General features: G+C 42.7%; 61 protein-coding genes and 1 pseudogene (2 of these 62 only partly in view). 50 read left to right on the forward strand and 12 right to left on the reverse strand.

The annotated features are described in order from the left end of the window. On the reverse strand, positions 1–21 hold the beginning of the coding sequence (locus tag PO771_RS09610) for a YcxB family protein (RefSeq protein WP_272563055.1). 549 nt of this gene lie to the left of the window's left edge; the window shows 21 of its 570 coding nt (coding positions 1–21); the start codon lies at positions 19–21; its stop codon lies off the left edge, out of view. Positions 22–299: 278 nt separating this feature from the next. On the opposite strand from PO771_RS09610, the gene PO771_RS09615 reads away from it, so the two are divergent. The 3 genes from PO771_RS09615 (at position 300) to PO771_RS09625 (ending at position 2,083) form a co-directional block, all read left to right on the forward strand. After that, the gene (locus tag PO771_RS09615) at positions 300–1,016 is read left to right on the forward strand and encodes a hypothetical protein (RefSeq protein ID WP_272563056.1); all 717 of its coding nucleotides are present in this window, start codon (positions 300–302) and stop codon (positions 1,014–1,016) included. 153 nt (positions 1,017–1,169) lie between these two features. After that, entirely contained in the window at positions 1,170–1,412 is a 243-nt protein-coding gene (locus PO771_RS09620) for a DUF2164 domain-containing protein (protein WP_272563057.1), read from the forward strand. A gap of 218 nt (positions 1,413–1,630) precedes the next feature. Then, entirely contained in the window at positions 1,631–2,083 is a 453-nt protein-coding gene (locus PO771_RS09625) for an AraC family transcriptional regulator (RefSeq protein WP_272563058.1), read from the forward strand. A 42-nt stretch (positions 2,084–2,125) separates the two neighbouring features. Here the strand turns inward: PO771_RS09625 and PO771_RS09630 are convergent, their stop codons facing one another. Beyond that, positions 2,126–3,025, reverse strand: coding sequence for a DMT family transporter (locus PO771_RS09630; RefSeq protein WP_272563059.1), 900 nt, complete (start codon positions 3,023–3,025; stop codon positions 2,126–2,128). 175 nt (positions 3,026–3,200) lie between these two features. Here PO771_RS09630 and pdxR (PO771_RS09635) point away from each other — a divergent pair, with 175 nt between their 5' ends. From pdxR (PO771_RS09635) to PO771_RS09645, 3 genes are all read left to right on the forward strand, one after another. After that, on the forward strand, positions 3,201–4,649 hold the full coding sequence (gene pdxR, locus PO771_RS09635; RefSeq protein WP_272563060.1) for a MocR-like pyridoxine biosynthesis transcription factor PdxR: 1,449 nt from the start codon (positions 3,201–3,203) through the stop codon (positions 4,647–4,649). Positions 4,650–4,796: 147 nt separating this feature from the next. Beyond that, the gene (locus PO771_RS09640; protein WP_272563061.1) at positions 4,797–6,710 is read left to right on the forward strand and encodes an ABC-F family ATP-binding cassette domain-containing protein; all 1,914 of its coding nucleotides are present in this window, start codon (positions 4,797–4,799) and stop codon (positions 6,708–6,710) included. Positions 6,711–6,771: 61 nt separating this feature from the next. Next, the gene (locus PO771_RS09645; protein ID WP_272563062.1) at positions 6,772–7,869 is read left to right on the forward strand and encodes an enoyl-CoA hydratase/isomerase family protein; all 1,098 of its coding nucleotides are present in this window, start codon (positions 6,772–6,774) and stop codon (positions 7,867–7,869) included. 87 nt (positions 7,870–7,956) lie between these two features. Here PO771_RS09645 and PO771_RS09650 read toward each other — a convergent pair whose 3' ends face one another. From PO771_RS09650 to PO771_RS09660, 3 genes are all read right to left on the reverse strand, one after another. Beyond that, the gene (locus PO771_RS09650) at positions 7,957–8,169 is read right to left on the reverse strand and encodes a hypothetical protein (RefSeq protein ID WP_272563063.1); all 213 of its coding nucleotides are present in this window, start codon (positions 8,167–8,169) and stop codon (positions 7,957–7,959) included. Positions 8,170–8,289: 120 nt separating this feature from the next. Further along, positions 8,290–8,946: a TetR/AcrR family transcriptional regulator gene (locus tag PO771_RS09655; protein WP_272563064.1), complete on the reverse strand. Its 657-nt coding sequence runs from the start codon at positions 8,944–8,946 to the stop codon at positions 8,290–8,292. Between the two features lie 141 nt (positions 8,947–9,087). Further along, complete coding sequence (locus PO771_RS09660) at positions 9,088–10,089, reverse strand: YeiH family protein (RefSeq protein ID WP_272563134.1); 1,002 nt, start codon at positions 10,087–10,089, stop codon at positions 9,088–9,090. Positions 10,090–10,218: 129 nt separating this feature from the next. On the opposite strand from PO771_RS09660, the gene PO771_RS09665 reads away from it, so the two are divergent. Beyond that, on the forward strand, positions 10,219–11,091 hold the full coding sequence (locus PO771_RS09665; protein ID WP_272563065.1) for a LysR family transcriptional regulator: 873 nt from the start codon (positions 10,219–10,221) through the stop codon (positions 11,089–11,091). A gap of 84 nt (positions 11,092–11,175) precedes the next feature. On the opposite strand, the gene PO771_RS09670 is transcribed toward PO771_RS09665, so the two are convergent. Beyond that, positions 11,176–11,817 carry a YczE/YyaS/YitT family protein gene (locus PO771_RS09670; protein WP_272563066.1) on the reverse strand — a complete coding sequence of 214 codons (642 nt, stop codon included), beginning with the start codon at positions 11,815–11,817 and terminating at the stop codon, positions 11,176–11,178. A gap of 150 nt (positions 11,818–11,967) precedes the next feature. Between PO771_RS09670 and PO771_RS09675 the strand changes: the two genes are divergently transcribed. The 6 genes from PO771_RS09675 (at position 11,968) to PO771_RS09700 (ending at position 18,559) form a co-directional block, all read left to right on the forward strand. Then, complete coding sequence (locus PO771_RS09675) at positions 11,968–12,576, forward strand: class I SAM-dependent methyltransferase (protein ID WP_272563067.1); 609 nt, start codon at positions 11,968–11,970, stop codon at positions 12,574–12,576. Positions 12,577–12,594: 18 nt separating this feature from the next. Continuing rightward, positions 12,595–13,149 (forward strand): RNA 2',3'-cyclic phosphodiesterase, encoded by a 555-nt coding sequence (gene thpR / locus PO771_RS09680; protein WP_272563068.1) that lies wholly within the window; start codon positions 12,595–12,597, stop codon positions 13,147–13,149. Between the two features lie 14 nt (positions 13,150–13,163). Further along, the gene (locus tag PO771_RS09685; RefSeq protein WP_272559472.1) at positions 13,164–14,102 is read left to right on the forward strand and encodes a cation diffusion facilitator family transporter; all 939 of its coding nucleotides are present in this window, start codon (positions 13,164–13,166) and stop codon (positions 14,100–14,102) included. 54 nt (positions 14,103–14,156) lie between these two features. Continuing rightward, positions 14,157–14,987 (forward strand): aldo/keto reductase, encoded by an 831-nt coding sequence (locus PO771_RS09690; RefSeq protein WP_272559473.1) that lies wholly within the window; start codon positions 14,157–14,159, stop codon positions 14,985–14,987. Between the two features lie 135 nt (positions 14,988–15,122). After that, positions 15,123–16,376 carry an MFS transporter gene (locus PO771_RS09695; protein ID WP_272563135.1) on the forward strand — a complete coding sequence of 418 codons (1,254 nt, stop codon included), beginning with the start codon at positions 15,123–15,125 and terminating at the stop codon, positions 16,374–16,376. Between the two features lie 134 nt (positions 16,377–16,510). Further along, positions 16,511–18,559 (forward strand): methyl-accepting chemotaxis protein, encoded by a 2,049-nt coding sequence (locus PO771_RS09700; RefSeq protein ID WP_272559474.1) that lies wholly within the window; start codon positions 16,511–16,513, stop codon positions 18,557–18,559. 80 nt (positions 18,560–18,639) lie between these two features. On the opposite strand, the gene PO771_RS09705 is transcribed toward PO771_RS09700, so the two are convergent. Beyond that, a complete protein-coding gene (locus PO771_RS09705) occupies positions 18,640–19,551 on the reverse strand; it encodes a cation diffusion facilitator family transporter (RefSeq protein ID WP_272559475.1) in 912 nt (303 codons plus the stop codon). 344 nt (positions 19,552–19,895) lie between these two features. On the opposite strand from PO771_RS09705, the gene PO771_RS09710 reads away from it, so the two are divergent. From PO771_RS09710 to pckA, 4 genes are read left to right on the forward strand one after another with little or no spacing between them, the layout of a single operon-like run. After that, complete coding sequence (locus PO771_RS09710) at positions 19,896–20,222, forward strand: ArsR/SmtB family transcription factor (protein WP_272559476.1); 327 nt, start codon at positions 19,896–19,898, stop codon at positions 20,220–20,222. After that, entirely contained in the window at positions 20,215–20,679 is a 465-nt protein-coding gene (locus PO771_RS09715; RefSeq protein WP_272559477.1) for a DNA mismatch repair protein, read from the forward strand. The genes PO771_RS09710 and PO771_RS09715 overlap by 8 nt, the downstream gene beginning before the upstream one ends. Positions 20,680–20,708: 29 nt before the next feature. Then, on the forward strand, positions 20,709–22,475 hold the full coding sequence (locus PO771_RS09720; protein WP_272559478.1) for a SulP family inorganic anion transporter: 1,767 nt from the start codon (positions 20,709–20,711) through the stop codon (positions 22,473–22,475). Continuing rightward, a complete protein-coding gene (gene pckA / locus PO771_RS09725; protein WP_272559479.1) occupies positions 22,450–23,973 on the forward strand; it encodes a phosphoenolpyruvate carboxykinase (ATP) in 1,524 nt (507 codons plus the stop codon). The genes PO771_RS09720 and pckA overlap by 26 nt, the downstream gene beginning before the upstream one ends. Positions 23,974–24,305: 332 nt before the next feature. On the opposite strand, the gene PO771_RS09730 is transcribed toward pckA, so the two are convergent. Both PO771_RS09730 and PO771_RS09735 read right to left on the reverse strand, forming a co-directional pair. Then, complete coding sequence (locus tag PO771_RS09730) at positions 24,306–25,196, reverse strand: alpha/beta fold hydrolase (protein ID WP_336297955.1); 891 nt, start codon at positions 25,194–25,196, stop codon at positions 24,306–24,308. Positions 25,197–25,331: 135 nt separating this feature from the next. Continuing rightward, a complete protein-coding gene (locus PO771_RS09735; RefSeq protein WP_272559481.1) occupies positions 25,332–25,802 on the reverse strand; it encodes a helix-turn-helix domain-containing protein in 471 nt (156 codons plus the stop codon). Positions 25,803–25,943: 141 nt separating this feature from the next. Between PO771_RS09735 and PO771_RS09740 the strand changes: the two are divergent. After that, positions 25,944–26,390: pseudogene (locus PO771_RS09740) on the forward strand (MFS transporter); the annotation flags it as partial. 71 nt (positions 26,391–26,461) lie between these two features. Here the strand turns inward: PO771_RS09740 and PO771_RS09745 are convergent. Beyond that, positions 26,462–27,022, reverse strand: a complete 561-nt coding sequence (locus PO771_RS09745; RefSeq protein ID WP_272559482.1) for a helix-turn-helix transcriptional regulator — start codon at positions 27,020–27,022, stop codon at positions 26,462–26,464. A gap of 170 nt (positions 27,023–27,192) precedes the next feature. Between PO771_RS09745 and PO771_RS09750 the strand changes: the two genes are divergently transcribed. The 15 genes from PO771_RS09750 (at position 27,193) to PO771_RS09820 (ending at position 39,733) form a co-directional block, all read left to right on the forward strand. Continuing rightward, positions 27,193–28,095 carry a DMT family transporter gene (locus tag PO771_RS09750; protein ID WP_272559483.1) on the forward strand — a complete coding sequence of 301 codons (903 nt, stop codon included), beginning with the start codon at positions 27,193–27,195 and terminating at the stop codon, positions 28,093–28,095. 81 nt (positions 28,096–28,176) lie between these two features. After that, positions 28,177–28,488 (forward strand): ArsR/SmtB family transcription factor, encoded by a 312-nt coding sequence (locus PO771_RS09755; protein WP_272559484.1) that lies wholly within the window; start codon positions 28,177–28,179, stop codon positions 28,486–28,488. A gap of 102 nt (positions 28,489–28,590) precedes the next feature. Then, complete coding sequence (locus PO771_RS09760) at positions 28,591–29,778, forward strand: MFS transporter (RefSeq protein WP_272559485.1); 1,188 nt, start codon at positions 28,591–28,593, stop codon at positions 29,776–29,778. 252 nt (positions 29,779–30,030) lie between these two features. Next, positions 30,031–30,387, forward strand: coding sequence for an ArsR/SmtB family transcription factor (locus tag PO771_RS09765; protein WP_336297938.1), 357 nt, complete (start codon positions 30,031–30,033; stop codon positions 30,385–30,387). A gap of 5 nt (positions 30,388–30,392) precedes the next feature. Next, positions 30,393–31,451 carry an ACR3 family arsenite efflux transporter gene (gene arsB, locus PO771_RS09770; protein ID WP_272559487.1) on the forward strand — a complete coding sequence of 353 codons (1,059 nt, stop codon included), beginning with the start codon at positions 30,393–30,395 and terminating at the stop codon, positions 31,449–31,451. Between the two features lie 14 nt (positions 31,452–31,465). Further along, entirely contained in the window at positions 31,466–31,945 is a 480-nt protein-coding gene (locus PO771_RS09775; protein WP_272559488.1) for an ArsI/CadI family heavy metal resistance metalloenzyme, read from the forward strand. 18 nt (positions 31,946–31,963) lie between these two features. Then, positions 31,964–32,389, forward strand: coding sequence for an arsenate reductase (thioredoxin) (arsC, locus tag PO771_RS09780; RefSeq protein ID WP_272559489.1), 426 nt, complete (start codon positions 31,964–31,966; stop codon positions 32,387–32,389). A gap of 238 nt (positions 32,390–32,627) precedes the next feature. Then, positions 32,628–33,086, forward strand: coding sequence for an Lrp/AsnC family transcriptional regulator (locus PO771_RS09785; RefSeq protein ID WP_272559490.1), 459 nt, complete (start codon positions 32,628–32,630; stop codon positions 33,084–33,086). A gap of 41 nt (positions 33,087–33,127) precedes the next feature. After that, positions 33,128–34,012 carry an L-serine ammonia-lyase, iron-sulfur-dependent, subunit alpha gene (gene sdaAA, locus PO771_RS09790; RefSeq protein WP_272559491.1) on the forward strand — a complete coding sequence of 295 codons (885 nt, stop codon included), beginning with the start codon at positions 33,128–33,130 and terminating at the stop codon, positions 34,010–34,012. A 6-nt stretch (positions 34,013–34,018) separates the two neighbouring features. Continuing rightward, the gene (gene sdaAB, locus PO771_RS09795; RefSeq protein ID WP_272559492.1) at positions 34,019–34,687 is read left to right on the forward strand and encodes an L-serine ammonia-lyase, iron-sulfur-dependent subunit beta; all 669 of its coding nucleotides are present in this window, start codon (positions 34,019–34,021) and stop codon (positions 34,685–34,687) included. 78 nt (positions 34,688–34,765) lie between these two features. Then, entirely contained in the window at positions 34,766–35,599 is an 834-nt protein-coding gene (thyA, locus tag PO771_RS09800) for a thymidylate synthase (protein WP_272559493.1), read from the forward strand. Continuing rightward, a complete protein-coding gene (locus PO771_RS09805; RefSeq protein WP_272559494.1) occupies positions 35,599–36,090 on the forward strand; it encodes a dihydrofolate reductase in 492 nt (163 codons plus the stop codon). The genes thyA and PO771_RS09805 overlap by 1 nt, the downstream gene beginning before the upstream one ends. 132 nt (positions 36,091–36,222) lie before the next feature. Then, on the forward strand, positions 36,223–38,190 hold the full coding sequence (locus PO771_RS09810; protein ID WP_272559495.1) for a methyl-accepting chemotaxis protein: 1,968 nt from the start codon (positions 36,223–36,225) through the stop codon (positions 38,188–38,190). Between the two features lie 79 nt (positions 38,191–38,269). After that, positions 38,270–39,196 carry a polysaccharide deacetylase family protein gene (locus PO771_RS09815; RefSeq protein WP_272559496.1) on the forward strand — a complete coding sequence of 309 codons (927 nt, stop codon included), beginning with the start codon at positions 38,270–38,272 and terminating at the stop codon, positions 39,194–39,196. Positions 39,197–39,301: 105 nt separating this feature from the next. Then, complete coding sequence (locus tag PO771_RS09820; protein ID WP_272559497.1) at positions 39,302–39,733, forward strand: GNAT family N-acetyltransferase; 432 nt, start codon at positions 39,302–39,304, stop codon at positions 39,731–39,733. Positions 39,734–39,840: 107 nt separating this feature from the next. Here the strand turns inward: PO771_RS09820 and pdxR (PO771_RS09825) are convergent, their stop codons facing one another. Next, positions 39,841–41,265: a MocR-like pyridoxine biosynthesis transcription factor PdxR gene (pdxR, locus tag PO771_RS09825; protein WP_272559498.1), complete on the reverse strand. Its 1,425-nt coding sequence runs from the start codon at positions 41,263–41,265 to the stop codon at positions 39,841–39,843. 124 nt (positions 41,266–41,389) lie between these two features. On the opposite strand from pdxR (PO771_RS09825), the gene PO771_RS09830 reads away from it, so the two are divergent. From PO771_RS09830 to PO771_RS09900, 15 genes are all read left to right on the forward strand, one after another. After that, positions 41,390–41,833, forward strand: coding sequence for a GNAT family N-acetyltransferase (locus tag PO771_RS09830; RefSeq protein ID WP_272559499.1), 444 nt, complete (start codon positions 41,390–41,392; stop codon positions 41,831–41,833). A gap of 171 nt (positions 41,834–42,004) precedes the next feature. Beyond that, positions 42,005–42,976: a site-specific integrase gene (locus PO771_RS09835; RefSeq protein WP_272559500.1), complete on the forward strand. Its 972-nt coding sequence runs from the start codon at positions 42,005–42,007 to the stop codon at positions 42,974–42,976. Between the two features lie 266 nt (positions 42,977–43,242). Continuing rightward, positions 43,243–45,480, forward strand: coding sequence for an McrB family protein (locus PO771_RS09840; RefSeq protein ID WP_272559501.1), 2,238 nt, complete (start codon positions 43,243–43,245; stop codon positions 45,478–45,480). Continuing rightward, positions 45,455–46,951: a DUF2357 domain-containing protein gene (locus PO771_RS09845; RefSeq protein WP_272559502.1), complete on the forward strand. Its 1,497-nt coding sequence runs from the start codon at positions 45,455–45,457 to the stop codon at positions 46,949–46,951. The genes PO771_RS09840 and PO771_RS09845 overlap by 26 nt, the downstream gene beginning before the upstream one ends. A 215-nt stretch (positions 46,952–47,166) precedes the next feature. Further along, positions 47,167–47,706: a 2,4'-dihydroxyacetophenone dioxygenase family protein gene (locus tag PO771_RS09850; RefSeq protein WP_272559503.1), complete on the forward strand. Its 540-nt coding sequence runs from the start codon at positions 47,167–47,169 to the stop codon at positions 47,704–47,706. A gap of 209 nt (positions 47,707–47,915) precedes the next feature. Beyond that, positions 47,916–48,809 carry a DMT family transporter gene (locus PO771_RS09855; RefSeq protein WP_272559504.1) on the forward strand — a complete coding sequence of 298 codons (894 nt, stop codon included), beginning with the start codon at positions 47,916–47,918 and terminating at the stop codon, positions 48,807–48,809. After that, positions 48,790–49,344 (forward strand): helix-turn-helix domain-containing protein, encoded by a 555-nt coding sequence (locus tag PO771_RS09860; RefSeq protein ID WP_272559505.1) that lies wholly within the window; start codon positions 48,790–48,792, stop codon positions 49,342–49,344. The genes PO771_RS09855 and PO771_RS09860 overlap by 20 nt, the downstream gene beginning before the upstream one ends. Positions 49,345–49,380: 36 nt before the next feature. Then, a complete protein-coding gene (locus PO771_RS09865) occupies positions 49,381–50,112 on the forward strand; it encodes an AzlC family ABC transporter permease (protein ID WP_272559506.1) in 732 nt (243 codons plus the stop codon). Then, entirely contained in the window at positions 50,103–50,429 is a 327-nt protein-coding gene (locus tag PO771_RS09870) for an AzlD domain-containing protein (protein ID WP_272559507.1), read from the forward strand. The genes PO771_RS09865 and PO771_RS09870 overlap by 10 nt, the downstream gene beginning before the upstream one ends. Positions 50,430–50,500: 71 nt before the next feature. Further along, positions 50,501–51,361, forward strand: coding sequence for a cell wall hydrolase (locus tag PO771_RS09875; protein WP_272559508.1), 861 nt, complete (start codon positions 50,501–50,503; stop codon positions 51,359–51,361). Between the two features lie 109 nt (positions 51,362–51,470). Then, the gene (locus PO771_RS09880) at positions 51,471–52,037 is read left to right on the forward strand and encodes a class I SAM-dependent methyltransferase (RefSeq protein ID WP_272559509.1); all 567 of its coding nucleotides are present in this window, start codon (positions 51,471–51,473) and stop codon (positions 52,035–52,037) included. Positions 52,038–52,235: 198 nt separating this feature from the next. Continuing rightward, the gene (locus PO771_RS09885; RefSeq protein WP_272559510.1) at positions 52,236–52,703 is read left to right on the forward strand and encodes a MarR family winged helix-turn-helix transcriptional regulator; all 468 of its coding nucleotides are present in this window, start codon (positions 52,236–52,238) and stop codon (positions 52,701–52,703) included. Between the two features lies 1 nt (position 52,704). Next, complete coding sequence (locus tag PO771_RS09890; RefSeq protein WP_272559511.1) at positions 52,705–53,340, forward strand: biotin/lipoyl-containing protein; 636 nt, start codon at positions 52,705–52,707, stop codon at positions 53,338–53,340. Between the two features lie 18 nt (positions 53,341–53,358). Beyond that, a complete protein-coding gene (locus PO771_RS09895) occupies positions 53,359–53,994 on the forward strand; it encodes an HlyD family secretion protein (protein ID WP_272559512.1) in 636 nt (211 codons plus the stop codon). A gap of 17 nt (positions 53,995–54,011) precedes the next feature. Continuing rightward, entirely contained in the window at positions 54,012–55,604 is a 1,593-nt protein-coding gene (locus PO771_RS09900; protein WP_272559513.1) for a DHA2 family efflux MFS transporter permease subunit, read from the forward strand. 79 nt (positions 55,605–55,683) lie between these two features. Here PO771_RS09900 and PO771_RS09905 read toward each other — a convergent pair whose 3' ends face one another. Continuing rightward, entirely contained in the window at positions 55,684–56,610 is a 927-nt protein-coding gene (locus PO771_RS09905) for an MBL fold metallo-hydrolase (protein WP_272559514.1), read from the reverse strand. A 135-nt stretch (positions 56,611–56,745) separates the two neighbouring features. Here PO771_RS09905 and PO771_RS09910 point away from each other — a divergent pair, with 135 nt between their 5' ends. Next, positions 56,746–57,024, forward strand: a complete 279-nt coding sequence (locus tag PO771_RS09910; protein WP_272559515.1) for an ArsR/SmtB family transcription factor — start codon at positions 56,746–56,748, stop codon at positions 57,022–57,024. A 66-nt stretch (positions 57,025–57,090) separates the two neighbouring features. Then, positions 57,091–57,671 carry the start of a CoA-disulfide reductase gene (locus PO771_RS09915; RefSeq protein WP_272559516.1) on the forward strand. It continues 1,903 nt past the right edge of the window, so only the first 581 of its 2,484 coding nucleotides appear in the window; its start codon is at positions 57,091–57,093; its stop codon lies off the right edge, out of view.

Genomic DNA, 57,671 nt, shown 5'->3' on the forward strand with positions numbered 1-57,671 from the left:
TTCTGTTTCTTGCATTTGCATACTATCTTTTCCTCCATGTATAAGAAGTGACATCAATATCACTATCTTATAATGGATTAAAAGGATACAAAACACATATTTTTACCTAATTATGTGTTTTGTATCAATGAACAAGCTGTAGGCTCCTTGATCGATTTAAAAAAGAAGGTGGTATAGTCTGGAAGTTTATTCGAGCGCCTTTTGTCTACAATCTGGGAGTAGCAAATATGCTACTCTTTTTCTTTTGGAAAAATATTTCATACTTTAAGGAGATAATGTAAAATGTAGGAAAAGGGAGGGTGAGAATTCTGAAGCTTGTTCAATATGCAGGGATAGCAATCATAACTTTGTGTTTGTTGGTGCTAGGCGGTGTATATGTACAACAGAAATTTTTTCCGTTTGACAAGAGTGTCAAAACAGCGAGTGTGGAGAAAGAGCAGAGTAGCAGTAACGGACAACAGGAGCCAAACACTAAAGAATCAAACAAACATCTAAAACTTAGTGATTATGAGCGTATACTAAGACACGAAACCTACATATATGCTCTAACTAGAGAAAAAATTGCAGAGGCGCAAGAAGTAAGTAAAACAAGGGATTTTATCAATTTTTTTACCATTCCAGCACAGTCATCAACGATAGATGATGGTGATATCCGTAGAGTCATAATTGATACACCATTCTATACTGCAGCTGTATACTTCAACTTAAACGGTGGAAGCCCAAAAGAAGACGTAAGCGTTTATGATTTTGAGGAAGCATTGACTTTTACAATAGTTTTTGAAAAAGGGGTAAATTCTCTATACACGGTTAGGATGTATCAGGACGGGAATGAGATAGGAAAAGTAGGTGATTTAAGTAAAAGAAAAATAGAATATGAGGCGACATCTTTTCAAACGATTCTGCTTGACATAGATAAAACCGACTTTACAAAACCAGCGACAATAGTTATCACAGACAAAAGAGATAGTACTAAAAAGGCTGAATACAAAGTTGTTTTTGCTGACTATGTTCGATGAAACCAAAAAAAGACGCTCTCATTCAGGGGCGTCTTTTTATATACACTAATTTTTAAATTACAAATATAGGAGTGTATTGTAAGATGTAGTAATGGAAAAAACGAGAATGAAATGGAACAATTATATACTATTTATATCGATGGAGGTTCTCTAATGCTTATTAAAAAAATACCAAAAGAACGTAAAGAGGACATTATCAGTAACATTCAGCAGTATTTTAGTGAAGAAAGAGACGAGCCTATAGGTAACTTGGCAGCTGAACAATTACTTGATTTTATAGTGAGTCAAACAGCGCCCATTATTTATAACCAGGCATTAAACGATGTTCAAACTGTCATTCAACAACAATTCACTTCTCTAGAGGAAGAAATATACGCTTTGCATGCGAAAATGTAAATCAAAAAGACGCCTCTGAGTGAGTGCGTCTTTTTGATGTCCTATACCTGGTTTATTTCGCTTTTTCTTCTCCTTTTGCTGGGCGATTGTTGAAGCATGAATGACTAATTCATGATTTTCCGGATAATAAAATTTTAAAAAATCAAATGATTCTATTTTTATATCATGATAGCATTCGAAATGTAGTGGATATTAATACAGAAAGGAACAAAGAAAATATGAATAGTAAGATCGAAACTCTTCCAAAATATCGCATCGCATACGTGCGACAAATTGGTCCATATGGCTCTGCCAACGTTCAAACCATGCAAAAATTAAAGAAATGGGCTGCGGCAAAAAATCTACTCTCAAAAACATCAATAATCCTTGGTATCTCACATGACAATCCTGAAACCACTCTGCCTGAAAACTGCCGATACGATGCCGGTATCGTTATTTCAGACGATTATCAAATTGATGATTTCGTCGATGAAAGAGAAATTTTCGGTGGAAAATATGCCATTTTCAAAGTCAAACACACAGCCGAAGACATTCAAAAAGCGTGGAGCGAAATTTTTTCTGAGTTGATAAACTACGGTTATCAGATTGATGCTCGGCCAATTTTTGAAAGATACATGGAAGAGATGGTTTGCGATAATTATTGTGAAATCTGCGTGCCCATAACATCATAAATTTTGGTTTCCGTGTTTTGTTGGTAAGACCCCGTAAAACACTCAGTAAATCTTGACTTGTTTACTTTTTGTGGGACGGGGTCGAATATCATAGATTAGAAAAATACTTCCCAGAATCACGATAAGTCCTGTGATCATTCCGACGGTGATCTTTTCATCCAAAAAAATGACGCCCCAGATCATCCCAAACAACGGAATCAGAAGGGTAACACTTTGGGTCTTCGTCGGGCCTGCACTGGTAATCAAGTAAAAAAACAAAGGATAGGCGAGGGCCGTACAGAAGATAGCCACTCCAACCACAGAAAAAATAGCGGCAGATGTCAACGAAGCCATTGAAGTTGGCAAATTGAAGAGAGTAAAAGGAAGCAAGAGTACAGATGCTCCTATTTGTTGACCAACTGCCACTGACAAAGGAGGTACACCAACAAAGACTTTTTTGGCATACACGCCTCCAAATCCATAGGACACAGTAGACAGAATAGACAGTCCAACAGCTGCGATCACTTCTAGTGTAAGAGAGATTGAACTCCACCCTACCAGGATAGTAACCCCGACAATTCCTATGATGATGCCAATCCATTTTCTAAGAGTTAACTTTTCCTTCATCCATCCCCATGCGACGAGAGCTGAAAACAAAGGAGTTAGCGAATTTAGGATCGCCGACACAGACGCATTCAGATGTATCGCGGCAGTTGCAATTAGCATAAAAGGAATCGCCGCATTGAGAGCACCAAGGATAAGATACTGTTTCCAGCGTGTTTTAAAATCAGCAGAACGTCCTGTGAAGACAATATAAATCAGCAAAGCAATCGCAGCGATCGTTACTCGACCTTGAATGGTTAAAAACGGTCCTAGCACTGGGGATGCGATTCGAATAAAGAGAAAAGAAGCACCCCATAATGCGGCCAAGCCAAATAAAGAACCTATATCTTTTATTTTCATGTAGGTATTCTCCTTGTTCTTCATTCTTGGGGCAATTTTGCCCGAATGTAGATCCTCAAATGTTTGCGAGCAAACCAACCTCTCTTCTAGGACCCATCATACAGAAAGGATTGACATAAAAAAAGATCCAATTTAGATTGAATTTATTGTACCAATTTTAAAGGTTGTGATCGTAGTGGATTTTCGTGTACCGTTTCATAAGTTTCGTCAGGAATATCGATTCAAATATTTGGCACTTTATCATGCAATTAAAGAAGCAATTGCGACAGGTACACTTAGTCAGGGAATGAAGCTGCCTTCTAGCCGCGATTTAGCGGAGCTTTATCAAATCTCGCGAGGAAGTGTGAATAAGGTATATGACATGCTGGTTGTTGACGGATACGTCGACTCGGAGGTCGGACGTGGCACATTCGTCACATTTCAAGCGAACAATGAACGCCTGCTGGAAAAAGCGGAAACACGGTTAAAGCTATCGAATTGGGGAGAAGAAATTTGCCGGATGCCGCTGCGGAAACAGACTGAGGAAGGTTCCCCGATCAAAGTTGATTTTCGGGTCGGGCGGACTGACTATTCTAGTTTTCCGTTTAACCAATGGAATCGTTTTATGTATTCAGAGGTGAGAAATTTCCTTACTAAGCAGCATGAGGAGGCATTTGTGGTGGAAGGGCATCTTCCTTTAAGGGAAGCAATTGCGATACATTTGCGCAGAACACGGGGAATTCCGGCAAGTGCCGAACGGATCGTTGTCTGCAACGGATCCATGCAGGTCATTACCCTGCTGGCACAATTGCTGATAAATCAGGGCGATCCGGTTATCGTGGAAGAGCCAAGCTTTACAGGCATAAAAAAGGCGATTACTTCTGCAGGAGGCGTGCCAATCCCCACCTGTGTGGATGGGGACGGCATACAAGTACAAGAATGGGAATCGCGTTTGCTTTTTGTGACGCCTAGCCGACATTTCCCAACAGGTTCTGTGCTAAGTCAAGACAGGCGAAGACAGCTACTCGATTGGGCAGCTCGTCAAGGAAGTATTATCATCGAGGACGACTACGACAGCGAGTTTCGCTGGGGTGGAAGGCCAGTGGAGCCGCTGAAGGCATTGGATCAAGAAGACCGTGTCGTGTATGTGGGGACATTTACGAAAACGACGCTCCCCGATTTAAGGATCGGTTATGTGGTACTACCGGAGTGTCTTGTAGAGCCAATGGTTCGGGCGAAACAATTATACGAACCGCATCCTTCGACTATTATGGAGCAAAGGGCGCTAGCTGCATTTATGAAAAGCGGGCACTATGAACGGCACCTTCGCAGGATGAAACGAGTGTACGGGAAAAAATATGCTATGTTTTATCGAATGTTACAGAAGAAAATTGGATTGCTATTTAATTTTATAAAATCAGATGCAGGACTTCATATTTATGGGTCATGGAAAGGCATGGAAAGTGAATATGTTCGCTTACAATCGATTTGCCGTCAAAAAGGCGTTATTTGGGAAGATGCAACAACTTATTTTATGAGCCCATCCGCTCCCGCTGCTTGCTTTGGATTCTCCCATCTAAACGAGGAGGAAATGGAAGAAGGGATTCGCCTCATCTTCGAAGCTTGGGAATCCATTAGCACTTAGCTTGCAAGGGTCCTACCACCTGCCTATCAAGCCTAAAAAACATCTTCATATATCCAATGACGGCTCCGCGACATCGTCCATCCATCGTCATTTTGTGCTACACTATTCGGTAGCAGACTTACAAAGAGAAGGAGACGGAATTGTCACATGAACTTGCTGTCTATTGAAAACATCTCAAAATCATACGGCATCAAAACGCTATTCGAAAATGTATCACTCGGTATTCAAGAAGGAGAGCGGATCGGCCTGATTGGCGTAAACGGAACCGGAAAATCGACACTCCTTAAGGTCATCGCCGGACTTGTTCCAGCCGATACGGGCACCATTACGAAGGGACAAGACGTACGAATTGAATTCCTGCCGCAAAATCCAGACTTTCATGAGCAAGAAACCGTACTGGCGCACATCTTTGCAGCTGATACGCCAATTATGCAGCTCGTTAAACAATACGAAGAAACATTGCAGCAAATCGCCGCGCACCCAAACGACACGAAGCTGCAGGAGAAGCTCGCCGTCCTCAATGAAAAAATGGACGCAAACGGTGCCTGGGACATCGAAACGAATGCGAAAACGATTCTTGGCAAGCTTGGGATTACCGATACAACCGCTTGTGTCAGTCAACTATCCGGTGGCCAGCGTAAACGGGTAGCGATGGCCCGAGCTCTGATTAATCCGGCGGACCTGCTTATTCTTGATGAGCCAACCAACCACATCGATAACGAAACGGTAGAATGGCTGGAGGGATACTTGTCTCGCTTTAAAGGCGCACTTCTGCTCATTACACATGACCGTTATTTTCTGGATCGGGTCGTAAATCGCATCATTGAGCTTGACCGTGGACAGCTGCATACATACGAAGGAAACTATAACTATTTCCTCGAGAAAAAAGCAGATCGGGAAGAGCGAGAAGCAGCATCTGAAGCGACACGGCAGAACATTTTGCGCCGCGAGATCGCCTGGCTGCGCCGTGGTGCTAAAGCACGGACGACAAAACAGAAAGCCCGGATTGAGCGAATCGAAAAAATGCAAGAAGATAAGCCGCTTGAAGCGGTACAAACACTGGATATTGCGTTGAAAACACAGCGCCTCGGCAAAAAAATCATCGAGCTGGATCACGTATCGATGACCTTCGATAACCGCGTTCTTATCCGCGATCTCAGCTATATTGCAGTTCCAGGGAACCGACTTGGTATCGTCGGTCCGAATGGAAGTGGGAAATCTACACTTCTAAAGCTAATAACAGGTGAGCTAACACCGACGGAAGGAAGTGTAGCACTCGGTACAACCGTGCGGATCGGATACTATGGTCAGGAAAATACCGAAATGAATGAGTCGATGCGCATGATCGACTATATAAAAGAAGCAGGGCATGTTGTTCATCTGACAGACGGACATACGTTATCAGCCGGACAAATGCTTGAACGCTTCTTGTTTCCGATGAGCATGCACGGCACACCGCTTGGCCGCCTGTCCGGTGGGGAGAAGCGGCGCCTGTATTTGTTACGCGTACTCATGGGTGAGCCAAATGTGCTTCTGCTTGATGAACCGACGAATGACCTTGATATTCAGACACTGTCCATTCTCGAAGATTATCTGGAAACATTCCCTGGCGTTGTTATCACCGTCTCACACGATCGTTATTTCCTTGATCGCGTGGTCGAGCGGTTGTTTGCTTTTGAAGGAAATGGGGGTATCCGCTCGTATGTCGGTAACTATACAGACTATCTCGAGATTCGCAAGCAGGAGGAAGAAGAACAGGCCAAAGCTGCTGCACAACTAAAAGCCGCAACAGCACCAGCTCCTAAAAAAGACAAACCGCGTCGCCTGTCATACAATGAACAGCGCGAGCTTGAAACGATTGATGACGACATCGCTCGCCTAGAAACGCGCAGTGCAGAACTAGAGCAGGGGATGAACAACACCGGGAGCGACTACGGGCTTCTCCAGCAGCTGACCGAAGAGAAGAGGCAGGTCGATGCGGAATTGGAAGCGAAAATCGAACGCTGGAGCGAGCTGAATACACTGCTTGAAGAAATCGAAGCTGCGAAAAAAGGAAACTAGCCATTTTTGATCGAACTTATTAGGGAGATAGAATTTTCACAAAAATGAAGGAGGTTTCCGAGTGGAGAATGTAACACAACAGCAAGAAGTAGTATTCAGTGTGCAGAACGGTGTCGGCCGCATTGTGCTGAACCGCCCGAAAGCGCTGAACGCACTGTCCGTCGCGATGGTAGATATGATCGGCAAACAGTTGTCCGCATGGGAAAATGACGCGCAAGTAGTCATTGTAACCGTAGAAGGCGCGGGAGAAAAAGGATTGTGTGCGGGCGGAGACATGCGCTCGTTTTATGATAAGAAAGACGACAATGTAGAAGAGCATGCAGTAAACTTCTTCGGCATTGAATACCGCATGAACTTGCAGATGTACCGCTATCCAAAACCAATCGTAGCGTATATGAACGGCATCGTTATGGGTGGGGGAGTCGGCATTTCGATTTTTGCAGCAGAGCGCATTGTGACTGAGCGCTCAAAATTATCCATGCCGGAGATGAACATCGGCTTCTTCCCGGATGTCGGTGGTAGCTACTTTATGAATCAAATGCCAGGCCATATGGGGCGCTATTTGGCTCTGACAGCGCATTTATTTACCGGCGCAGATGCGGTTTATCTTGGCGCAGCCGATCATTACATCGAAAGTGCAAGCTGGGATGCGTTGAAAGCAGACATTGCGGCACACGATTGGACACAGAAAGCAGATGCAGCCAGAGACCTTCGCATGCTCCTGCAAAAATACACTGTTACCGCTCCTGCATCTTCTCTAGCAGCTGTTCAAGAGAAAGTAGATACACACTTTGCACATGAATCGGTCGTAGATATTCTTGCGTCACTTGATCGTGCAGCACAGGAAGACGACGAATGGGCACAGCAGACAGCGGCTACCTTGCGTACGAAGTCTCCGATCTCGATGTCCGTAGCACTTGAGCAGCTTATACGTGGCAAACAGATGAGTGCAGCGGATTGCTTCCGCATGGAAATGGATATGAGCATGCACTTCATGCACAGCCATGATTTCTATGAGGGTGTGCGCTCTGTGCTCGTTGATAAAGACCGCAATCCGAAATGGAACCCAGCAACAGTAGAAGAAGTAAAGCGTGAGGATGTAGAAGCGTTTTTCGTCAGCCCGTGGGAAAAAGAAGACCATCCGCTAGCAAACGAATAAACAGATAGCATACGTATAAAAGCAGGTCACATGATGGACGTTATCTCCACATCCAGTATGCGACCTGTTTTTTATTAATCATTAAAATCACATCTGAATCAAACCACTTACAATTGCTACTGCACCAACCCCAATACAAACCAATCCACCTGTTTTCAAGTTTCTTTTTGAGGGGTTCCTCACAATAAAAATAATGCCTAAAAAAATTAGGATGATACCTAAAATAATATTCGCCCCAAAAAGTTGAGAAGCAACGCTGTCAAGGGCATTGTCTATGTATCTTTCAATTTTTTGTTCCATACCAGTTAGACCTCCGTACAGCTAATTTTTGAAATGAAAAATTCCCCTCTGTTTATGGGAGAAGAAAGGAGGGGATATACATACATATATATGTATGTATACGTCGAAAAATAAACTGCCTTATGGCAGTCTGTTTAACTTGCAGATTTCTTTATGAAAAGTTTCAAGAGCCGTTAGTATTTGCTCATCAATGATTGGTAACCCAATCCCGTTAAATAATTCCTGCAAGTGTTTTCCCTTTTGGATATATTCTTCTGTATCTACTGAAAAAATAATTGGACTCAACCAAATATTTGTTAGTAGCATAAGTGTTTCAGCAGCCTGCTTTGGGTAGTGGATGGAAAGTGAACCGTCCCTCATGCCTTCTTCAATAAACACTTGTATATCAGGGGCTCCTGTGTTGATACAGTCCATTAATTGATTGGCAATAAGCTTAGGACTTTTTAAAATAGCTGGAATAGACTTGAGTGCATCTAGCTGTCCTTGATTAGTAAAGGATAGCAAAAAAGCATTTTTAAGTTTCTCTAAACCATTTAAACCTGTCATTTTCTTTGTTTGTTCAAAAGGATTATTTTCTAAAGCTAATCGCTCGAGAACGGCGTTGATAATATCTTCTTTCGATTTGAAATGATGATAGAACGCACCTCTCGTCAAATCCCCTAATTCGTCAACAATATTTTGAATGGTTGTCTGTTCCCATCCTTTTTCAAGGAAAAGTTTAGTTGCAGTGTCTAATATACGCTGTTCTGTTATTTCTGGATATTTATTGCGTGGCAAAACATCACCTCTATACATACATTTATATGTATGTATAGTATTCTTTAATCATTTGTATGTCAATAGAAAGTAGTTTTCTTCAAATAGAAGATATAGTACAGCGAAAGAACCGACCCATATCGATTCTTTCGCTGTAGTGTTTTATTTCCACACATGTACTAACGTATAGCCGACAATAGATAGCAAAATAGAACCAAGTAGACCTGCTACAAACGGTTTAGCACCAAGACGACGGAATGTGCCAATATGAATGGTTAGCCCAAGTCCAGCCATTGCCATAGCCATCAGCAGATAGGCAAGTGATGTAAGTTGTCCGGCTACCATTTTCGGCACAAGCCCGGTTGAATTCACACCCGCTACTGCAAGAAACCCGAAAATAAACCACGGAATCGGTACACCAGACTTCTTTTCATCTCCTGATGACTCGCGCGTAAACCACCATCCGACAAATAACGCAACCGGGACAAGAAGCGCTACCCGTGCCAGCTTCACCAGTATCGCCTGCTCGACCGCTGCTGCTCCGCCTGGCCCAGCCGCTGCAATTACATGGGCAATTTCATGGAGGGTAGCCCCGGCGAACAGTCCATACTGCCCACCTGACATTCCTAACACCGGGTACAGAATCGTATACGCAATCGTAAATAACGTACCGAGCACCGCAATCACTGCCGTACTGACCGCTGTTTCCTCCTCATTCGCCTTCACCTGCGGAGAAATCGCCGCTACCGCCGCCGCTCCGCAAATCCCTGTTCCACACGCCGTTAACATGCCCAGCTTTCGGTCTACCCCCATCCAGCGAGCAATCATGTATACAGCGAAAATCCCAAACGCTACATCAATCGCGGCAATCCCTAGTACACGCGGTCCTCCCGCCAAAATGTCTGCAAAATTCAAGCGCATCCCAAGCAGGATAATCCCTGCACGAAGCAGTTTTTTGCTAGCAAACTGAACCCCGTTCATCGTCTGAACCGGTGCACCGAAGATAGCACTCCAGCCCATCCCCAGCAAAATTGCCCACACAAGTGGACCAAGCATTTGCACACCGGGAAATCCTGCTATATATTTCGCCGCTAGTGCCAGCCCAAGTGTAAGTACCAGTCCGCCGATAAAATACGGAGCTGGATTCGGTCGAGCTGCCGGCATCGCATTCGAATTTGTTGCCATTGTTTTCACTCCTGTTTTTCTTTTAACAATACTGCATGTTTCATCATAAGGGAAATTTGTATATATTATAGTAAAGATTAGTTTTTATAATGATTGGACGGAGATACGATGGAATATCAGGCATTGCGAACATTCGTTGCAGTGGTAGAAGAGAAAAATTTTACGCGGGCAGGAGAGCGGCTGAATTTGTCGCAGCCAGCCGTTAGCCTGCATATTAAGCAGCTCGAAACGGAATTCCAGGCGCAGCTGCTCGATCGCTCCCCGAAGCATTTGTATGTGACAGTAGCCGGTGAGATTTTGTATAAACGAGCCGTGCAGATATTGAACATGTATCAAAAAACACAGGAAGAATTATTTGCTCATCTGCATACTGTTACAGGTACCCTGCGCATCGGAGCAAGCTTTACTATTGGAGAATATATCCTCCCCGGTATGATCGCCCAATTTTCAAAAAACTATCCAGACGTAGACGTTCAGGTTATGATTAGCAATACCGAGCAGGTCGTTAAAGAAGTGAAGCTGCTGCAATGCGATATCGGTTTAATCGAAGGACAAGTTCAGGACCAGGAACTCGCCATGCACCCGTTTATGAACGATGAGATGGTACTTGCCGTGCCAATCACACACCGTTTGGCAGGAAAAAGAAACATTCAGATCGATGATTTACATGATGAAACATGGATTGTACGGGAAGAAGGATCAGGAACACGCGTATACACCAATCATGTGATTCGTTCGCTTGGCTTGCGTACAGATAAGCTGATCACGCTCGGAAGTAATCAAGCGGTTACTGAAGCTGTCATCATCGGACTCGGTATAACCGTCATTTCAAGGTGGGTCGTACAACGGCCGCTTCAGTACGGCGAACTTGCCTGCCCAACCATTCAAGAGCACACGTTTCCCCGTATGCTTTCGTACATTGTACCTCCTCATATCGAACGGACACGTCTCCTGGATGCTTTCGTAAGTAAAATTTTGTAAAATCATATACAACACCTTTCAAGCACGGTGCAATAAAAACTCCGGTATCCCTGCATAGGGGGACCGGAGTTTTCTCGTTAGTAGCTAGACCGATATTCGCTGATCGTGTGGTTTCTGTATGCCAATCTCCCGCAAAAGCGGAATAAAAAAACGGAGCGACTTCTGAAACACAGGGCTTTGAATAAAGGTGTAAATAAACGTCATCACGAATACGGGTCCGCCCAGAACCCAGCCCAGGATAAGCACCAGACTCTCTACGATTATACGGGCCCGACTTACCGAAAGGCCGGTTTTATCGGAGATCGACAGCATAAAACCATCGCGTGGGCCTGCACCAATTCCTGCTGCGACATACATCCCGCCACCAATCCCTGTTATGATAATCCCACACAACAAAATCAAATAATCAGGCCAGTGATTCGTCGCCGTAGGTAAAATGTCCAACCAGAGAAATACATCCATAATCGGTCCAATCAAAAGCGCGTTCAAAAACGTCCCAATATTCACATATTTACGTGCAGTAACAAGTGAAATCATAACGAGGAGTAACCCACAAATCACACCCCACGTCCCAATGGTCAGCCCATACCGTTCATACAGCGCCACACTTAGCACTTCCCATGGATGAAGCCCCAGATATTTCACCTTTACCGCAAACGCATTCCCTAGCGCATACAAGGTCAATCCGAGGAAAAAGAACGCATAGCGCCATAATCGATTTACCATCTGTATCCTCCTTTTTCTAGCTGCTTTCCTTTTCATAAATTATACACGCTTAGGATATCCTAACAAAGTCAATCTTTCTTTCCACGTTTTGTTATAATAGAAATGATATATACCCTAGGCGGTGTTCTTATACAGAAAGGTGGAAAAATGATGAACGTATACAAAAACCCATGGGATGAGCGATTTGCGGCAGAAGACTACGTATATGGAACCAAACCAAATGCCTTTATCCGCGAGCAGGCACACCGAATCGAAGCTGGCAGTCGCGTGCTTGCGATTGCAGAGGGAGAAGGGCGCAACGCGGTCTATCTTGCACAACAGGGGCTTGCTGTCACAGCATGGGATTATGCTCCATCCGGACTTGCCAAAGCAAACAATCTCGCCGCCGCTCATCACGTACAAATTCAGACAGAGCAAGTAGATGTAAGCAAAGCCGATTGGTCAGAAAAATGGGATGCGGCCGTATGTGTATTCGGACACTTTCCAACACCACTGCGCCGTACTGTACTAGAAGGCGTACGACAGGCGGTAAAGCCGGGTGGGTTATATATGACAGAAGTATACTCCATCCATCAGCTTCCATATAAAAGCGGCGGCCCAAAAGAGATTGACTTATTGTATCGTCCGGAAGAATTCCTTGATACATTCCGCGACTGGCACATTTTGCACTTCTATATGGGAGAAGCGGTGCGAAATGAAGGGACCCTTCACACTGGACTCTGTCATGTCATTCAATTCATCGGACGTAAACCAAACTAACAACAGGAGGAAAGCCACATGCGTCTGTTTACTGCAATCGAACCATCACCAGCTGCGAGACAAGCGATCGAAAACGTCCAACGGCAGCTAAAAACGATCATCCGCTGCAAGCGCTGGCAGTCTGTCGAAACTATCCACATCACGTTGCAATTTCTCGGAGAAAAACAGGAAGCCGATCTGCAGCAGATCGATCAAGCACTGCAAGCGGCGGTAACAGGAAACCCACCGCTTTCCCTGCAAATCGGAACGCCGGGAATTTTTGGTCATCCTAGACATGCACGCGTTCTCTGGCTTTCTTTAGAAGGTGAGACGGATCGGCTGCAGACGCTACAAAAACAGACAACTGCTGCTTTAACACAAACCGGCCTATATCAGGAAGACAAGTCATTTCGACCGCATATTACACTGGGGCGCAATCTCGAAACTCCATTCGAATCCGAAGAAGTTATGCCGCTCTTTCGCGATCTGCCCCTTACAAAATGGACGGTGGAAGCACTACATTTATACCGGTCTACACTCACGCCATCCGGTGCCATTCATCATAAACTGAAAACATATCCGCTTATTCAATAAAAAGGGGAATGCTTATGACTGCCACAGCCAGTAATCACCATGCCAATTCCATACGTGCCGCCTGGATCAGCCTCATCAGCAACATCGCCTTAACCTTGATAAAAATCATCGTCGGCGTTTTGTTCCACAGTCCTGTGCTGCTCGCAGACGGTATTCATAATGCAGCCGATGTTGCTGCCTCTGCTGCCTCGCTCGGCTCGATGCAGATTTCCAATCGACCGGCGGATGCGGATCATCCGTATGGACACGGCAAAGCGGAAGTGATCGCGTCCGGCATCGTCGCGATTCTCCTCGGATTTGCGGCAGCGTTTATCGGTTATGAAGCGGTGCGGGCTTTATTTGAACCAGCAGGGTCTGTTAGCGTGGTCGCACTTATCGCGGCGCTTATTTCCCTTGTCTGGAAACAATGGCTGTATGTGTATACAATGCGGCTTGGTCGCGCAGCGAACAGCAAAGGGCTCATCGCCACCGCCTACGACCATCTTGCGGACGTATATGCCTCGCTTGCTGCTGTGGTTGGAATCGGGATCGCCCTTGCCGGAGAATATGTTCCGATCCCGTTTTCACAATACGGTGACCCAGTGGCCAGTATTCTTGTATCACTGCTCGTACTTAAGCTCGCTTTCGAGATGGGCAAAGAATCCGTTGATATTTTAATGGAGAGAAGTGTATCGGAAGAAAAACTTCTCGCCTATGCCGATCTTGTTCGGACTGTATCAGACGTGAAGCGCATCGATCGCCTGCGTGCCCGGGAGCACGGTCATTACATTCTGGTCGACATTCGCATCGGTGTCCCGGGTACCCTTACCATTCAGCAGGGACATGACATCGGACGACATCTCAAACAAATGATTATGGAACAGGACGATCAGGTGAAAGAAGTGCTTGTCCATCTTAATCCATGGTATGAAGAGGGCGACACATCCGAGCCGACACAAACTGTCAATCGCTAAATCGGGTATGGTATACTGGAAAAGTAAACCTATCAGAAAACAGGAGGAATGGCGATGACAGCAACTTCACTTACAGAAGGCGTAACTTTACAAAATGGTGTAAAAATGCCACAGCTCGGACTTGGTGTATGGCGAGCAAAAGACGGGGAAGAAGTGGAGCGTGCCGTCCAATCGGCTCTCGAGAACGGTTATCGTAGCATCGATACGGCTGCTATTTATAAAAATGAAGACGGGGTAGGCCGAGCACTGACTCGCTCTGGTGTGCCACGTGAGGACTTGTTCATTACAACGAAAGTATGGAACTCCGATCAAGGCTATGATTCCACACTGGCTGCGTTTGAAGAAAGCCGTAAGAAACTTGGCCTTGATTACATCGACTTGTACCTTATTCATTGGCCAGTCGCAGGCAAGTATAAAGAAACATGGAAAGCGCTTGAGACACTGTACCGTGATGGTAAAGTGCACGCGATCGGCGTCAGTAACTTCCAGGTTCACCACTTGAAAGATTTGATCGAAGGTAGTACCATCACCCCAATGGTGAATCAGGTAGAATGCCACCCGCTGCTCACTCAGGAAGACGTGCGGGCATATTGCCGTGAACACAACATTCAACTTGAAGCGTGGAGCCCGCTCATGCAGGGCAATCTTGATCACCCTGTACTGACTGAGCTCGCAACTACATATGGCAAGTCACCTGCGCAAATCATCCTGCGCTGGGATCTCCAACACGGGATTGTGACCATTCCGAAATCTGTAACACCATCACGCATCGCAGAAAACGCCGATGTGTTTGACTTTGAGCTGAAAGCAGACGACATGGCGAAGCTGGATGCATTGAACGAAAACCGCCGCTTTGGCCCGGACCCGGATAACTTTGCTTTTTAACCTCGCTTTATTTTTGTATATACAAATAACAACTCCGCCTTTATCATTAGGAAAAAGGCGGAGTTTTTTTATTTTTCTAAAAGAGAGAGGAAGATCAGTTTGAAAACAAAGGGAATTCATTACGCCTGGATCATCATGGCGACTGCCTTCGTCACCATGCTCGTGGCAGCGGGTATCCGTTCCGTACCCGGTGTAGTCATGGTACCGCTCGAGCAGGAGTTCGGCTGGGAGCGCTCTTCCATCTCACTTGCTGTCGCTATCAATCTCATTTTATACGGTGTATCCGGTCCGTTCGTAGCCGCCCTTATGGAACGATTCGGTGTGAAAAAAATGATGCTCGGCGCACTCGTTCTATTAGCAGGGGGAACCGGACTGACGACCTTTGTCACGTCCGTCTGGCAGCTGCAGCTTCTGTGGGGTATCATCATCGGGCTCGGTTCCGGTGTCATTCTTACTGTACTTAGCGCTACGATCGCCAACCGCTGGTTCGTCAAACATAAAGGGCTTGTAATTGGCCTGCTCATGGCAAGCACTGCAACCGGACAGCTCGCGTTCCTGCCGCTGCTTGCTTATCTCGTCAGCTCCTCAACCTGGCGCACCGCAATGTGGACAGTAGCCGGTGCAGGCATGATCATGATTCCTGTTGTGGCCCTGCTCATGAAAGATTCACCAGCAGATAAGGGACTTACCGCATATGGAGCAGAAGAGGATGACATTCCACAGACCCGCTCTAAAGTCAATCCGATTCAGGCCGCTTTTGCCGGGCTTGTATTAGGGATACGCTCCCCGGACTTCTGGCTCTTATCCGGCAGCTTCTTCATCTGTGGGTTATCAACAGCCGGGCTCGTCGCCACACACTTAATCCCGGCCTGTATTAGCTACGGCATTCCCGAAGTGCAGGCAGCAAGCCTGCTGGCATTCATGGGACTGTTCGATATTATCGGCACAACCGTATCCGGCTGGCTATCCGATCGGTACAATAACCGCTGGCTTCTCTTCTGGTACTACGGCCTGCGCGGGTTATCGCTTCTGATTTTGCCTTATGCGCTTGCATCTGGTTCATATTCACTTTTGCTCGTATTTGCGATTTTCTACGGTCTGGACTGGATTGCAACTGTTCCACCGACCGTCCGACTGACAGCTGACATTTTTGGCACACAAAACAGCGGGATTGTGTACGGCTGGATTTTTGCGGCCCATCAGTTAGGGTCGGGCGCAGCCGCTTATGGCGGTGGGGTGTTATTTACGCGGATGCAAAGCTATGAAGTAACATTTTTGCTTGCGGGATTTTTCTGTCTGGCAGGGGCGCTGCTTGTGCTGCGTATCGGGAAAAAACGACCTCTTTCCACCGACACATCCACACATGTAACACTACATCAGGACGCATAAATAGAAGTCCCATATTCCATTTACCATAATTACGGAATATGGGACTTTTTAGCACTCAAATTATGGTATAATATTACTTAATGTGAAAAAACACACAATAAATACTATCATGAGGTGAGAAAGGAGACGATATATTGAAATTACGAAGCAAAGCACTTCTATACGTAGTAACACCGCTGCTATTATTTATGATCCTTATATTGAGTATCGTATACGGACAAACCAAAACGATTATTAATGAAGAAATCGAAAATAAGATTACAAATAAGATGTCTGAGGTAGGACAAGCGCTGCAAGTCCGAACGATCTCTCATGAAAAAGTGACAGAAGCCCTTGCCCGAACCGTTGAAAAAAATCCTGGTTCGCTTTCTCTGGAACAATTGCGACAAACTATGAAAAATGGTCTTGAGACAAATAAAGATACGTTTGGGTTCGGTGTTTTTTATGCGCCGTATGCACATGATGGTGCACATAAGTTTTTTAGCACGTATGCCTTTCGGGACAAAGATAAGCTGAGCACAACGGAAGAATTCGCCGAACCGAGTTACAACTACCTCGAACAAGATTGGTATAAACAAGGGATGGAGGCAGCAAAAGCGAAAAGTAAGATTGTTTATTCCGACCCGTATTTCGATGAGAGTCTGGGCGTTCATATGCTCATTGCGATTGCCCCGCTCTATGATGCACAGGGGAACTTTTTTGGAACCGTAAACGGCGATGTCAGTATGGAAACGATTCAAAAAATGGTCGAGGACATTAAAGGAATCAATGGCGGATGGGCATTTTTGGTCGATAAAAATGGGAACTACATCGCTAACCAAAACAAGACATACAAACAGGAAAAATCAATTATTCAGTCTAAAAATGCAGCGTTGTCCGCAGCAGGGAAGCAAATGCTTGGGCAAGAGCAGGGTATGGTCGAGTTTGATGAGAATAAACAAGTACACCGCCTGTATTATCAGGCTGTTCCAGGCACTGATTGGAAGCTGGGGATTGCCATCCCAACAAGTGCTCTGTTTGCCTCGTTAGTCAAATTAATGACAAGCTTGATTGTGATCGGCCTGATCGGGATTATCGCCATCGCACTTGTTGTACTGCTGTTTATCCGTTATGTTGTGAACAATGTCAAAATTGTAGATGGATTTATTACAGCACTGGCAAGCGGCAACTTTACCTATTCACAGGAAGTAAAATCAAGCGATGAATTTGGCAGCATGACCGAAAAATTAAACGAACTAATGGAAAGCATGCGCGGTATGCTGCACAATGTCGTCAACATGTCTTCGGAAGTATCCGCTACTTCTGAGGAGCTGTTATCGATTACAGACGAGTTTACGATGTCATCGAACCAGATTGCGCATGAAGCACAAAACATAGCAAACGATGCCGATGTTCAATTAAAAGAGGCCCACACAACCTTCGAGCAATCGCTTGAAATCGAGCGCAATGTAACCAAAATTGGCGAAGCGACCGATGAGGTCATTCAACTTACAGAAAAAGCGGTAACGGAAGTGGCACAAGGAAGTAAATCTGTGCAGTCGGTGATTGCGCAAATCAATAAGATTTCTGATGCGTCCTCGGAAGCGACTCGAGTAGTCGGGGTACTTGGCCAACGCTCGCAAGAAATTGGACAGGCAGCAGATTTGATTACCGGAATCGCCCAGCAGACGAATTTATTAGCCTTGAACGCGGCGATTGAAGCGGCGCGGGCCGGTGAGCAGGGGAAAGGATTTGCGGTAGTAGCCGATGAAGTACGTAAGCTGGCGGAGCAATCCGGTCAATTCGCAGACCAGATCGCGGTGCTCATTGCAGCAATTCAACAGGAAACCGAACAGGCTGTCTCCTCAATGAAGAACGGGGAAAATGAAGTGGCGCAGGGCATTAAAATGATTACCGAAACGAATGAAACATTCAGTGCGATTTCTCACTCGGTTCAAAACATTGTGGTCAAAATGAATGATGTGTCCTCCTCACTTGATGACATTGAGCATCGAATTGAATCGACTGTAAAGTTCTTGGAGACATTGAATTCTACCGCGACGAACTCGGTGTCGCATTCTCAATCGGTTGCGGCTTCTACGGAGGAGCAGGTGGCTTCGATGGAGGAAGTGAAGCACTCGATGGAAAATCTAGCCACGTTAGTAAGTGAATTGAGGAATGAGCTGGCTCGGTTTACGTTTTAGATAGATTACTAACTTAGCAGTTATAAATAGAAATCCCTACGATCCAATAAAGGATCGTAGGGATTTTATCGTCTGATGTACTAGTGAACTTGTAAGGCACCCGTGTCTTTCGATTTATTATGATAATTCTCGTTCGTCTGCAATTGAATCGTAGTATGAGCAATCTTAAATTCATCCAGTAAAACTTTTTCGATCTTCCGCAGAATACGATCCGTGTCCTTAACAGGCATATCATGAATCTGGATATGAGCACTTAACGAAATATGTTCATTCGATAAACCCCAAATATGCAGGTCGAGTACATTCAAAATATCTTCCTCTTGTAAAAGACGCGCTTTCACCGCTTCCACAGACACCTCACTCGGAACCGCCTCTAATAAAATTTCAGCTGCTTCTTTCGTAATAAGCCAGGCATTTTTGAGAATGATCAACGCAAACAATCCACTTAAAATCGGATCAACTAGCATCCAACCCGTCAGCTTAATCACAAGACCCCCGATGAGAATCCCCAGATACGACAGTACATCTCCTAAAAAGTGAATCAACGCACTTCTTACATTAATATTTTGTCCGCCCTGCCGTAACACAATCACAATCAGGAACGTACCCACAAAGCCAACCAGAGCCAACCACATCATCCCAGTTGAATGAACCGGGCTTGGATTAATGATTCTTATGATGGCATGATACGAAATAAAAACAGAAATACAGATCAAGGTTAACCCATTAATCAGTGCCGCTAGACTACCAAACCGGTGGTATCCGTATGTGTGTTTCGCATCGGCCGGTTTCAACGTTTGCTTAATGGCATACCAGCTTAAGAAAAGCGCTAAAAGATCACTTAGCAAATGCCAGGCATCTGACATAATCGCTAAGCTATTCGTAATAAACCCGCCAACGAGCTGACTACTAAACATCAAAAATGTAATTAAGATCGAGAAACGAATCAGCTTTTCGTTTTGTTTATGAGTCCCAACCGTATCTTCGGTCATCTTTATGATCTCCCTCATATTCATATTTTCTATGCCATTTTACTCCTCACAAGAAAATAAAACAACAGAAAAATGGAGATAAATAAAGATAACTGGAGATAACGAGAGATAATCATTATCAAACTCTGTAATTCAGCTTATTTAACTGAAAATGAGATGTATTATTAATTGATTTTGTATATCATTCTCTCCAAAAATTGTGTTGAAAATTTCGCAACCCAGGAGTACTATATACATATTCAAATATATACATATTCAAACATTTGAAGATGTATATATTTGGGCACTATGTGCCGCTATAACATAGAATGTCCACTAAATCAGAAACGAATGGGTGAATTCAAATGAACACGAGTGATATGCAGCAATTTAAAGCAGATTTTTTTAAAGCTTTATCCCATCCTTTACGAATTCGTATTCTCGAATTACTGGCAGAAGGGGACAAAAGTGTAAACGAAATTCAAAGCAGCCTCAATAGTGAAGGTTCTGCGGTTTCTCAACAACTCAGCCTCCTGCGCGCCAAAAATATCGTTGTCGGAACGAAAGATGGAAAACGGGTCGTATATTCTCTTCGTGATCCAATGATTATCAATTTGCTCGCTGTCGCGAAGGAAATTTTCAACAACCATTTAATCGATACCATCTCGATGCTGGAAGAACTGGATGAATAACAAACGTTCACGAGAAGAACTGATCGAATATGGAATGAAAGTTCTCCGAACAGCAGGAGCCCATTATGTTTGTGATGCTTGCATTAAAGGAGGAAACTCTTGCTGCTCAAAATGCGAGTACTTAGAGGATGGCATTGGATGTACAAAGAGAAATACCGCTTGTACAGCATGGTTATGTGGAATCCAAAAATTTTTCCTGCAAAACATCGGACTGATGAGTCAGTGGGAAAGATTTTGGAGTCAAGTACCTGGTCGATATTTTCGCGAGGATGAGACGCCTGATTATGTGACAATTGAGCACTTTATCAACACGGAAGACGTCGATGAGAGGAAAGGGAAGCTTTTAGCTGAAAAGATACGTGCATACGCCCAAAAAGGAGGCGACCTAGGAAGGTTAGAAATACACTTGAATAACCGATATATCTTTAAAAAATTTGAAAGTGAAAAACTAAAGTAATTCATTACACAATAAAGAAGGGTTTCATAATGAGGGGATTATTTACCGGTAGATTTCAAGGATATTCGCTCAAGCATTTTCAAAAAGATCTGCTGGCTGGTGTGATTGTAGGTGTAATTGCCATTCCGCTTGCGATGGCGTTTGCGATTGCTTCGGGGGTAAAACCGGAATACGGCATTTATACAACGTGTATTGCCGGGGCTTTGATTTCATTATTTGGTGGTTCAAAATATCAAATCGGGGGACCTACAGGCGCGTTTATCCCGATCCTGTTCGGAATTATGATTACGTATGGCTACGAAAATTTACTCGTTGCCGGTTTGCTGGCCGGGATCATGCTTTGCCTTATGGGGATGTTTCGGCTTGGCTCTCTGATTGCCTTTATTCCACGTCCCGTAATCGTCGGATTCACTTCTGGTATCGCCGTCATTATTTTTGCTGGACAAATCGCTAGTTTTCTTGGCCTGACGGGTGTTACCAAACACGAGGGGTTTATTGACAATCTTAAGGAAATTGCGATCCATATCGATACCATCAATCTGTATAGTATTGCGATTGCCTTGATTTGTTTTGTAATTATGATCGTTACACCTAAATTTTTGCCTAAAGTACCGGGTTCTTTACTTGGATTGATTATCTCGAGTGCGATAGCATCCTTATTTTTTTCCGAGCATGTGCCTACCATTGGTACCGCATTCGGGACCATTTCGAGTACGCCGCCTCATTTTCATCTGCCGGCTATGACATGGGAGAAAATTAAACAGTTGCTCGCTCCTGCGTTTGTGATTGCCATACTGGGCGCAATTGAGTCCCTTTTGTCTGCTGTCGTTGCAGATGGGATGACGAACAGTAAGCATAACAGCAACCGAGAACTGATTGGACAAGGGATTGCGAACATCATCACACCTTTATTCGGAGGAATTCCGGCAACCGGGGCGATTGCACGGACAGCGACGAACATTAAGAGTGGAGCGGTTTCACCAATTTCCGGGGTTGTCCACGGGGTATTTGTTTTCGTAACGCTATTGCTTTTAGCTCCGTATGCATCTGCGATTCCGCTGGCCAGTATGGCTCCGGTTTTAATGCTGGTAGCCTGGAACATGAGTGAGCGGAAACATTTCGCCCATATTCTTACGCTAAAAACAGGGGACTCTCTTGTTTTACTTGTGACGTTTTTGCTTACTGTGTTCACGAGCTTAACGACAGCAGTGGAAGTAGGGCTTGTATTAGCTGTCATTTTGTTTGCCAAACGCATGAGTGAAATGCTTGTTATTGCCAAGGTGCTCCCGGATCACAGCCAAAAGCATGAAAAGGTTCTGCCGCATGTCGTGAATAAAGCGCACGATTGTCCGCAAATTAGCATGTTCACGATAGAAGGGCCGCTTTTCTTTGGGGCTGCGCAAACGTTTGAACAGAGTATTATGGCCACGATTCACTCTCGGCCTAAAGTTTTGATTTTACGTCTGGGAAAAGTTCCATTTATGGATACAACGGGAGAATCGTATTTTAAAAGCATTGTTCAGCATTTTACGAAGCAGGGAGGAGTACTTCTCGTTTCGGGAGCTGCTCCTGAATTAAAGGAAACCGTCAAGAAGACAGACCTGTATGATGAAATCGGCGAAGAACACTTCTTCGATCATACAGGGGATGCTCTTAATTATGCGCTTGCTCACATTGAAACTACTCAATGTACAGGCTGTAAACATTTTGCTTTTCATGAATGCGCACAACTTTCTCATCAAGTAGAAGAAAAACAGGGGGCGAAAACGAATGAAACTAGCGACAAACGTATCTAATGTGTATTTTAATTTACCTGTAAGTCAATTAATTGAAATGGCCATCCAGCGTAATGGAAGTAGGCTGTCTTCTTCGGGGGCGATTGCTTCCCGTACCGGAAAATACACAGGCCGGTCTCCTAAAGATAAGTTTATTGTGGATGAACCTGGCGCACATGATCAAGTGGATTGGGAAACGAACCAACCGCTTTCTCCTGACCATTTTGATCTTCTTTTTCAAGATCTCTCTCATTATATTAAAGACAAAGAGCTCTTTGTCTTTGATGGATTTGCGGGCGCGGATGAAGACTACCGTCTCCCGATTCGTGTGATTAATGAGTACGCCTGGCATAATTTGTTTGCCCACCAGCTTTTTATTCGTCCAACCGAAGACGAGTTAGCCGCACATATCGCGGAATTTACCGTCCTGTGCGTCCCGAATTTCAAAGCGAATCCGCAATTACATGGCACGCATTCGGAAACCTTTATCGTGATTAATTTCGCTAAAAAGCTTGTGTTAATCGGGGGAACTGAGTACGCCGGGGAAATTAAGAAATCGATTTTTACCGTGATGAATTACCTTCTTCCACAGAAAAATGTGTTATCGATGCATTGTTCTGCGAATAAAGGAAAAGATGGCGATGTCGCTCTATTCTTTGGATTATCAGGAACAGGAAAAACCACGCTGTCAGCTGATCCTAACCGCATGCTGATTGGAGATGATGAGCACGGCTGGTCGGATAACGGTGTGTTTAATATCGAAGGTGGATGCTATGCGAAATGCATTAACCTGTCTGAAGAAAAAGAACCGGAAATCTTCCGTGCCATTCAATTTGGTTCGGTATTAGAAAATGTTGTCCTGGATGAGCATACGAGCGAAGCGAACTATGACGATAATAGCCTGACCGAAAATACGCGGGCCGCTTACCCGATTCATTATATTCCGAATGCGCTTATTCCAAGTGTAGCAGGGCACCCGAATGTTATTTTCTTCTTAACGGCTGATGCTTTTGGCGTTCTTCCGCCAATCTCGAAGCTGACAAAAGAACAAGCGATGTTTTACTTCCTTTCAGGCTATACCAGCAAGCTGGCTGGAACAGAACGTGGGGTCACCGAGCCTGAAGCGACGTTTTCGACATGCTTTGGTGCACCGTTCCTTCCGCTTTCTCCGAGTGTATACGCAGAGATGCTTGGTGAGAAGATTGAACAGCATCAAGCAGACGTATACTTAGTCAACACGGGCTGGGCAGGGGGACCTTACGGAATTGGCAAGCGGATGGATCTTGCTTATACTCGTGCGATGATTACAGCAGCTCTTACAGGTGAATTGAGCAAAACGGAGTTTGAATTGCATCCGATCTTTGGACTCAATATGCCGAAACAATGTCCAAACGTGCCGTCAGATATTTTGAATCCTCGGGAGAGCTGGGCAGATAAAGAGGCGTATGATCAACAGGCTATGAAATTGTCTAATCTTTTTATGGAGAATTTCAAGCGTTTTAACCAAACTAGTAAATAGATAATAGTCCTGCAAACGAGTTTACGTAATTTTTATTATGTAAACTCGTTTTGTTTTTATTGTAAGAATGTGGTTCCATAAAGTCTGAACTTCTCGTATTATTCGAGATTTTTAAAAAAAGAAAACCTCCAGCCAATAATGCTAAAGGTTCTTCGCGTTTTCAACTAGATTATTTCAACTTTACTGATCGTAATGCACGCCAATGATGTTCTTGCCCGTGAATCCGACCTTTGGCACGATCGCCCTCGCCATATACGTTCCGCCGAAATCGGTGTAATCCACGATGTACAAAACGGGGTAGGTGGCTGGTTGCTAGGTTCAGGAAGCGCGGGTCAATTGCGACGAGCCGTTCGCTCTATGCCATCAGCGGTTACTTTGTACAGTTGGTGCGGAAGGTCGTGTCCCATGCCGTTAACCAACATTAGCTCGGCACTCGGGATGGCAGAAGCCGTGTCCTCGCCACACGCCGGGACGAACAGGGGATCGTCCACCCCATGAATGACAAGTACTGGTACTTTTATGGTCGCCAGCCGCGGACGACGGTCACCGGAGACAGCGATCGCTGCAATTTGTCGTCCGACACTGCCTGGATCGTAGGCTCGCTGTACTTCCTCCAGAATGAGCGTCCGATAAGCGTCCTCTTCAAACGGATAGCCGGTGCCGGCGATGCGTTTGGCAAAAGAGAGGCTGTGCGCCAAAAATCCTGCTTCATCCTCAAATGGGTTCGGCGCCGGTTTAGTCATCATCGCCATGACATCCGGGGCAGATTGCGGAAGGGCGGGATTACCGGAACTGGACATAATGGAGGTGAGCGATAAAACCCGTTCAGGGTACTCACTGGCTGCAATCTGGGCGATCATTCCGCCCATCGACCTGCCAACGAAATGTGCCCGGTCAATTGAAAGGGCATCTAGCAGTCCGATAGCGTCGTCGGACATGTCATCGAGAGTGTAGGGGATGTCCGGTCGTTGTCCCGACATGAGAGCAGTCGCCAGTGCGTCAAAATCCAGCGCCCGATAATGGCTAAAGTGCGTCGAGCAACCTGCGTCGCGATTGTCAAAGCGGATCACGCGAAAGCCCCGCGCTGCTAATATTCGACAAAACGGAACCGTCCATCGGATCATCTGGGTTCCAAGCCCGGCGATTAGGATAATAGCCTCGTCGTTTTCGTTACCGAAACTGTCATAGACCAAATCGACGCCGTTGACTTTTAGGATGTTCATGGTCATATTTTTTTCACTCCTTGACGTAATTTATGTCTTAGGGTTATCCCGAAGCAAAAATAGTTATGAAGTAATGCCCGTTATCCCCGAAAAAAAGATTGTAGAAAACAGCCCTTTAATCAACTCTCGATTCTATTAGTCATTTCGTTTCCCCCTTATCAGTTGCTCCATTTCTGTCAAGAATAGGTCGATTCCTCGGTCTATTTCTTCATCATCATGATGGAGTATCGAAGCCAATCTTCCAATACGAATTTGTTTCGCTTTTTCCTTTTGAAGCTTCTGGATATGTTCTAGATAATGCTCTGTCTCCTCAACACCTTCATTTATTTTTTTCTTAATAAGCAGCATTTGGATATCAATCTTATTAATTGGGTCGAGATTTTTTGTGAAATTATTCTCATCCACTAGATACGATTCATCGATATCAAAATAGTCACTAAGTGTTTTTAATCTTTCTTGCGGAATCGGTCTGCGTTTCTTAATCCAATCCGAAAATTGTTGAGGAGTAATATTTAACTCCCTACCGATCGCTGAATAAGACCGTTCATTGACCAATACGAGGTATTCTAATGTAGTTTTAGAATTTAAGATGTTCTGAGCACTCATTTTTTTACTCCTTGACGTAATTTAAGTCAACAATAACAAAAAGACATAAACTATGTCAATGCTTTTGACGTAATTTATGTCTTGAGGTTATCCCGAAACAAAAATAGTTAATGAAGTGCTAATTTTGAATCTGTTCTTGGTTTATATGTAACGAACCGTTTTCAATTCTCACCGCAAAATATTTCCATGATTCTTACCACGGATGCTGTTATTGGAGTTGGTATGCAAGCATTAATTGTTGCTAAAGTAATTAAGATGTTTGGTGAAAAAAAAGGAGCTCTGCTTTTTACCTCATTTGCTTATGTTGTACTTCTATTTGCCAAAGATTTTTGGGGGATCTTTCTTGTAGCTGCCGGGACTTTCTTTGCTACTTCTATGCTTCGTCCAGCTCTTACTACACAATTATCGAAGCTGGCAGGGAGTGAACAAGAATATGTAGCTGGTATGAATAATGCCTATATGAGCGTAGGTAATATTTCGGGCCCAACTCTAGCGGGATTCTTATTCGATACAAATATGTTTGCTCCTTTCATAGCAGGCGGTTGTATTATTTTTATTGCTTTTTTGATGACACTAAAATTGAAATGAAAATTACAGCCGTTATTGTAAGGGTTTGACCATGTTATCCTTTTGGTCAAACCCTTTTTTATATATGAAAATTAAACTAACGCTGGAGTTAGTACAAATAAGATATGAATCGGTTCATCACTTTTGTTCAAAAATCGGTGTCTAACATTTGGCGGAATGCGTACGACATCACCCTCATCTAAACAATATTCGGTGCCTTCCAGTTCAACATACGCTTGACCTTTCATGATGACAGCAATTTCTTCTTGATCATCGTGTGAATAGTAACTTTCGGTAGTGCTTGCGTTTGCATGTAAATCCATCAGTAAGAGTTTAATATGTGCTTTCATAAAGTCTGGCGTTAACACATCATAGACAACATGGTGACGATCTTCGCGATATACTTTCTTTCGATCATGCTTCCTCGATATAAGCGAATCCGTATTAATTTCATTAATGAAGAGGGTAAAGAGAGGCACATTTAATGCTTTTGCAATGAGCTCTAGCACACTTAACGAAGGATTCGCTTGTCCTCTTTCTATTTGGCTAATAAGTGAAGTGCTGATTCCTGCATAATCGGCGAACTCACGAATTGTCATCCCGTTCTTTTTACGATAATGTAATACCGTTTGTCCAAGGCGAAGATTGTTCATAGAAAAGATCCCTTCCAAAATAATATACGTTTAACTCGTTTTGTGCTGACATACTAAACATGGAAAATTAGTGCTTTTTTCGGTTACCTAAATAATTTATACTGACATTTGTACATTATAATATATTTTTTTTATTATTATAAACATACATCTAGAAAAGGGGAACAGACTTGAAATCACCACTTATTTCTTACATATCTTTGTTTTTTGGCGTATTTGCGTTATCTACTTCAGCCATTTTTGTAAAATTAGCAGATGCCCCTGTGACTATTACAGCATTCTATCGAATGTTTTTTGCAGCAGTAATGCTTTTACCATTTTTATTAGTAAATAAAAAGAATCGAAAGGAATTATGTTCGTTGTCAAAAAAACACTGGGGACTCGGGTTACTATCAGGTGTATTTTTAGCAGCCCATTATGTATTGTGGTTTGAATCGTTACAGTACACATCTGTAGCAAGCTCGACGGTAATCGTGACATTACAGCCGCTTTTTTCAATGGCTGGAGGCTATTTTCTATTTAAAGAGCGCTTCAGTAAAGGGGCTATAATCGGATGTCTCTTAGCGATTGTCGGAAGCGTTGTAATTGGATATAAAGATTTTCACATTAGTGGACAGGCGTTATTTGGTGATATACTTGCTTTTATTTCGGCGGGCGTCATTACAGCTTACTTCTTCATTGGCCAGCATGTGCGCAACATGCTATCTCTTATCCCATATTCAATCATCGGTTATGCCAGCAGTGCATTATTTTTAAGTATGTTGGCTTTCAGCCAGCAAACATCTTTCGTTGATTATTCCCCCAAAACATGGTTGGTCTTTATTGGATTAGCGTTTGTCGCAACCATATTAGGGCAAATGATTTTTAATTGGCTATTGAAATGGCTAAGTACCTCAGTTATTTCAATGGGCATATTAGGAGAGACGATTGGGACTTGTATACTCGCTTATTTCATTTTGGATGAGGTCGTTTCTTTCCAACAAGGTATCGGTATCGCACTTATCTTAATCGGTCTAGTAGTATTTTTACTACAGCAAAGAAATAACAAATCCATAAAGACTACCTCCGATTAAAAATAGAGGATCTGCTTACGAGAAAGAGTTATTCCAAATATGATAATTGAAATATCTATATAAATAGATATAATAAGACATATGGATACCATGATAATCTTTAAAGCTTTGTCTAATGATACCCGCGTGCAAATTTTGAAGTGGTTAAAAAATCCGGATGAAAATTTCGGTCCACAATTGTATTTACCACCGGATGCTGACTTTGAAGGAGGGATATGTGTAGGAAGCATTCAAGAAAAAACAGGATTAGCGCAATCCGTGATTTCCAGCTATTTGATGCTCATGAAGAAAGCTGGACTTTTGGAATCTAAGCGATACGGGCAATGGACCTATTACCGGAGAAATGAAGAAACGATTCGTAAATTGGCCGACTATATCAAAAATGAAGTGTAGGTAGCTTCAATAAATTAAAGCTACCTACTTTTTATACATATATATATCTGTTTATATAGATATGTATATTTATAAAAATTATATTACAAGGAGAAGAGAAGCATGGAAAAAAACAGCCCCCTATTTTTTATTGCTCTAGGTATATTTGGCATTATCAATACTGAGCTTGGTGTAGTTGGAATTTTGCCGATGATCATGGAGAAGTATAACGTTACCGCAGCACTGGCTGGAATGCTTGTTAGTTCATTTGCTCTTATTATTGCTCTGTTTGGTCCTTGGATGACGTTATTACTGTCAAGGTTGAACCGTAAGACAGTATTAATAGGCATTCTGCTTCTATTTGCTGTCTCTAATGTGATTTCGGCTTTTGCTCCGAACTTTTATGTACTTATGGTTTTCCGAATGATTCCCGCTTTCTTTCATCCGGTTTATTTCTCCATTGCCTTCGTATTAGCCGCTGCATTATCGGTAAAGGAAGAGGTCGCGAAGGCAAGCGCAAAGGTATTTCTTGGAGTCAGTATGGGCATGGTATTGGGAATTCCGCTTACTTCCTATATTGCAAATCAATTTTCACTAAGCACTTCGTTTTTATTTTCTGCTATTGTGAATGGGATCGCGTGCGTTGGAATAGGAGTAATGGTTCCATTCATACCTGTAAAGGAAAAAATCTCATTTGGAAGACAGCTTAAGATATTGTATAAGCCCGCTTTGTGGTTAAATATCGCTGCCACGTGCTTCATACTTGCTGCTATGTTCTCCGTATATAGTTATTTTGCTGAATATTTAGGACAGAGATTCGACATGGGCGGAAAGCTTATTAGCGTGATGCTTGTGATTTTCGGTGTTTGCGGTGTGGCAGGTAACTGGTATGCAGGAAAGCTGTTAAGCTATCGCATGTTGAGAACCGTACTGCTTTATCCTGTAGCTTTAGGAATTTGCTATTTACTTCTTTTTTATATGGAAACATCGCTACTTCTACTATGTGGGATTATCATTGTATGGGGAGCAATTCATACAAGTGGACTTATTGTAAGTCAAATTTGGCTAACATCAGAAGCTCCAGAGGCTCCGGAATTTGCTAACAGTTTATTTGTGTCTTTTTCAAATTTGGGTGTGACGATTGGTACAGCGATTGGGGGCTGGTTTATATCTCGGCTCGGAATAGCAGCAGTCGTTTGGAGTGGTTTACTTTTTGTAATTTTGTCGTTTTTATGTATTGCCGTCAAAACCATATATTTCGACTTAAATATAAAGTCATCTGAAAAAGCTATGGTTACGGAAGAAGATTGACGGAAATCATTCTTAAAGGTTTCTCATAAAAAACACCATTTTCATCTCGTTGTTAGAGAAAGAATGATGTTTTTTTGTTTTGGGGATACCGGAAAATATTAGTTTGATAGCGATAGGGTAAGACCACTTTTTTCATTTATTGAGCTTAGTGGGAGTAAATAAAATCAGAACGTAAATGGTAAAAGAGGAATTGCATTCTATATAATCAAATAATAATATAATTAATAACTTATATAAATGGAGGTGAATATAGTGGAGCGTTCCCTTGAAGAAGTGATTGAGGTATTAAAATTGGCCGCAGATAAAACACGGCTTACTATTTTACTGCTTTTACAAGAGAAAGAGTTGTGTGTATGTGATTTAGTCGAAATGATTGGAATCTCTCAGCCAGGAATTAGTCAACATTTACGAAAAATGAAGCAAGCAGGGATAGTACTGGAACGCAGACAAGGAACATGGATGTATTATCGATTAGATGAATCGGCTCATCCGGTGGTTCAGGCTATTCTTCAGCATGCACCTTCCCTTAAAGAAAAACTAGAAGTGTATGAAAAACAAAGAAGTTCAACGATGTGTGAAAGTGAAAACAACTGTAAAAAGGATCAGTGATAAAAATGATCGAAATTCCCGTTCGTAAACGGATGTCCTTTTTGGACCGTTATTTAACTCTTTGGATATTCGCAGCCATGATTATGGGGATTGGAATCGGCTATTTTTCTCCAGGCTTTGTGCAAGTGTTGAATCAATATCAGGCTGGAACGACATCGATTCCGTTAGCAATTGGACTCATTTTGATGATGTATCCCCCTTTAGCTAAAGTACGGTATGAAAAAATGGGCCATGTATTTCGAAATACAAAGATACTAGGAATTTCTCTTTTGCAAAACTGGATTGTTGGGCCTACCCTTATGTTTTTATTGGCCATTCTTTTTCTGCGTGATTATCCAGAATACATGGTTGGCTTAATCATGATCGGGCTTGCTCGCTGTATTGCCATGGTCGTTGTTTGGAATGATCTTGCGAAAGGAGATCCTGAATACGCGGCAGGGCTTGTTGCCTTTAACTCAATATTCCAGGTGTTCTTTTACTCTGTTTACGCGTATGTGTTTGTTACGGTTATTCCAGGGTGGTTTGGCTTACAAGGCGTTGTTGTCGATATTACTATCGGTGAAGTAGCAAAGAGTGTCTTTATTTACCTGGGGATTCCTTTCCTCGCCGGTATGATAACTCGCTTTGTATTGGTAAAGGCGAAGGGGGAAAAGTGGTATCAAAACGTATTTATCCCTAAAATTAGCCCCATTACCCTCATCGCATTACTTTTTACCATTATTGTTATGTTCTCTTTAAAAGGAGACGTCATTGTTCGTCTACCACTTGATGTAATACGAGTTGCGATTCCGTTACTTATTTATTTTGTGGTTATGTTTTTTGTATCGTTTTATCTCAGCAAAAAAGCAGGAGCGAATTATCCGATTGCAACTACCTTATCCTTTACGGCATCGGGTAATAACTTTGAATTAGCTATCGCCGTTGCTGTCGGAGTATTTGGCATTAATTCTGGTGCTGCTTTTGCAGCTGTGATTGGTCCTCTCGTAGAAGTGCCGGCTTTAATTGCTTTGGTCAATGCTGCATTCTGGCTTCAGAGAAAATACTTTAAAGAACAAAAAATATAAGGAGAGAGACTACCATGAATCCTACATTTCGAATGCATGTCGCTATTAACGTGAGAAACTTAGAGGAAAACTTGAAATTTTACCGTGCTTTTTTCGGTGAAGAGCCAACAAAAGTCAAAGAAAACTATGCGAAATTTGAATTAAATAATCCACCTCTTCATTTTTCAATGAATGTACGTACGTATGACAATAAAGGAGCCCTCAATCATATGGGATTCCAGGTAGCCGATACGGCTGCTGTAATAGCCATGAAGGAACGTTTCCAAGAAGCAGGACTCGTCGCCATTGATGAAATGAATACAACATGCTGCTATGCGGTTCAGGATAAAATCTGGGTGCATGATCCAGAGGGCAATGCCTGGGAAGTCTTCTATACAAAAGAAGATTCAGAATTTGAATCAGCAGGCGAACCAGCAGTAGGAGGCGTATGCTGCGCTCCTGAACCCGTTCAAATTCAGTTTGGGAATCTTGATAGTTTCAAGAAAAATAAGTAGGCCCCTAAGGAGAGACACATGGCAGACAACAAAAAAATCATCTACTTCCTATGTACAGGTAACTCCTGCCGCAGCCAAATGGCTGAAGGATTCGGGAAAAAATACTTAGGTGACAAATACGATGTATACAGTGCTGGAATTGAAGCTCATGGCCTCAACCCGAATGCCGTAAAAGCTATGTCAGAAAAAGAGATCGATATTTCGAATCAGACTTCCGATATCATCGATCCAGAGCTGCTGCATAAAGCTGACTATATTGTAACTCTCTGTGGGGATGCAAATGATAAATGTCCAATGACGCCTCCTCATGTAAAACGTGATCATTGGGCATTTGATGATCCTGCGAAAGCTACCGGAACGGAGGAGGAAAAATGGGTGTTCTTCCAACGTGTATGTGATGAAATTGAAGACAGAATCAAACGCTTTTTTAAGGAAGGAAGCTAAGAAAATAACTAAATTAAAATCCGATTTTCCTTGGTGCGTAGGAAAATCGGATTTTTCTATGTAAAAAATCGCTTAGCGTGGGTTTTACGTCAAAATGTTGGCGGCACCTCTGATAGCGATATGGTAGTTCCCCATAATACAATTCAGTGGTGATTTTAAAAACAAAGCATTATTCCTTATTGAAATTAATAAAACAAACAATATAATAAAAGTAATTACGAAATAAAGGTGATTTAACATGAATGCATTGGATTACAAAATTCTACAACTTTTAACGACCAATGGACGAGCGACTTGGGCTGAATTAGCAGCAAACGTAGGGATGTCCGGTCCCGCTATCGCTGATCGGGTACGTCGACTAGAAGAACAAGGCGTGATTAAAGGATATACAGCCATTCTCAATCCGGAATCGGTAGGTTATGAAATGACTGCTTTTATCTCCATCTCCATAGACCAGTTAGAACATCGTGAATTATTTTTAGCTCGGGTACCTGAGATACCTGAAGTGCAGGAATGTCATCATGTCGCAGGAGAATATGATTATCTACTGAAAGTTCGCTGTCAAGGAACGAAAGATTTGGATCGGATTATCAGTCAAGAATTAAGGAGATTACCAGGTGTTTTTAAAACCCAGACAACAATCACACTTAATACTTATAAAGACACCCAAAAGATTCCGCTTCCCACTGAAAATTAGTTACGATCTCCAATTTCCACGATAGAAGGGATTTACTGAGCATGGCTTTTACACATTTGCATGAATTAATTAAGGTAGCTAAAGAGCGAAACATGACCATCGGTGAAGTAATGATGGAAATGGAAAAAGAGCAAACTGGACGGTCAGAGCGTGAGATTTTCAATCAAATGGAGCGACAGTTTGAGGTTATGGAAGAAGCTGTACGTAAAGGGATTCAAGAACCCGTTATGTCTCGTAGTGGGATTACCGGTGGGGATGCCTATCGCGTTTATGAATACATCAAGCAGGGAAATACATTTATCCATCCACAAACACTGCAAACGATGGCGTATGCTCTCTCTGTTTCGGAAGTCAATGCCGGAATGGGACGCATTGTAGCAACACCTACAGCTGGATCAGCTGGTATATTACCTGGTGTATTGGTATATGCACTAGATACTGGACGGTACTCTCGGGATACCATTATTTTATCGTTGATGACAGCAGCTGCACTTGGCCTCGTTATCGCTAATTCCGCATCCATTTCTGGAGCTGCAGGCGGATGTCAAGCTGAGGTCGGTTCCGCAACCGCAATGGCAGCAGGTGCATTAGTAGAAATTGGCGGCGGCACACCAGAACAAGTAGGTCATGCTGTTGGATTAGCTTTAAAAAACTCGTTGGGTCTGGTATGTGATCCCGTTGGTGGCCTAGTAGAGGTTCCGTGTATCGTTCGTAACGGACTCCATGCCATCACCGCTTTGGCAGCTGCTGATATGGCGTTAGCCGGAGTAAAAAGCATCATCCCTCCAGATGAGGTGATCCAGGTTATGCATGAAGTAGGTACAGAAATGCCAGCGTCTCTTCGTGAAACGGGAATCGGAGGATTAGCTGGAACACCTACAGGAAAAGCATTGCGGGAAAAAGTTTTCAACAAGAGCAAGGGGTGAATCCCATTGAAATACACAAGTATGTTTGAGATTATTGGTCCAATCATGGTGGGGCCGTCTAGCTCCCATACAGCAGGAGCGGTTCGCATTGGAAACATCGCCCGACAAATACTGGATGAATGTCCAACAAAGGTGACATTTCAGCTTATGGGTTCATTTGCCGAAACGTATCAAGGTCATGGTACTGACTTGGCTTTGTTAGCGGGGATCTTAGGGATGACCACAGCTAGTAACGATGTCCCGATATCTGACCAAATTGCGTCCGAAATGGGCGTTGAATATAGCTTTACGAAAGCAAATGCCGGGATGCACCATCCTAATACTGTGCGAATTGAGGCAACCGGGCCTACCCGGTCTGTAAAATTACTGGCTAGCTCCCTGGGTGGTGGAAAAGCTGAGGTGCAGGAACTTGATGATCTGCCCGTGAAATTTACAGGAGAAAAGCCGACACTGATTCTTTACCATACAGATCAAAAAGGTTTTTTAGCGAAAATATCCCACATTCTCAATACGCAAGGATATAATATTGCACGATTGACTTTGGAAAGGTGGAAAAAAGGGGAACTGGCAATTACAGTTTGTGAAGTCGACGAAATACTACGTGATGAGATTATACAAATGATAAAAGCATCGATCCCCTTTTTAAAGGATGTTAAATTGGTGCAAACCATTTAGAAAATGAGAACTTTCGTTTAAAATGATTGGAGGAATGTTGATCATACACACTAAACCAATAGGAGCGAGCATAATCATATGGGCATGGCAGATAGAATATACAAAGATTTAGTCAATGATGTGTTGGAAAATGGAGACTGGGATAAAGACCAGCAAGTAAGAACGGTTTGGGCTGATGGCTCACCTGCTTATACAAAAAGTGTAATTTGTAAGAAGGTTACATTTGATAACCTCGAAGTACCTATTTTGACCACTAAGAAAGTAGCTTGGAAATCTTCCATTCATGAGCTGCTTTGGTTTTATGTAAAAAGAACAAGTGACGCTGCGTACCTTGACGAAAACAATGTGAAGATATGGAAAGAGTGGACAAACCAGCATAATAACATTGGAAAAGCATATGGCTATCAATTAGGAAAACCAATTATGCTTAAAGGGAAATTGACGAATCAGGTACAAAATTTGCTTGATGAACTAAAAAATAACCCGGCTTCAAGAAGGCATATTATTTCGCTATGGAATATAGATGATTTAGATCAGATGGGGCTCTATCCTTGTGTTTGGAATAACCAATGGATTGTTAAACAAGGCAAGCTGCATCTGATTGTACAGGTTCGTTCTAACGATCTAGCTTTAGGGCACCCATTCAATATATTTCAGTATTATGTACTGCAAAGAATGATATCGCAAGTTACAGGGTACGAGTTGGGGACGTTAACATTTAATATTAACGATCTTCATATATATGAGCGGCATATTGAACCGCTAAAAGAACAGATGAAACGCGAGCCATTCCCTGCACCAGAATTATGGATAAATCCTGACGTCAAAAACTTTGACGATTTTACAATCGATGATTTTCAACTAATCGGCTATGAACATCATCCAACCATTAAGATGGAGGTGGCTATTTAATGCTTTCTATGATTGTAGCCATGGATGTAGACAGGGGCATAGGTAAAGATAATCAGCTATTATGGCATATTCCAGAGGACTTGCAGTATTTCAAAAGTATAACGAGTCATAAGGTAGTGGTAATGGGGAGGAAAACCTTTGAATCAATTGGCAGGCCGCTTCCTAATAGAACGAATATAATTTTGACCAGGGATCCTTCCTATCAGGCACCTGGCTGTCTTGTTCATCATTCCATCGAAGATATTCTTTCAAAAAATGTGATGGGTGACGATCGTGCAGAAGTAGTCATTATAGGTGGGGCAGAGATTTACAATTTGTTTTTGCCTTACGCAGATCGGTTGTATATAACACAAGTGAACGGAACTTTTAATGCTGATACTTATTTTCCGGTATTACCAAATGAACAATGGAAAATGGTTTCTCGAAAAAAAGGAACGCAGGATACTCCATATGAATATTATTTTGAGATTTATGAGAGAAATATGGAATAGTCTAAAGTCATTCTTCGGAATGGCTTTTCTTTTTGGGAAAATTATCGATACAAAATATGGATTTACACCCGATTTATAGTATAATTTCAGTTAATATTCTGAAAAATTATACGCAAGGAGGGAGTGTCTGCAGTGAAAAGTTTAAAAACTAGACTAATTACATTTATCTCATTTCTTCTATTTGGTGGGCTTGTTCTCTTAGCTGTAATCAGCTACTCAAGTGCGTCTTCTATTTTAAAACAAAGTCTTGAAAAAGAGGCGGAAACAGAAGCGGTTCGTTTAACTGAACAACTTGATGTATTTATCCAACAACAGAAAGCAGTCATTGCTTCTCTTGCAAAAGTAGCTGCCGAAAACTATGGCGATGAAAAAAAACAGCTAGCATTTGTCCAAAAGGCTAAAAAAGATTGGCCGGAATTCGAAACAGTTGTCTTTTCTCACGATTTAAGTGGTAAAAGAACAATAACAGATACAGGGCAGATTATCGATGTATCGAGCCGATCGTACATAAAATCTGTTTCAGAAGGAAAAACCGTCATTATGGACCCGGTGTATTCTAAAGTAACCGGCAAAGTCATTACCATTGTAGCTTCTCCGCTGATAAAAAACGGACAAGTTGTCGGTTTTATTGCCGCAGGTATTCCAATAGAGGCAGCAACAGAAAAAGTGGCGCAGGCGAAATTTGGCGAAACAGGCTATGCAGGATTATTCGGCGTAACTGGTCAAATCATTTGGCATCCAAAGAAAGAAATGATTGTAAAAGGGAATGTAGCCGACTTCAAAGTACCTGAGCTTATTAGCATTCATCAAGAGCTACAAAAAGGGAAACACGGCATCTCATTCTATACGATATCCGGGAAAGAAAAACTTGCCGCCTATGCTGGTACACAAGATAAATGGGGAATCATTATCGGTGCCCCTCTCGATGAATTATACGCTCCGATTGATAAACTACGAAATGAATTGCTTATCATTACGCTGGTTGTCATCGTAATTGGCGCACTTATTATGTATCGTATCACCGGCACGATTACAAGGCCGATTGAAAAACTGAATGAAGCCTTCTCTGTTCTCTCATCTGGTGATTTAACATATGAAGTGCATGTAAAAGGAAAAGATGAGCTCTCCCAACTATCGGTCCACTTCAACAAAACAAATCATACACTAAAGCAACTCATTCAAAGCATTTCCACCAATTCCAAACAGGTAGGGTCCTCAGCGCATACCTTCTTAACAAACATATCACAGGCCATACAAGGTTCAGAGCAAGTGGAAAAAACAATACATCAGGTAGCGAGTGGCGCCGAATCCCAGGCAATGAGTCTCGAGGAGAGTACGCGGGCTATTCAAGAGATGAGTAGCGGCATTCAACGCATCTCGGAAAGTGCAGCAAATGTGACTGATTCTTCACAGGAAGCGGTGAAAAATGCTGCTGAGGGTCAGCATACGATTAAAAAAGCAACTCTTCAAATGGATAAAATCAGCATGGTAGCACAAGAATCTGCTGCTCTTGTAAAAGCATTAGGCGAGCGTTCGAATGAAATCAGCAGCATTACGACAGCGATTACGTCAATCTCCGCACAGACAAATTTGCTGGCCTTGAATGCAGCGATCGAAGCTGCACGTGCTGGTGAACAGGGGAAAGGGTTTGCTGTTGTAGCAGAGGAAGTAAGAAAATTAGCAGAGCAGTCTGGTGAATCTGCCAATCAGATTAGTACTTTGATCCAGGAAATACAAAATGAGACGGAAAACGTTGTAACTACGATGAACAAGGCAGTTGAAGAGGTTCAAGTGGGCATTGATGTGGTGAATCATGTAGGGGAAGCTTTCAATATGATTGTAAACTCTTCAGAAAAAGTTTCCGGCGAAATTCAGGAGGTGTCTGCCGCAACTGAGCAGATTTCCGCTGCCTCCCAAGAGGTACTCGCTTCTGTGGAAGAGTTAAACCGCATTTCCCATAAAGCGACTGATTATTCCAAAGAAGTAGCAGGTGTAACGGAAAAGCAGGTACGCATTATTAAGGAAATTGAAAACTCAGCTTTACAGTTACAACAAACATCTATTTCGTTAGAACAATCCATTAATGAGTTCAAGGTATAAAAATGTAAAATTTTGTCCCTTTCTCTCTGAAAAAATGATAGGATGAGAAGATAGAAAAATAGAGAAAGAAGGACAGCAAGTGCAGAGGAAAAAATGGGGGAAATCTTGGGGAATCTGGATTTCCATTACGGGGTTACTCCTGATCGCCCTTACAAATGTATGGGTAAATGGAGGAAAAGAAACATTCGCAAAAATGACAGAGAATATACTGGCAACGAAATCTCAGCCTGTATCACAGCCAGAACCTGAAAAAACGGAGGCTGCTGCGCTACCATCAACACAAGCAGGGACCAATTCAGTGCCAAACACACCTGAGTTAGTAAAGCCACAGCCAGCCAAACAGACCGAAACTGCATCGGTACAGCCGACTGTCACACATCCTCCTATGGTAAAGCAGGCAGCCGGTATGGAACTGGGCAAGAAAATTACTGAACTGCCGATTCCAGGTGAAAAGGTAGTGTATTTAACCTTCGATGACGGTCCTGGTCCGTACACAAAACAGATGGTAAACATTTTAAATGAAAACAAAATACAAGCTACCTTCTTCTGGATTGGTCAAAACTTTAAACCAGAATGGGCACCATATGCGAAGCAGATGCTCACACAGGGCCACCAAATCGGCGCCCATTCCATGCGTCATGAGGCGATGGGCAAGAAAAGTAAAGAGTATCAAAAACAAGACCTGCTTATGACGGCTGCTCATATGGAAAAACTGATAGGCCAAAAAATTATCTACTACCGCCCACCGTATGGCTCGATAAACGCTTCGAGTCTCCCTGTAACCAAAGAAGTCGGGGAGTACATGATTCTCTGGCAAGCGGATAGTCGTGACTGGGCATTAGCACATAACCCGCAGCAAATTCTCACCAACATCAAAAAAGAGATAAAACCAGGCGCTATTATTTTGATGCATGAGCGAGCACAAAGTTTACAAGTATTGCCGCAGGTGCTGGCCTATTTAAAGCAAAATGGCTATACGATTCGTACGTTACCACCAGGAAAATAATGCAATACAGAATCATAAAAAATCGGGATGAATGCATTCATCCCGGCTTTTTTTTGCTAGAATAGAGGAGACAAAAAATATAGATAATTACAACAGAGGTGTAAGATGATAACGATTACAATCCAGGAACTGTGTACCGAAGAGGAAGTTGTACGGATTTTCCCGCTTATGAAAGACTTGCGTCCGTATCTAGAAGAAGATCGCTTCCGCGAAATCTGGCGTGCGATGCAGCCAGATGGCTACCGCATTTATGCGATGTACGATGGGGAAGAAATTGTCGCATTTACGGGCATTCAAATCCGAACGAATATGTATTATTTCCGTCATGTATTCGTACATGAGCTCGTTACACGGGCAGATATTCGCTCAAAAGGGTACGGCGAGAAACTGCTTACATTTGTACATGAATGGGGCCGCGAGCATGACTGTGTAACAGTGGCACTTGAATCTGCTCTAACACGAGTAGATGCACATCGATTCTATGAAGAAAAGATGGACTATGATAAGTTTTGTTATTCATTTAAAAAGTCATTATAACGGAATATCCGCATTGTAACACGTAAAGCCTGTTCATGGTTGTCCATTAAACCGTGAACAGGCTTTGTTATTATTTCATCATTGGACTATCCTTGCGTAAAAGAAGATTACGAAGTATAAAATGGCAGCCACGCTGCATGTAGACGTTCAATTCCTTGGACAATCTCTTGTAACGACAATCCACCAAATCCAAGAAGAATAAGAGGCGGATATTCTTTAGGGCAGCTACACCAATCATTTGCTGTACTGTACACTTTTACCCCCGATTCTTCTGCTATTTTTACTAACTCCTCCACATGTATGCCGCTATGCACTTTCATCACGATATGTAGACCTGCGTCTTGTCCCGTTATCGTTACGTTTCCCTGCATCACGTTTTTAATCGTCTGCAATAAAACATCATGCTTTTTTTGATAAACCTTCCTCATTCTCCGGATATGCCGCTCCCATTCTCCACTTTCCATAAATAGCTGTAACGTATTTTGATGCAGCCTAGAAGCTGTTTGGTCATTCGTGAGCAGGTTTTTGTGATATACATTCAGCAGACGTTCGGGAAGTACCATGTAGCTTATTCGAATAGCTGGCATAAGTGATTTCGAGAACGTTCCGATATATACGACATTGCCATGCGCATCCAATCCTTGAAGGGATGGAATTGGTCTGCCATGATAGCGAAACTCGCCGTCATAGTCGTCCTCAATAATTAAACTTCCGTTTTCTTCTGCCCAGTGCAATAGCTTCATTCGTTTGGCAATCGGCATTACCATCCCGAGCGGATATTGATGCGAAGGGGTAATGTACACAACTTTTGCCTTGCTTCGGACAAGTTCATCGATGGCAATTCCGTCTTCTTCAAGGGGGATCGGTTTGATCGAAAATCCAAGCTGTTGAAACATCGTTCGCACCCCGTGATAGCCTGGTTCTTCCATGGCAATTGGGTTCCCATCCAAACCGATAAGCTGGCATAAAAGTCGAATCATCGTTTGTGTTCCAGCGCCAATCACAAGTTGTTCCTCCGAACAATTCACCGCTCGTGCCTGTCGAAGATACTGAGAAAGCGCTCGCCGGAGTCCTATTTCACCCTGACGATCCCCATAAGAAAGCAGCTGTTTTTGCTCAAGGTTCATACTTTGATTGGAACACATCCGCCATTTATCATACGGGAAATGATCGACATCAATTTTTGACATATAAAAATCATACCGAATCGGTTTTGGCTTACGATTCGAATCTCTGTTTGGAGATGGGGAGGAATATGAAGCAGGCGGATGCTCAAACGACTCGCTCGCCATGTCCACGACATAAAATCCGCTTCGCTCTTTACTTTCAATGTATCCTTCTGCGAGCAGCTGCTGATAGGCCACCTGGATGGTTGTCTTGCTGATGTGTAAAAAATGAGCAAGCTGACGAATGGATGGAAGACGTGTAGAAGACGGTATTCTCCCTGTCTGAATCTCTTCCTTTATATATTGATAGAGTTGTATATACAATGGCTCTTTTGCTGCTTCATCCAAATTCGGGCTAATATCCATTCTATCCGCTCCCATCTGTACTGGTTTGTTTATGAAAAACTGTATCTTTTTTAGTTGTCAATTTTCCTTCTATAATAAACCATAGTCTTTATGACTCACAACTTTAATACAGGAGGGACTACGCATGTCTATTACAGTACGACCAGTCGAGCAAGGCGATAAGCAGGAAGTCATTTCGTTAATGTATGAATACATTGTAGACTTCTATCAAAGACCTCGCCCATCTATCGATAAGGTACATTCCTTATTCGACACGTTGCTTGAAAACCAATTAGGAATCCAGTTTATCGCAAAGCAAGGAGGAAAGGCGGTAGGATTCGCCACGTTATACTTTACATTCAGTACAACACGAGCTGATAAAATAACAGTCATGAATGATCTTTATGTCGTGGAAGAAGCGAGGGGAGCGGGTGCGGCTCAGGAACTGTTTCAAGCATGCGAAACATTTACAAAAGATAATGGGTACGTCTGTATGTCGTGGATAACAGCTGCAGACAATTATCGTGCGCAACGCTTTTATGAAAAGATGGGTGGAGTTCGCGGAGATTGGCTGAATTATTCCATTTAAGTGGTCGCAGTTCTTAATTAAATAAAAGAAGGATAAAAACCCGTCCATTAAGACGGGTTTTATATTTGTCGAATTCTTGCTACATGGAGGTCTTTTTCTATGATAGAATTCTAAGTATCGATAATTTATTATTATCGATACTTATCTAAAAAGCACGAAAGAAGGGGAATCATGGCTCATTCATCACCTAGCGTGCGGTCTTCTACTACTCTTGTAGATACAAAACTCCAGCAACTCATTCAGGACGCTCGCTCGCATATCGATCACGCTCGGTCCGATAATACACGACGGGCGTATGCTTCCGACTGGCGCAGCTTCGAAAACTGGTGTGCAGCCTATGAACTGGTTTCGCTTCCGGCAGAGGCAGCCACTGTCATTTTGTACATAACAGACCTGGCGAACGATGGGTACAAGTTCAGCACAATCCGGCGCCATGTGTCTTCGATTTCGATTCGACATAAACTCATGCAGCATCCATCTCCTGCACGCGACATTCATGTCATCGCCGCTCTCGATGGTATCGCCCGCAAAATCGGGAAAATGAGCACGCCAAAGAGAGCGGCCGAACTTGACTACATCGCAATGATGGTTGATGCGATTGATACGAGTCGCTTACTTGGCTTGCGTGATAAAGCGATGATCCTACTAGGATTCGCTACAGCATCACGTCGCTCCGAACTAGTCAACCTAACTACGAAAGATATTGAACGGAAGGCACGGGGAATTGTCGTCACGATTCATGCACATAAAACAAACGAAATTTTACGCAAGGGGATTGTTGCGGTTCATAGCGACTACTGCCCGATTCGGGCACTTGATGAGTGGATCGAGGCAGCGGGGATTACATCCGGCCCGTTGTTCCGGGCTGTGAATCGGTATGGTCATGTAGCAGACAAAGCCCTTACATCACAAGTCGTTGCTAAAGTTGTGAAGCGTGCAGCAGAGGCAGCGGGTCTGAATCCAGATGAGTTCGCCGGGCATAGCCTGCGTTCCGGTATCGTCACGACATCCGGACAAAAAGGCTTCAATATTCAGGCTGGTATGAAACAAACCGGGCATAAAACGCCTGGGATGGTGATGCGCTATCAGCAGGAAGGACAAATTTTTGATAACAATATCTCTAGTATGCTAGGGGATTTGTGAAATATAATCATAAGAGATTGTGAATACAAACCGATGTCAAAGAAGTGCTGCAAGTATCGTGATTTCAGCGTGTTTCCGCCTGAAGCGTTTGAGTAGGAATAACGAGAAAGTGATTATAGGGCAGCCAGATAAGCGATTGAGCCTGAGATGATAAGATAATTACACTAAATAAAAGGATAAGCCTGCACTAAATACTGTGCAGGTTTTTTTGTTGTGGTAAAATTATGAAATGTATTAATCGTATATAAAGGGGGAGCCAAGTAATCATGATTCAGGCAGATAATGTCCAGGCTTTATTCGATTTAGAGTCACCATCAGAGCGTTGTGAGCGTGTGTTAAATGAAGTGCAACCAAAATTAAGGGGAATTCTTGATTTATTTAAGGAACGATATAGAGGATTATATCCCGAACTCAATCATTATGAAGTTCATACATATGAGTCTACTTTAAGAACTACAATGTATACTGCACGAGATCCTGAAATTGCTCAAAGTATACTTAGCAGAGGCAAAAAAGCATTTGTTCGATTACAAAAAAGCTTCGAATACGGAGATCCTGTTTCTTTACTACAAATTGAATTTAACGGAATAGAAAAGTTGATTCAAATTAAAATTGAATCAACTTTTTATCCATTATGGATGGGAGTAAAGGAAAATACTTTATCAGATATAATAGGGTCTTTAGGCGAAGACATTAAAGTTATGGTACAAGATCCAAATTTTCATGAGTTTGAAGTAAGGGATTGTATAAACGAGATAAAAAACTATATTGAGAAAAAAAAGCAACCTTATTTTTCTTTTGGGGTGAGTATTCCATTAGAAGGTGAGATTAGTGAAGAATTTTTGGTTGAAAAGATTTGTTCAGTATGGGATAAGCTAGAAGATTTACGTAATTTTTTATTGGCAGATGCCGAAATCCACAGTAAAACTATTCATGTTATTGAACAGTTAAAAAGCCATGAAGGTAGTTACGAGGTTAGTTTATATAATCATAAATATGAAATCGAGTACCATAAGGCAGAAAAACCCAAACCCCATTTTCACAGGCAGAAGTTCTCACTTTATGATAATGGTCAACTTATAGAGAAAGGACAAATTTTTTATTATTTGAATGTAGGAAAGTATCATCCCCATGAAGTTTTATCTGTGATCATTAGTGGGCATGAGTATATTTTTACCGGCTTCAGACCATTAGTTCAAAGTGAACAATACCGTTGGGAAGTTAGTAAATTGTTCGCGATGAAGAATACAAACAATCATGAACTATTACAAAAAGCCATGACATCATTAAATGAGAATGGGATAGAAGCAGAAAACGGAAAGTACTATTTAGGAACGTATGATAATGTAAAGAATTTCTTTGTTGAAAAAGTGGAAGATGTAAAAGAAAAGATTGCCAAAGCAGCACTTATATTTGCTGACGTGAGTGGAAGAAGACCATTACCACGCGTGGATTTAATTCCAGTGATAGATAATAGCGGGTACCTAGATGATGAGTATGAAGGGCAATTGCTTACCAGCAACTTTGATTTGTTAAGCATTCTTGAAATTATTGGAGATAGCGGTTTTACTTTCTCAAAAGATATCATTCGAGACTTTCATTTAAGCTTAACTTCCCTTGATGATAAACATTTTGTTATTTTAAATGGCATATCAGGCACTGGAAAAACACAGCTTTGTCGCCTCTATGCAAACGCTGTTTATGGGCTTGACTATGAAGCAGAAAATCCTTATTTGTGTGTTATTCCTGTAAGACCTGATTGGATGGAATCTACTGCTTTATTTGGGTATTATAGTTCATTTGAAAAAAGATATGTTGTAACGGAGTTTCTTGAAATTGTTTTACGGGCATTGAAGGAACGGGAAAAACCGCATTTTGTAATACTGGATGAAATGAATCTTGCTCGGGTGGAATATTATCTGAGTGATTATCTAAGTGCGGTTGAATCTAGGAAGCCAATTTGCCTTCATTCACAAGATAATGTGGCTGACGTTCCAAAAACAATTGAAATTCCTCCTAACTTGTACGTTATTGGAACAATAAATGTAGATGAAACAACACATAGTATTTCAGATAAAGTATTGGACCGTGCATTTGTTATGACTCTGTCAGATGTTGATTTCCAAAGGTTTTGGGGAAGTTTGGAGAATGATATTCAGGACGTACTTGATAGAGAATTTGAAATGCTATTGTCTGTTCACCAGAAGTTATTAAAATATGATTTACATTTTGGTTATCGGACAATGTATGAAATGATAATGAAATTATATAGAAATCGGCAATTACCTGAAGATATACAGATGGAACAAATGAAGGCAGTTGATCGTGTCGTGAGTGAAAAGGTACTGCCTAAATTGCGTGGAGATGACAGGATCATGCCGCTATTAGAAGAACTATCTCAATGGTGTACCGAGCAATTAGGGATAGAAGCAGAATCGCTACGGCATCTGGTACGCATGAAGGGAGAACTCGAACGATATGGGGCTACGCAATTCTGGCGTTAAACTTCAAATATGGGATGATGCCATGGGAGAATGGGTCTTTCTTGATGAAATGTATTTTCAAGAAGCAAAATCTTATCGCTGGCGTTGGGCTACACCTGAAGAAATCACTTTTTCTATGCAGGGAATTTCACTTATGATGAACCGTGTACAAGACCACTGGGAAGGGATAGTGGAAACTCCTTTTCAAAGTGGGATTGTTACATTTACAATCAAAAATTCAACGATGCAGCAGGCTATGACGATTTCCATGCATATTTATCCTGATAATCGTAAATTAACAACTACACAGTACGAAAATATGATTCAGGATATTTTACAGGAAGCAGCTGTTTGTTTGAAATTCTCAGGCTTGTTTCATGGAGTTGATGTTCACGGAAGAAAACGTGAGGGTTCCTGGTTACAATGGGATTACATTGAACGTTCTATTACTCAGCTACGCTTTCTTTTTAAGGAGATTGCTACTCATCCCTTGCGTGTATTAAAAAAGGAAGAAAAAATAAAACGTATTGAACACGTTAAATATACGAATAATCGTACAATTTTCTGGATGGAGCGTCATGGGGAAACGTATGGTGCCTCCCCAAGCACTTTGCCTACGCATCTTAAAACTTTTCAAATAAATGAAACATATGATGTATATGAGAATCGTGTTATAAAAGCGCAGTTGAATGAGTTAAGGCAGATACTGAAATGTTATGAGCAATCTTCTTATGAGATTGTTAGAATAAAAGCTCAAAAATATAGCAATTGGGTTACATATTGGATCAATGATTCATTTTTACAAAATGTTACGTTGCATACCGGTAGCATAAAAATCACACAGGTTTTTCGAAAACACCCGTATTACCGTTTTTGGTATCAATGGTTTCAACATTTATATGAAAACGCCCAGTATTCAATAGGATTTTCAAAATCTATTCCACTAAAAGATACCTATGAGCTATATGAAATATGGGGATTTATGCGAGTTGTTAAAGCATTTAGGGAACTTGATTTATTACAAGATACCTCAGAAATTTATGTAACCAGGGAAGATGAATTATTCTTGGCGCTGGCTGAGAATAAGGGGAGTAAAGTAGCCTTAAAAGATGGTGGGGTTTTATATTATCAAAAAATAATACAAAACAATACGCATCCTTATTACTCCTATACACAAAGGATGATTCCAGATATTGTATTGGAAAGAAGGGATCATTTAGTAGTGTTTGATCCGAAATATCGTGTTGAACATAATATGGGGACAGCTTTAGGAGAAATGCATAAATATCGGGATGGGATTTTGCATCAAGAAGATGGACAAAGAGCTGTTACGCATGCTTTTATATTAACACCGAAAAAAGGTGAGTCAGGAAAAGAAGCAAGCTTTTTTACTGATATTTTTCGAGAACAATATCATATGGGGGCTTTTTGTTTTAAACCAGGCGAAGAACAAGTCGAGTTTAAAGAATGGATAGTGAAATATTGGAATTAGAAAAGATGAGTTTATTCATTATAATTAGCTGTTTATAGGTAATTAAAGTTTGCTGTTGCTGTTAAACAAAATATGAATAAAATGTACTCCTAAACTGAAAAAACACATATTAAAAATAAATTTAATAAATAATTCTAAAAACTATTTATATCAAATAAAACTATTGTATATGAAATAAGAGCATGTCTAAAAAGTTACCAAAAGGAGGACAACCCATGTCTGAGGATCAAAATGTGATGAAAAAATTTAATCCTTTATTTTGGATGGTGAATCCCGGTAATACTCCAAAGGGGGGCAGAAAAGACTTCATTAATCCAGAATGGATTCCATGGACGGACTGGCTTATGCCTGGCACCTACTTTAAGCTCCTGTACTGTGATCTTGTAAACGGATCTTTCACTTTATTATTAAAGATTGATCCGGGAGTAAAAGCCACCCCTCACTGGCATGTTTCAAATGCGCAAGCATACATCATCGAAGGCGGGTTTTATTACGAAGATGGAGAAGACAAGGGATACGAAGGTTATTACACCTCTGAAACCGCAGGATCTGTCCACGAACCATTTGTCACACCGGAGGGTTGTACCATGTTTGCTATCTCCCATGGGCCAATTGCGGGTTATGATGATGATGGCAAGATGGTCGTTATGGCGGACGCTAGACTCCATTATTATATGGCTCGTGAGAATAATGCAGTTGAGCACACCACCATTGTTGATTATTCTTATGGATCTCAGGATCTACAAGGTAAGTAAGGGAATAAATTGTTTTAACATTCTAGATATTAATGATTCTATCCGCTATAATGTACATTATAGCGGATTTTTTTATATTATAACGCACGAAAGGAGAGGCACATGCAAATCCGAACAGAGCGAAACCTTAGTTTGGATAAAATGAGTGACCTAACAGGAGCAAGCAAAGCCTTGGTAGGATCAAATTCTCAAATTCGAAGGAGTAGATGATGAAATCTAAAATTCAGTTCTTATTATCCATGATAATCTTCGGCACGATTGGCGTATTTGTAAGACACATTGATTTGTCTTCAAGTCAAATCGCTTTATTACGCAGTTTAATTGGCAGCTTATTTTTAATGACGGTCATGTTCATCATGAAGAAAAAAATTTCATGGAAATTGGTGAAAGCAAACGCTGTGTTTTTATTACTTTCAAGTATTGCATTGGGCGGGAATTGGATTCTACTTTTCCAGGCGTATAGACATACGACCATTTCTAACGCAGCACTCAGTTATTATTTTGCACCTGTATTTGTCATGATTCTTTCACCATTTGTACTTAAAGAAAAATTATCAACAAAGAAAATAATCTGCATCGGTGTAGCTATGTTAGGCATGTTGTTGATTGTTGGTAATGGTGGTATAAGCGCATCCGGATTCGATGATTTACTTGGTATTGGCTACGGATTACTGGCAGCTGCATGCTATGCCTCATTAATGCTAGTAAACAAGTTCATCAAAAACATGGATGGGCTAGAAACTACATTCATTCAGCTTGGAATGGCCGCATTACTTCTCATGCCATATGTATTTTTTACTGAAAAATTCAACATCTCAGAAGTATCAAGTTCTTCCATTCTGTTTATCGTAATCTTAGGGATTATACATACAGGTATTGGATTCTTGTTATTTTTCTCAGGTATGAAGAAATTAAAAGGGCAGAGTATCGCGGCATTAAGTTATGTAGATCCAATCACATCATTAGTGATTTCTGCTGTTATCTTGCAAGAGAGCATGACATTTGTTCAGCTGCTTGGTGGTACATTGCTTTTAGGCTCAACATTCATTAGCGAAAATAAATCAATCAAATGGGTGAACAAACATGCATTCAATCAATCTTAATATCGGAAAGAACTTCAAACGAATCCGAACAGAACGAAACCTTAGTTTAGATAAAATGAGTGAACTAACAGGCGTAAGCAAAGCGATGTTAGGTCAAATCGAACGAGGAGAATCAAACCCGACTATCACAACAATATGGAAAATCGCCAGTGGACTTCACATCTCCTTTTCTTCTTTACTGGCAGAAGACACGCCACCGGTGACACTCGTTGATGTCCGTACCATTGATCCTGTTATCGAAAACGACGAGAAATATCGAGTATATCCGCTATTTCCTTTCCACCCGAAAAAACAATTTGAAATTTTTTCGCTTGTTCTTGAACCAGGGGGCAGCCATGAATCAGAAGGACACACTACAGGGGTAGAAGAATACGTTATCGTTGGTTCCGGTACGTTAGAATTTGTTATGGAACAGGAAATCTATCATGTGACGCAAGGCAGTGCTCTTCATTTTCAAGCAGACAGACCGCATTGTTATCGGAATGCAGGTACATCTCCTGTCGTTTGTTCCGTGATCATTCATTATCCGCATTAACATAGTAGGTACAGAAGAACAGGGGGGGGAGAAGGGATGCAAGAAAACATTCATCTAAAAACGTACGAAATGAACCAGGACAATGGAAGCTTTCTTCAGGGGGTAAAAGACTGTGTTCCAACCATATTAGGCTACTTAAGTATCGGATTTGCAGCGGGAGTGATCGAAAAGACCGCAGGACTTAGCCTACTTGAAATCGCACTGCTCAGCTTAATTTTGTATGCAGGTTCCGCTCAGTTTATTGCTGCAGGTATGATTGCAGCCGACGGATCGGCAACAGCGATTATTTTCACCATTTTCTTTGTTAATCTTAGACATCTTTTATTAAGTGCTGCTGTATCCCCATACTTCCGTCATTTGTCCCCGACGAGAAATATGTTGATTGGTGCTTTGCTTACGGATGAGTCTTTCGGAGTAGCTATGAACCGTGCCGTACATGAAAGTGCCATCAGCGAGCGGTGGATGCACGGGTTAAATATCACGGCTTATATCAATTGGTTTATCGCCAACATGGCCGGTGCTTTCTTCGGACGATGGATTGCCCATCCAGAACAGCTCGGTCTTGATTTTGCGCTGCCTGCGATGTTTATTGGGCTTCTCGTTCTGCAAATGGCAGGACGCAATCAAATCGTACGAGATAGCATCGTGGCTATCAGCGCGGTTGTGATCGCTGTAGGTGCAACTCTTGTTTTCTCGGGAAGCATCGGCATCATTGTAGCAACTGTTCTAGCAGCAACAATCGGGATGGTGATCGAAAAATGGACGTAAGATGGCCTATTCTTCTCATTATTATCGGATCAGCACTTGTTACATTTGTCCCGCGAGTTCTTCCGTTAATGGTACTCAGCCGCGTTCAATTACCGGACTGGGCCATGCGCTGGTTACATTACATCCCGATTGCGGTTATGGCTTCTTTAGTCGGACAGGAATTGTTTATGTCTAATGGGAAACTGTCACCGCTTACGACAAATGTTGAACTAGTAGCTGCACTCCCAACTTTTATCGTGGCTGGCATGACACGCAGTTTGCTAGGGACTGTAGTCACAGGTCTTGTTTCCATCATCATAATACGGTTCATTTTTTGACTCTCATCCCACATATTACTAATGAAAGTAGATCGCTCCCACCCTTACAATAGAAGATAGGGAGGGATACGATGAAAAAACAAAAATTCAGCTTATTACTCACACTTTCATTATTGACTTGTGCAGCACCGACGGTAGGATTGGCGGAATCTTCTGCCGTTATGATCGATGGAAAAACGGTACAATCGGAAACATTGATGAAAAACGATACGATGCTCGTTCCGGCCCGATTTTTCATGAATGCAGGGGTTACCGTTCAATGGAGCGAAGCCTATCAGGCAGTCGTACTTACAAAAGGCAACATCACAATCAGTTTGCCATCACAACAATCATATGCGGACGTGCTCGTACGTCCAGGCACAACGTGGCACCGCGACCAGTTGCCTTCCGCTACAACCGACCGCAAAGATGGAACATACATACCGCTTCGCTACGCTGCGGAAACACTCGGCATGACTGTCTCATATGACGCTGAAAGTCAGTCTGCTTCGGTTCACACGGCTTCTTCAGGACCGGTTAAGATACTAGAAGCAGCACCTTCACCTGAAGCAAAAGATCCAGCTATGCACTGGCTGTATCAATTGACAGAAGCAGAAGCGGGAGGAGAGTCGCTTCAGGGGAAAACGGCGGTAGCCGCTTCCGTCCTGAATCGCGTCAAAACACCTGGCTGGCCCAAGTCTGTAAATGATGTTATCTTTGAAGTAACACATGTGAATGGTTCGGACTATTATCAGTACTCACCTGTGCTTGATAAGCGTATTTATAACGTAACACCGTCTCAAGAAACCGTTAAGGCTGTTAATCTCGCGCTGCGCGGTACAGATCCAAGTAAACAAGCTGTCATCTTCTACAATCCTGAAAAGACAGCGAACCAGTGGGTGCGCAGCCGTGAAGTTACCACAGTCATTGGAGATCACATCTTCGCTAAATAAAAAATAAACCAGAACCCGGACGATTTTATCAGTAGGAGAGTCCGGGTTTTTTGCTATACTAAGTAGGTGAAAGAATAGAATAATATGGATTTGTATAGGGGGGTGTTTTATGAGCACAGGAAAGTATCTCCAATATTTGTGGCGCGATAAGTATATTGCATCGATTACGCCAACTTCACTTTCATGTGTGCAGCAAGTATGCCGCACGATTGATTTTTCACACAGACAAGTCATCATCGAATACGGGCCTGGGCTAGGCGTTTTTACCGACTATCTAGCTGAGCGACTATCCGATGACTCCTTACTTCTGCTGATTGAGCGCAATGATAACTTTTCTGACCAACTTACGAATAAATATCGAACAGATTCTCGCATTCATGTTTATCATGATAGTGCAGAGCATGTTCAATCCCTCCTAGCGGAATCAGGTGAAGCACAGGCCGACCTTGTGCTATCAGGCATTCCATTTTCTTTTTTTCCCGATCAAGTTCGAGACACAATCGTTCGCTCTACACGTGAGGTACTCAAAGACGACGGCATGTTCCTTGCGTATCAGACTTTTTTTCAACGAGATGTTCATCTTAAAATATATATGGAGCGCTATTTTTCACGAGTGCGGGATACATATTATTTGCGAAATCTTCCCCCAATGCGCCTGTACGAGGCGCTCCCATGAGAAAAAACGCTGTAACCAAACGATATGGTTACAGCGTTTTTTGTTTCTCACTGGAAATATTCGTTTGTTGATATTTCGTGTACGAAATATTATCATGAGAAGCATCGTTAAATATTCCATAAGGAGGAGACACTATACTTGACACTCCCACAAAAGACCGTATAGGTTCGTGGGCTACAGCAGTGAGGAGGGACATCCATGCCCACAGATCAAGTCATTACGAATTTCATGCAGGCACTGCGTCGAACATTGCGTGCTTCTCAGCAAATTTTGAACCGAGATGCAAATATATACAACTTAACCATCCCGCAGGTCCGTGTTCTCCATGCGCTGTATACGAGCGGTTCGAAGTCGCTTGCAGAATTGAGTAAACAGATTGATACGTCTATCAGTTCAACTAGTGGGGTAATCGATCGACTAGAACGCATGGAGCTAGTGATACGAACACGTGATAAAGAAGACAGACGCAAAGTCTGGATTACACTTAGTGATTCATGTCGAACTTTAATGGAAAGATTTCCAATATCACAGGCGGAAGTTTTGCGTCCGTATTTTGCAAAAGAAGAGGAAGTAACGTTTATTGACTTAACACATCAGCTGCTCGTACTAGCCGAACGAATGGAACAAGATATCCTAAACAAGAAAAACAAAGGAGGGACCGAATGACATGAAACGAATGGTGAGCAGCATTGTTTCTATGCTCGTTGTACTGTTACTTGTAGGCGGCATATTTTACATGATCAATAATCGTTCCAATTATCTTGAGACGGATAATGCCCGCATCACAGCTGATCTACAGCCAGTAGGGGTAGCAGCTGCGGGTAAACTGCAGGCCTGGAACGTGAATGTCGGAGATACAGTCACGCAAGGAGACGCACTTGGTACCGAGACAAGCGGAACATCAACGACACACGTATCCATTACAGCCCCGCTAACCGGAACTGTCATTCAGACGAATGCGACAGCCGGACAAATCATAGCACCGGGGCAACCACTGGCCATGATCGCAGATCTGTCTAAAATGCATGTCTCTGCTTATATTGATGAAAATACCATTTCAGATGTCCGTGTCGGCCAGCAGGTCGATGTATATGTAGACGCGGATCCCAATCTCACCTTGAATGGACGCGTAAGCAGCATTGGTCAGACGGCAGGAACATTCCTGAGTCCAAGCGTAGTATCTGGCAGTACAAACCGTGACACCAAGCAAACGCAACGAGTTCCGGTGAGCATTACGGTAGACAATTTGCAGACTAACGGAATTGTACCAGGGATGAACGCATCCATCCGCATTCATAAATAACAACAGGGAGGAACCTATATGAGTCGTGCACGCTTTTTGATTATGAACTTTGTCGCGTTTCTTGTCATTATCCTTCTAGCCATCGGGAGCTATACGTACTACTATAAATCCGCTAACTATATTACAACGGATGACGCCAAGGTTTCTGGAAAAATCGTTCCCCTCGCAGCTCTGACTGGTGGCAAATTGACAGACTGGAGTGGAACAGAAGGAACTTCATTCTCCGCTGGTGCAACCCTTGGAAAAATTACATCCCCTCAAGAATCAATTGATATTACGGCGCCAATAGACGGCACCATTGTCCAGAACAAAGTAACAAATGGGCAGATGGTAGCACCCGGACAATCGCTCGGTCAAATGGTGAACATGAAACAATTGTATATTGAAGCAAACATCGAAGAGACCTCCATTAAAGATGTGAAGAAAGGGGCAGAAGTAGACGTAACCTTCGATGTAAACCCGAATACGACCTTTAAAGGAAAAGTAGAACAAATCGGACTGGCGACGAACTCTATGTTTTCACTACTGCCGCCGCAAAATGCGAGTGGTAACTACACCAAAGTAACACAGCATGTACCGGTTCGCATTTCCATCGACAGTTATCCAGCAGAAGCTGTACCTGGCATGAATGCAACCATCCGGATTCATAAATAAAGAAGGGAGGAGATTATATGGCAGAAGAACATCGGTCAAGCTATATCCCGCTGCTGTCTATTATGATACTCGGTCTGTTCCTGGCAATTTTGAACCAGACGCTGTTAAACGTAGCCATTCCACACTTAATTACGGAATTTAACGTTGCAGCAACGACTGCACAGTGGCTTTTGACCGGCTATATGTTAGTAAACGGAGTATTAATCCCGTTAGCTGCGTTTTTGATTGAGCGCTTCGGCATTCGTCGGTTGTTCTTATCCGCCATGATATTTTTTACGGCTGGTTCGCTCGTATGTGGAATGGCACCGACATTTTCCATCTTATTAATCGGGCGTTTAATTCAGGCAGTAGGTGGCGGAGTGTTAATGCCGCTTGTTATGACGATTATGCTGTCCGTATTTCCACCTGAGGTTCGCGGTAAAGGAATGGGGATTCTGGGCCTGGCGCTGATGTTTGCGCCTGCGATCGGGCCAACGCTATCCGGCTGGGTAATGGAGCATTACAGCTGGCGCGTTCTATTTTACGGCATCGCTCCACTTGGTGCCCTCGTAATTGTGGCAGCTTTTGTGTTGCTTCGTGACACGACTACGCCTAAAAAAGTACCACTGGATATTCCAGGGACCATCACATCCGTGATTGGGGTTGGGTCCTTGCTGTACGGATTAAGTGAAGCAGGTTCAAAAGGGTGGAGCAGCGCGATCGTACTGACAACACTCATTATTGGTGTCGTGATGATCGCAGCCTTTGTGGTGTTACAGCTCAACTCAACTCGCCCGATGCTTGATTTCAGGATTTTCAAATACGATATGTTCTCACTGTCTAATATCATCAGTGTCATCGTAACCGTCGCGATGTACTCCGGCATGTTCTTGCTTCCGATCTATTTGCAAAACTTGCGCGGCTTTACAGCACTTGAGTCCGGTTTGCTCATGCTGCCGGGTGCCGTTATTATGGGGATTATGTCTCCGATTTCCGGCACGCTATTTGATAAATTCGGACCGCGTCCGCTGGCGCTGATCGGGATGTTTATTACAACGGTGACAACGTATGAATTTACAAAGCTTACGTTAGAGACAAGCTATTCATTTATTTTGATCATCTATATGATTCGTTCGTTCGGAATGTCTTTCTTGATGATGCCGATTATGACCGCAGGCTTAAATCAATTGCCTGAAACGAAAAACAGTCACGGCACCTCGATGTCGAATACGCTTCGTCAGGTGTCCGGCTCACTCGGGATTAGTATCTTTACTACGATTTTCAGCACCCGGACGATTATACACTTAAATACACTTGGGGAAGCGGCGAATACGATGGATCCTTCGTTCTCGACTTCGTTCCAATCACTCGTACAATCCATTATGGCAGAAACAGGTGCTTCTGCGGCACAGGCACAATCACAGGCGGCAGCAGGGCTGTTTGGACAAGCCAGTCAACAAGCTTCGATCCTTGGCCTGTCTGATTCGTTTCTATGGGCCACAGGTGTCGCGTTTGTTGGATTTGTTTTGAGCTTTTTCCTACGTGATGTACGAAAGGATACAACAGCAAGAATTGAGAAAGTTGTTCCAATCGAAGATGATCGTCGCAAACTCGGGACCGGTCCAGCGTAATGTACGAGAGCAACTAAAAGTGAAGGGTGAGTCATTTACAATGTCGACTCACCCTTTTTATGTACCTATCATATACTTGTCATATACTTGGCTTCCATGTCTCTCCGAGTTGCAACACACGCAAACGATCAGCGGATAGATTTTGCTCATCCCAGGTGGCTCTAAGACGATGCAGTGCTTCTGCCGCAGTATCATCCGCGAGCCGAAATGCCCCATAGTGCATCGGAATAAAGGTCCGAGCATGCAGCTCGCAAAACGCTTGGACTGCATCTTCAGGATTAATATGAGCTACCTGCATAAACCACTCTGGCTCGTATGCGCCAATCGGCATTAATACCGTATCAATGGCAAATCGTTTTCCGATCTCCGTAAACCCGCGAAAATAGCCCGTATCCCCAACAAAGTATACAGAAGGCTCGCCATCTGCCTGTATAACCCAGCCGCCCCAATGTGACGTATTTATATCCCACAGTCCTCGTCGTACCCAATGTTGAGCTGGAACGAAGGTGAATGTACACCCGTTATACGACATCTTCTCCCACCAGACAAATTCATGTACGTGTGTAAATCCACGGCGTGTAAGCAAACGGCCAAGGCCTTCCGGCGCGAGATAAACCGGAGAACTAGGCAAACGTTTGAGTGTACCGATATCAAGATGATCGTAATGTCCATGTGAGATCAATACCACATCAATTGGGGGAAGCTGATCGAGACGAAGCCCTGGCTCTGACAGCCGTTTTTCCAATCCCATCCGCTTCGCCCATACCGGATCAGTCAAAATGTTACATCCATTCAGCTGAATAAGAAATGTTGAGTGTCCGATCCATGTAATAGATGGCTCGCTTCGATTCGCAGACAGCCATGCTGCTTGCTTATTTGCTGCCTGTGGCACAACATAAGACAGATCTTTTTTCTGCTGCTTCCGTTCACGCCACCGGTGTCTCACCTCTGTAAATCCATGTTTGTTTTGAATTTTATCCAGATTTTCATAACGTTTGCGTACCATTGTCTTTTACACCCTTTCCTGCTCATCTAAGTGAAAAACATGGGAAATAGACTTGTGTAATGGTTTCTTATATCGTACAATCACGATATAATACAACAGGATAGCATTACCGTAACAAAGAGGGGAGCGGATACTATGGAAAATTTTCAGCGATTCGAAGCAAAAGCACGATTACTAAAAGCGCTGTCCCATCCGGTTCGTCTCTGCATTACCCGTGGACTGTTAGAGAATGGTGCTTGCAACGTCACCAAAATTCATTGTGGTCTTAATATGCCACAGTCAACCATTTCTCAACACTTGCTCAAATTAAAGGAGGCAGGCATTATTCACGGAGAACGCAAAGGCGTTGAGATTTTTTACTCGATTTCCAGTGATGAGATGCGAGAGTTGATTCGCGCATTAAAGCTGGACTAATTTTTTTGCTGATATTATATCTATATATTTGAATATAATGATAAAAAGTAATAGGAGGAATTAGCTATGAAACCGAAAAAAATTGTCATTGTAGGCGGAGTAGCAGGGGGAGCTACAGCAGCAGCTCGCCTGCGTCGTCTAGATGAAACCGCAGAGATTGTGTTATTTGAGCGGGGGGAACACATTTCGTTTGCGAACTGTGGGCTGCCGTACTATATCGGTGAGACCATCACAAGCCGCAAAGCACTGCTTGTGCAAACTGTGGAAGGAATGTCAAAAAAATTCAACATGGACATTCGCAATCGAAGTGAGGTCGTTCGCATTAACCGGGATACGAAAACCGTAACGGTTCATAATCTTGGGACAGGGGAGACGTATGACGAGAGCTATGATGTACTGATTCTCTCACCAGGCGCTAAACCGATTATCCCTACAATCCCGGGCATAGACGAGGCGGAGCAGTTGTTCACCCTCCGCAATATTCCAGATACAGATCGAATTAAAGAGTACGTCGATACACATAAACCTGCTCGTGCTGTGATTGTCGGCGGCGGCTTCATCGGGCTGGAGATGGCTGAGAACTTACATGATCGTGGGGTAGCAGTTACGCTCGTACAGCGCGGCAACCAAGTAATGACTTCCATTGA

It is taken from the genome of Aneurinibacillus uraniidurans, assembly GCF_028471905.1.
Taxonomy (GTDB): Bacteria; Bacillota; Bacilli; order Aneurinibacillales; family Aneurinibacillaceae; genus Aneurinibacillus; species Aneurinibacillus uraniidurans.

Coding starts and splice junctions, on each gene's coding strand:
- PO771_RS09850 (WP_272559503.1), top strand. CDS start 47,167: ATGTCTGAGGATCAAAATGTGATGAAAAAATTTAATCCTTTATTTTGG.
- PO771_RS09885 (WP_272559510.1), top strand. CDS start 52,236: ATGCCCACAGATCAAGTCATTACGAATTTCATGCAGGCACTGCGTCGA.
- PO771_RS09835 (WP_272559500.1), top strand. CDS start 42,005: ATGGCTCATTCATCACCTAGCGTGCGGTCTTCTACTACTCTTGTAGAT.
- PO771_RS09625 (WP_272563058.1), top strand. CDS start 1,631: ATGAATAGTAAGATCGAAACTCTTCCAAAATATCGCATCGCATACGTG.
- PO771_RS09845 (WP_272559502.1), top strand. CDS start 45,455: ATGGGGCTACGCAATTCTGGCGTTAAACTTCAAATATGGGATGATGCC.
- PO771_RS09820 (WP_272559497.1), top strand. CDS start 39,302: ATGATAACGATTACAATCCAGGAACTGTGTACCGAAGAGGAAGTTGTA.
- PO771_RS09695 (WP_272563135.1), top strand. CDS start 15,123: ATGGCGACTGCCTTCGTCACCATGCTCGTGGCAGCGGGTATCCGTTCC.
- thpR (WP_272563068.1), top strand. CDS start 12,595: ATGCGTCTGTTTACTGCAATCGAACCATCACCAGCTGCGAGACAAGCG.
- PO771_RS09840 (WP_272559501.1), top strand. CDS start 43,243: ATGATTCAGGCAGATAATGTCCAGGCTTTATTCGATTTAGAGTCACCA.
- PO771_RS09870 (WP_272559507.1), top strand. CDS start 50,103: ATGGACGTAAGATGGCCTATTCTTCTCATTATTATCGGATCAGCACTT.
- PO771_RS09670 (WP_272563066.1), bottom strand. CDS start 11,817: ATGGTAAATCGATTATGGCGCTATGCGTTCTTTTTCCTCGGATTGACC.
- PO771_RS09720 (WP_272559478.1), top strand. CDS start 20,709: ATGAGGGGATTATTTACCGGTAGATTTCAAGGATATTCGCTCAAGCAT.
- PO771_RS09855 (WP_272559504.1), top strand. CDS start 47,916: ATGAAATCTAAAATTCAGTTCTTATTATCCATGATAATCTTCGGCACG.
- PO771_RS09735 (WP_272559481.1), bottom strand. CDS start 25,802: ATGAGTGCTCAGAACATCTTAAATTCTAAAACTACATTAGAATACCTC.
- PO771_RS09650 (WP_272563063.1), bottom strand. CDS start 8,169: ATGGAACAAAAAATTGAAAGATACATAGACAATGCCCTTGACAGCGTT.
- PO771_RS09660 (WP_272563134.1), bottom strand. CDS start 10,089: ATGCCGGCAGCTCGACCGAATCCAGCTCCGTATTTTATCGGCGGACTG.
- PO771_RS09685 (WP_272559472.1), top strand. CDS start 13,164: ATGACTGCCACAGCCAGTAATCACCATGCCAATTCCATACGTGCCGCC.
- PO771_RS09910 (WP_272559515.1), top strand. CDS start 56,746: ATGGAAAATTTTCAGCGATTCGAAGCAAAAGCACGATTACTAAAAGCG.
- PO771_RS09620 (WP_272563057.1), top strand. CDS start 1,170: ATGCTTATTAAAAAAATACCAAAAGAACGTAAAGAGGACATTATCAGT.
- PO771_RS09755 (WP_272559484.1), top strand. CDS start 28,177: ATGGATACCATGATAATCTTTAAAGCTTTGTCTAATGATACCCGCGTG.
- PO771_RS09665 (WP_272563065.1), top strand. CDS start 10,219: ATGGAATATCAGGCATTGCGAACATTCGTTGCAGTGGTAGAAGAGAAA.
- PO771_RS09690 (WP_272559473.1), top strand. CDS start 14,157: ATGACAGCAACTTCACTTACAGAAGGCGTAACTTTACAAAATGGTGTA.
- PO771_RS09890 (WP_272559511.1), top strand. CDS start 52,705: ATGAAACGAATGGTGAGCAGCATTGTTTCTATGCTCGTTGTACTGTTA.
- PO771_RS09710 (WP_272559476.1), top strand. CDS start 19,896: ATGAACACGAGTGATATGCAGCAATTTAAAGCAGATTTTTTTAAAGCT.
- PO771_RS09785 (WP_272559490.1), top strand. CDS start 32,628: ATGAATGCATTGGATTACAAAATTCTACAACTTTTAACGACCAATGGA.
- PO771_RS09900 (WP_272559513.1), top strand. CDS start 54,012: ATGGCAGAAGAACATCGGTCAAGCTATATCCCGCTGCTGTCTATTATG.
- pdxR (WP_272559498.1), bottom strand. CDS start 41,265: ATGGATATTAGCCCGAATTTGGATGAAGCAGCAAAAGAGCCATTGTAT.
- PO771_RS09905 (WP_272559514.1), bottom strand. CDS start 56,610: ATGGTACGCAAACGTTATGAAAATCTGGATAAAATTCAAAACAAACAT.
- PO771_RS09675 (WP_272563067.1), top strand. CDS start 11,968: ATGAACGTATACAAAAACCCATGGGATGAGCGATTTGCGGCAGAAGAC.
- arsC (WP_272559489.1), top strand. CDS start 31,964: ATGGCAGACAACAAAAAAATCATCTACTTCCTATGTACAGGTAACTCC.
- PO771_RS09830 (WP_272559499.1), top strand. CDS start 41,390: ATGTCTATTACAGTACGACCAGTCGAGCAAGGCGATAAGCAGGAAGTC.
- PO771_RS09760 (WP_272559485.1), top strand. CDS start 28,591: ATGGAAAAAAACAGCCCCCTATTTTTTATTGCTCTAGGTATATTTGGC.
- PO771_RS09880 (WP_272559509.1), top strand. CDS start 51,471: ATGAGCACAGGAAAGTATCTCCAATATTTGTGGCGCGATAAGTATATT.
- thyA (WP_272559493.1), top strand. CDS start 34,766: ATGGGCATGGCAGATAGAATATACAAAGATTTAGTCAATGATGTGTTG.
- PO771_RS09865 (WP_272559506.1), top strand. CDS start 49,381: ATGCAAGAAAACATTCATCTAAAAACGTACGAAATGAACCAGGACAAT.
- PO771_RS09805 (WP_272559494.1), top strand. CDS start 35,599: ATGCTTTCTATGATTGTAGCCATGGATGTAGACAGGGGCATAGGTAAA.
- arsB (WP_272559487.1), top strand. CDS start 30,393: ATGATCGAAATTCCCGTTCGTAAACGGATGTCCTTTTTGGACCGTTAT.
- PO771_RS09775 (WP_272559488.1), top strand. CDS start 31,466: ATGAATCCTACATTTCGAATGCATGTCGCTATTAACGTGAGAAACTTA.
- PO771_RS09640 (WP_272563061.1), top strand. CDS start 4,797: ATGAACTTGCTGTCTATTGAAAACATCTCAAAATCATACGGCATCAAA.
- sdaAA (WP_272559491.1), top strand. CDS start 33,128: ATGGCTTTTACACATTTGCATGAATTAATTAAGGTAGCTAAAGAGCGA.
- PO771_RS09875 (WP_272559508.1), top strand. CDS start 50,501: ATGAAAAAACAAAAATTCAGCTTATTACTCACACTTTCATTATTGACT.
- PO771_RS09730 (WP_336297955.1), bottom strand. CDS start 25,196: ATGAACATCCTAAAAGTCAACGGCGTCGATTTGGTCTATGACAGTTTC.
- PO771_RS09860 (WP_272559505.1), top strand. CDS start 48,790: ATGCATTCAATCAATCTTAATATCGGAAAGAACTTCAAACGAATCCGA.
- pckA (WP_272559479.1), top strand. CDS start 22,450: ATGAAACTAGCGACAAACGTATCTAATGTGTATTTTAATTTACCTGTA.
- PO771_RS09745 (WP_272559482.1), bottom strand. CDS start 27,022: ATGAACAATCTTCGCCTTGGACAAACGGTATTACATTATCGTAAAAAG.
- PO771_RS09895 (WP_272559512.1), top strand. CDS start 53,359: ATGAGTCGTGCACGCTTTTTGATTATGAACTTTGTCGCGTTTCTTGTC.
- PO771_RS09705 (WP_272559475.1), bottom strand. CDS start 19,551: ATGACCGAAGATACGGTTGGGACTCATAAACAAAACGAAAAGCTGATT.
- PO771_RS09715 (WP_272559477.1), top strand. CDS start 20,215: ATGAATAACAAACGTTCACGAGAAGAACTGATCGAATATGGAATGAAA.
- PO771_RS09630 (WP_272563059.1), bottom strand. CDS start 3,025: ATGAAAATAAAAGATATAGGTTCTTTATTTGGCTTGGCCGCATTATGG.